The organism is uncultured Thiohalocapsa sp., from assembly GCF_913063425.1.
In the GTDB taxonomy this organism is placed as follows: Bacteria; Pseudomonadota; Gammaproteobacteria; order Chromatiales; family Chromatiaceae; genus Thiohalocapsa.
Window position 1 is genome coordinate 1 of record NZ_CAJXYK010000050.1, and the last position, 46,723, is coordinate 46,723.

40 protein-coding genes are annotated in these 46,723 nt (G+C 68.9%); 23 read left to right on the forward strand and 17 right to left on the reverse strand.

What is annotated here, in order from left to right:
- Positions 1 to 852, forward strand: an 852-nt coding sequence (locus QZ607_RS21040) for an aminotransferase class V-fold PLP-dependent enzyme (RefSeq protein WP_295886782.1), incomplete at its 5' end; no start/stop codon positions are given.
- A gap of 243 nt (positions 853 to 1,095) precedes the next feature.
- Entirely contained in the window at positions 1,096 to 2,652 is a 1,557-nt protein-coding gene (pap, locus tag QZ607_RS21045; RefSeq protein WP_295886784.1) for a polyphosphate:AMP phosphotransferase, read from the forward strand.
- Between the two features lie 300 nt (positions 2,653 to 2,952).
- On the opposite strand, the gene QZ607_RS21050 is transcribed toward pap, so the two are convergent.
- The 3 genes from QZ607_RS21050 to QZ607_RS21060 all read right to left on the reverse strand — a co-directional run bounded on the left by QZ607_RS21050 (position 2,953) and on the right by QZ607_RS21060 (position 5,900).
- Complete coding sequence (locus QZ607_RS21050) at positions 2,953 to 3,417, reverse strand: hypothetical protein (protein WP_295886786.1); 465 nt, start codon at positions 3,415 to 3,417, stop codon at positions 2,953 to 2,955.
- Between the two features lie 162 nt (positions 3,418 to 3,579).
- Complete coding sequence (locus QZ607_RS21055; protein WP_295886788.1) at positions 3,580 to 4,305, reverse strand: NapC/NirT family cytochrome c; 726 nt, start codon at positions 4,303 to 4,305, stop codon at positions 3,580 to 3,582.
- Positions 4,302 to 5,900, reverse strand: a complete 1,599-nt coding sequence (locus tag QZ607_RS21060; protein ID WP_295886790.1) for a multiheme c-type cytochrome — start codon at positions 5,898 to 5,900, stop codon at positions 4,302 to 4,304. Before QZ607_RS21060 ends, QZ607_RS21055 begins: the two co-directional genes overlap by 4 nt.
- A gap of 453 nt (positions 5,901 to 6,353) precedes the next feature.
- Between QZ607_RS21060 and QZ607_RS21065 the strand changes: the two genes are divergently transcribed.
- Positions 6,354 to 7,691, forward strand: coding sequence for a cytochrome c family protein (locus QZ607_RS21065; protein WP_295886792.1), 1,338 nt, complete (start codon positions 6,354 to 6,356; stop codon positions 7,689 to 7,691).
- A 152-nt stretch (positions 7,692 to 7,843) separates the two neighbouring features.
- Here the strand turns inward: QZ607_RS21065 and QZ607_RS21070 are convergent, their stop codons facing one another.
- The 6 genes from QZ607_RS21070 to QZ607_RS21095 form a co-directional block, all read right to left on the reverse strand.
- Positions 7,844 to 8,281: a type IV pilin protein gene (locus QZ607_RS21070; protein ID WP_295886794.1), complete on the reverse strand. Its 438-nt coding sequence runs from the start codon at positions 8,279 to 8,281 to the stop codon at positions 7,844 to 7,846.
- 35 nt (positions 8,282 to 8,316) lie between these two features.
- Entirely contained in the window at positions 8,317 to 13,317 is a 5,001-nt protein-coding gene (locus QZ607_RS21075; RefSeq protein ID WP_295886796.1) for a PilC/PilY family type IV pilus protein, read from the reverse strand.
- 190 nt (positions 13,318 to 13,507) lie between these two features.
- On the reverse strand, positions 13,508 to 14,038 hold the full coding sequence (locus QZ607_RS21080) for a PilX N-terminal domain-containing pilus assembly protein (protein WP_295886799.1): 531 nt from the start codon (positions 14,036 to 14,038) through the stop codon (positions 13,508 to 13,510).
- 3 nt (positions 14,039 to 14,041) lie between these two features.
- On the reverse strand, positions 14,042 to 15,184 hold the full coding sequence (locus tag QZ607_RS21085) for a PilW family protein (RefSeq protein ID WP_295886802.1): 1,143 nt from the start codon (positions 15,182 to 15,184) through the stop codon (positions 14,042 to 14,044).
- A 23-nt stretch (positions 15,185 to 15,207) separates the two neighbouring features.
- Complete coding sequence (gene pilV, locus QZ607_RS21090) at positions 15,208 to 15,741, reverse strand: type IV pilus modification protein PilV (protein WP_295886809.1); 534 nt, start codon at positions 15,739 to 15,741, stop codon at positions 15,208 to 15,210.
- Between the two features lie 11 nt (positions 15,742 to 15,752).
- Positions 15,753 to 16,343, reverse strand: coding sequence for a GspH/FimT family pseudopilin (locus tag QZ607_RS21095; RefSeq protein WP_367268234.1), 591 nt, complete (start codon positions 16,341 to 16,343; stop codon positions 15,753 to 15,755).
- Positions 16,344 to 17,420: 1,077 nt separating this feature from the next.
- On the opposite strand from QZ607_RS21095, the gene QZ607_RS21100 reads away from it, so the two are divergent.
- The 3 genes from QZ607_RS21100 (at position 17,421) to QZ607_RS21110 (ending at position 19,920) form a co-directional block, all read left to right on the forward strand.
- A complete protein-coding gene (locus QZ607_RS21100; RefSeq protein ID WP_295886816.1) occupies positions 17,421 to 18,323 on the forward strand; it encodes a carbon-nitrogen hydrolase in 903 nt (300 codons plus the stop codon).
- A 161-nt stretch (positions 18,324 to 18,484) separates the two neighbouring features.
- On the forward strand, positions 18,485 to 19,585 hold the full coding sequence (locus QZ607_RS21105; RefSeq protein ID WP_295886818.1) for an anthranilate phosphoribosyltransferase: 1,101 nt from the start codon (positions 18,485 to 18,487) through the stop codon (positions 19,583 to 19,585).
- Between the two features lie 11 nt (positions 19,586 to 19,596).
- Complete coding sequence (locus tag QZ607_RS21110) at positions 19,597 to 19,920, forward strand: non-heme iron oxygenase ferredoxin subunit (protein WP_295886821.1); 324 nt, start codon at positions 19,597 to 19,599, stop codon at positions 19,918 to 19,920.
- A gap of 129 nt (positions 19,921 to 20,049) precedes the next feature.
- Here QZ607_RS21110 and QZ607_RS21115 read toward each other — a convergent pair whose 3' ends face one another.
- Entirely contained in the window at positions 20,050 to 20,679 is a 630-nt protein-coding gene (locus QZ607_RS21115; RefSeq protein WP_295886824.1) for a DUF2726 domain-containing protein, read from the reverse strand.
- A 283-nt stretch (positions 20,680 to 20,962) separates the two neighbouring features.
- Here QZ607_RS21115 and ccmA point away from each other — a divergent pair, with 283 nt between their 5' ends.
- From ccmA to QZ607_RS21170, 11 genes are all read left to right on the forward strand, one after another.
- The gene (gene ccmA / locus QZ607_RS21120; protein WP_295886883.1) at positions 20,963 to 21,592 is read left to right on the forward strand and encodes a cytochrome c biogenesis heme-transporting ATPase CcmA; all 630 of its coding nucleotides are present in this window, start codon (positions 20,963 to 20,965) and stop codon (positions 21,590 to 21,592) included.
- A 276-nt stretch (positions 21,593 to 21,868) separates the two neighbouring features.
- Positions 21,869 to 22,540, forward strand: a complete 672-nt coding sequence (gene ccmB / locus QZ607_RS21125) for a heme exporter protein CcmB (RefSeq protein WP_295886826.1) — start codon at positions 21,869 to 21,871, stop codon at positions 22,538 to 22,540.
- 370 nt (positions 22,541 to 22,910) lie between these two features.
- Positions 22,911 to 23,729 (forward strand): cytochrome c biogenesis protein CcsA, encoded by an 819-nt coding sequence (gene ccsA / locus QZ607_RS21130; RefSeq protein ID WP_295886828.1) that lies wholly within the window; start codon positions 22,911 to 22,913, stop codon positions 23,727 to 23,729.
- Complete coding sequence (gene ccmD / locus QZ607_RS21135) at positions 23,729 to 23,917, forward strand: heme exporter protein CcmD (protein WP_367268235.1); 189 nt, start codon at positions 23,729 to 23,731, stop codon at positions 23,915 to 23,917. Before ccsA ends, ccmD begins: the two co-directional genes overlap by 1 nt.
- Complete coding sequence (ccmE, locus tag QZ607_RS21140; RefSeq protein ID WP_295886831.1) at positions 23,917 to 24,402, forward strand: cytochrome c maturation protein CcmE; 486 nt, start codon at positions 23,917 to 23,919, stop codon at positions 24,400 to 24,402. The genes ccmD and ccmE overlap by 1 nt, the downstream gene beginning before the upstream one ends.
- Positions 24,399 to 26,399, forward strand: coding sequence for a heme lyase CcmF/NrfE family subunit (locus tag QZ607_RS21145; RefSeq protein ID WP_295886833.1), 2,001 nt, complete (start codon positions 24,399 to 24,401; stop codon positions 26,397 to 26,399). The genes ccmE and QZ607_RS21145 overlap by 4 nt, the downstream gene beginning before the upstream one ends.
- Before the next feature lie 10 nt (positions 26,400 to 26,409).
- Positions 26,410 to 26,955 carry a DsbE family thiol:disulfide interchange protein gene (locus QZ607_RS21150; protein WP_295886836.1) on the forward strand — a complete coding sequence of 182 codons (546 nt, stop codon included), beginning with the start codon at positions 26,410 to 26,412 and terminating at the stop codon, positions 26,953 to 26,955.
- A gap of 360 nt (positions 26,956 to 27,315) precedes the next feature.
- On the forward strand, positions 27,316 to 27,816 hold the full coding sequence (locus QZ607_RS21155; RefSeq protein WP_295886838.1) for a cytochrome c-type biogenesis protein: 501 nt from the start codon (positions 27,316 to 27,318) through the stop codon (positions 27,814 to 27,816).
- A 39-nt stretch (positions 27,817 to 27,855) separates the two neighbouring features.
- Positions 27,856 to 29,355 (forward strand): c-type cytochrome biogenesis protein CcmI, encoded by a 1,500-nt coding sequence (gene ccmI, locus QZ607_RS21160; RefSeq protein ID WP_295886841.1) that lies wholly within the window; start codon positions 27,856 to 27,858, stop codon positions 29,353 to 29,355.
- Between the two features lie 56 nt (positions 29,356 to 29,411).
- Positions 29,412 to 30,572, forward strand: a complete 1,161-nt coding sequence (locus tag QZ607_RS21165; RefSeq protein ID WP_295886844.1) for a hypothetical protein — start codon at positions 29,412 to 29,414, stop codon at positions 30,570 to 30,572.
- Positions 30,573 to 30,766: 194 nt separating this feature from the next.
- Positions 30,767 to 31,162, forward strand: a complete 396-nt coding sequence (locus QZ607_RS21170) for a hypothetical protein (RefSeq protein ID WP_295886846.1) — start codon at positions 30,767 to 30,769, stop codon at positions 31,160 to 31,162.
- A 43-nt stretch (positions 31,163 to 31,205) separates the two neighbouring features.
- Here the strand turns inward: QZ607_RS21170 and QZ607_RS21175 are convergent, their stop codons facing one another.
- Together QZ607_RS21175 and cysC are read right to left on the reverse strand one after the other, a co-directional pair.
- Entirely contained in the window at positions 31,206 to 32,765 is a 1,560-nt protein-coding gene (locus QZ607_RS21175) for an ABC transporter substrate-binding protein (protein WP_295886849.1), read from the reverse strand.
- 423 nt (positions 32,766 to 33,188) lie between these two features.
- Positions 33,189 to 33,857, reverse strand: a complete 669-nt coding sequence (gene cysC, locus QZ607_RS21180) for an adenylyl-sulfate kinase (protein WP_295886852.1) — start codon at positions 33,855 to 33,857, stop codon at positions 33,189 to 33,191.
- A gap of 263 nt (positions 33,858 to 34,120) precedes the next feature.
- Here cysC and QZ607_RS21185 point away from each other — a divergent pair, with 263 nt between their 5' ends.
- Genes QZ607_RS21185 through QZ607_RS21195 form a run of 3 tightly spaced genes read left to right on the forward strand, consistent with a single transcriptional unit; the run spans position 34,121 to position 35,801 of the window.
- Positions 34,121 to 35,332, forward strand: coding sequence for a WYL domain-containing protein (locus QZ607_RS21185; RefSeq protein WP_295886854.1), 1,212 nt, complete (start codon positions 34,121 to 34,123; stop codon positions 35,330 to 35,332).
- The gene (locus QZ607_RS21190; RefSeq protein ID WP_295886856.1) at positions 35,317 to 35,571 is read left to right on the forward strand and encodes a DUF6364 family protein; all 255 of its coding nucleotides are present in this window, start codon (positions 35,317 to 35,319) and stop codon (positions 35,569 to 35,571) included. Before QZ607_RS21185 ends, QZ607_RS21190 begins: the two co-directional genes overlap by 16 nt.
- Before the next feature lie 14 nt (positions 35,572 to 35,585).
- Positions 35,586 to 35,801: a hypothetical protein gene (locus QZ607_RS21195; RefSeq protein ID WP_295886858.1), complete on the forward strand. Its 216-nt coding sequence runs from the start codon at positions 35,586 to 35,588 to the stop codon at positions 35,799 to 35,801.
- Here QZ607_RS21195 and csb2 read toward each other — a convergent pair.
- The 4 genes from csb2 to cas3u are packed head-to-tail and all read right to left on the reverse strand — an operon-like array spanning position 35,785 to position 42,680.
- Positions 35,785 to 38,010 carry a type I-U CRISPR-associated protein Csb2 gene (csb2, locus tag QZ607_RS21200; RefSeq protein ID WP_295886860.1) on the reverse strand — a complete coding sequence of 742 codons (2,226 nt, stop codon included), beginning with the start codon at positions 38,008 to 38,010 and terminating at the stop codon, positions 35,785 to 35,787. The genes QZ607_RS21195 and csb2 overlap by 17 nt on opposite strands.
- Before the next feature lie 4 nt (positions 38,011 to 38,014).
- Entirely contained in the window at positions 38,015 to 39,100 is a 1,086-nt protein-coding gene (gene cas7u, locus QZ607_RS21205; RefSeq protein WP_295886862.1) for a type I-U CRISPR-associated RAMP protein Csb1/Cas7u, read from the reverse strand.
- 5 nt (positions 39,101 to 39,105) lie between these two features.
- A complete protein-coding gene (cas8c, locus tag QZ607_RS21210) occupies positions 39,106 to 39,996 on the reverse strand; it encodes a type I-U CRISPR-associated protein Cas8c (protein ID WP_295886864.1) in 891 nt (296 codons plus the stop codon).
- The gene (gene cas3u, locus QZ607_RS21215; RefSeq protein ID WP_295886867.1) at positions 39,996 to 42,680 is read right to left on the reverse strand and encodes a type I-U CRISPR-associated helicase/endonuclease Cas3; all 2,685 of its coding nucleotides are present in this window, start codon (positions 42,678 to 42,680) and stop codon (positions 39,996 to 39,998) included. Before cas3u ends, cas8c begins: the two co-directional genes overlap by 1 nt.
- Positions 42,681 to 42,991: 311 nt before the next feature.
- On the opposite strand from cas3u, the gene QZ607_RS21220 reads away from it, so the two are divergent.
- Positions 42,992 to 43,132: a hypothetical protein gene (locus QZ607_RS21220; RefSeq protein WP_295886870.1), complete on the forward strand. Its 141-nt coding sequence runs from the start codon at positions 42,992 to 42,994 to the stop codon at positions 43,130 to 43,132.
- 990 nt (positions 43,133 to 44,122) lie between these two features.
- On the opposite strand, the gene QZ607_RS21225 is transcribed toward QZ607_RS21220, so the two are convergent.
- Entirely contained in the window at positions 44,123 to 44,323 is a 201-nt protein-coding gene (locus QZ607_RS21225; RefSeq protein WP_295886873.1) for a hypothetical protein, read from the reverse strand.
- A 73-nt stretch (positions 44,324 to 44,396) separates the two neighbouring features.
- Between QZ607_RS21225 and cas1 the strand changes: the two genes are divergently transcribed.
- A complete protein-coding gene (gene cas1 / locus QZ607_RS21230) occupies positions 44,397 to 46,133 on the forward strand; it encodes a CRISPR-associated endonuclease Cas1 (RefSeq protein ID WP_295886876.1) in 1,737 nt (578 codons plus the stop codon).
- Positions 46,134 to 46,207: 74 nt separating this feature from the next.
- Positions 46,208 to 46,501: a CRISPR-associated endonuclease Cas2 gene (gene cas2, locus QZ607_RS21235; RefSeq protein WP_295886880.1), complete on the forward strand. Its 294-nt coding sequence runs from the start codon at positions 46,208 to 46,210 to the stop codon at positions 46,499 to 46,501.
- Positions 46,502 to 46,723 lie beyond the last annotated feature (222 nt).

A 46,723-nucleotide genomic window follows, 5' to 3' on the forward strand; every position in this document is an offset into this window, starting at 1 on the left:
ATCGTCGGCATCGCGCAGGAGTTTCCGTCCAACCGCATCGTCTGGGAAGCCCTGGCCGAGCGCGGCGTGGAGTACCGCCGGCTCGACCTGGCGAGGAGCGACGATCCGGAGGCCGACCTGCTCGCGCTCTGCGATGCACGCACCCGGCTCTGTGCCGTGAGCTGGGTGCAGTACGCGGGCGGTCTGCGCCTGGACCTGGCCCGGCTCGGCCATGGGCTGCGCGAGCGTGGCGTGCTGTTCTGCGTGGACGGCATCCAGGGGCTCGGCGCCCTGCCCTTCAGCCTGCGAGACATCCCGGCGGACTTCATCGCCGCCGACGGCCACAAGTGGATGCTGGGGCCGGAGGGGCTGGCGCTGTTCTGGGTGCGGCCCGGGCTGCGGGAGTCGCTCAGGCTCACCCAGCACGGCTGGCACATGGTGGAGGACATGGGCGACTTCTCGCGCAAGGACTGGCGCCCCGCGGACAGCGCCCGGCGCTTCGAGAGCGGCAGTCCGAATATGCTCGGCATCCACGCGCTGGAGGCGAGTCTGTCGCTGCTGCTGGAGGTGGGGCTTACCACCGTGGCGGCGGCCATTGCCGAGCGCAGCGGGCGGCTGGTGGAGCTCATCGATGCCCACGGCCTGGAGCTGCTCTCCCCGCGGGCGCCGGCGCGCCGGGCGGGCATCGTCACCTTCTGCGTGCCGGGGGTGGACAATCACGCCCTCTACCAGGCGCTGATGCAGCAGGGGCTCATGTGCGCAAGCCGCGGCGGGGGCCTGCGCTTCTCGCCCCATGCCTGGACGCCACCGGAGCAGTTGGCGCGGGCCATGGCCCTGACGCTGGACACGGCGGCGGGTCTGAAGCCCGACTGAGAGCGCGTCGCGGCGCCGCGTCGGGTGATGCTGCGCTGACCCGACCCACGGCCACCGCGCCGTCGGGGACGACTTCCGCCGCCCTGGCACGCCCGGCCAATGCTGCGCAGAATCCGTCCAACCGGCCCATAATTCAGGCTGGCGGCCGCCGCCGGCAGGCATCCGGCATCAGGGCGCCGGCCCGGCACCGCGGCCGCCGGCCCAACCCACAGCTTCCGGCGCGCAGCCGCGAGGAGACCTGACATGTTCGAGGCAACCAAGGTGGGCCGCACCGTCAGCAAAGACGAGTTCAAGGCCCAGCGCGACGAGCTGCGCACGGAGCTGCTGGAGGCGCAGCGGCGGCTCAAGGAGAGCAACATCTCCGTCATTGTGATCGTCTCCGGCGTGGAGGCCGCCGGCAAGGGCGAGGTGGTGAACCGCCTGAATGAGTGGCTCGACACCCGCGGTGTCCAGACCTTCGCCTTCTGGGAGATGAGCGACGAGGAGCGCGAGCGCCCGCGCTACTGGCGCTTCTGGCGGGCCCTGCCGCCGCGCGGCGAGATCGGCATCCTGTTCGGCGGCTGGTACCTGGGCCCCATCGAGCAGCGCTTCCAGGGCCACTGCGACGACGCGGCCCTGGATGCGGAGCTGGCCCGCATCGTGGACTTCGAGCGCATGCTCACCCAGGACAACGCGCTGATCGTCAAATTCTGGTTCCACCTGAGCGAGAAGGACCAGAAGCGACGCCTGAAGGAGCTCTCCCGGGACGACCGCAGCCGCTGGAAGATGCTGCCGGAGAAGTCCAAGTTCTCGGAGCAGTACCAGCTCTTCGAGCACGTGGCCGAGCGCGTGATCCGCCAGTCCGACCGCGGCATCGCCCCCTGGTATCTGGTGGAGGCGGAGGACACCCGCTACCGCGACCTCACCGTGGGCAAGACCCTGCTCCAGGCCATCCATGCCCGGCTCGGCCGCCAGCAGGTGGTGACTGAGCCGGCCACGCCGTCGGACCCGCTGCAGCTGCCGGAATCCCAAAGCGCCCAGATCACGCTGCTGGACCAGCTGGATCTGAGCCAGTCGCTGGAGAAGGACGCGTACAAGGAGCAGCTCAAGCGGCTGCAGGCGGAGGTCAACGAGCTGGCCTGGACCGCCTACAAGAAGCGGCGCACCACGGTGCTGGTGTTCGAGGGCGTGGACGCCGGCGGCAAGGGCGGCGCCATCCGCCGCATCACCCAGGCGGTGGATGCCCGCCTCTACCGCACCATCCCGGTGGCCGCGCCCACGGACGAGGAGAAGGCGCACCACTATCTGTGGCGGTTCTGGCGGCACATCCCCCGCGCCGGCCACATCATCCTCTACGACCGCTCCTGGTACGGCCGTGTGCTGGTGGAGCGAGTGGAAGGCTTCGCCACCGAGGCCGAATGGCGCCGTGCCTACGCCGAGATCAACGACTTCGAGGAGCAGCTGGTGGAGAACGGCGCCATCCTCATGAAGTTCTGGCTTCAGGTGAGCGACGAGGAACAGCTGCGTCGGTTCAAGGACCGCGAGGACACCCCCTACAAGCGCTACAAGATCACCGACGAGGACTGGCGCAACCGCGAGAGGTGGCCCGAGTACAAGGCCGCCGTGAACGAGATGGTGGCCCGCACCAGCACCGAATACGCCCCCTGGACCCTGGTGGAAGGCGACGACAAGCTCTTCGCACGCATCAAGGTGCTCCAGACCGTCTGCGACGGCATGCGCGAGGGCCTCAAGAAGAAAAAGGGCGAGCTCGGCGTCGGCGTGGTCCGCTGCGGGGATCTGCTGCGGGCGGAGGAGGATTGAGCGATCAGGCGAATCGCCCGCGCAGGCCGCGGCGCGTCAGTCAGCCGGTGCTGCTCGGGGGACGCGCAAGCAGCCCCCGGGACTGCCCCCGGCATCCCTTGCCCGGGCACCGAAGCTGACTGGGAAACTGACTGGGCGGCTGCCTGGGGAGCTGACTGGGGGGAGCTGACCGGGGGGATCTGACTGGGGGGAGCTGACTGGGGGGATCTGACTGGGGTTGCCGGCGCTGCTGAGCGGATGGCTCAGCGATCGCAGGAGGCTCGACCGGCTGCGGCAGGTCCGAGCTGCTCGATCTGGGGCTTACGGGTTCCAGAATTTCACCAGGCCGACGATGATCCCGCCAACCGTCAGCGTGGTGCCGAACGACCAGATCATGAATCGGTCGATGCGGCGGGTCAGCGACTCGAAGCGCTTGTCCACCTGCTCGAAGCGCTTGTCCACCTGCTCAAAGCGCTTCTCCACCTGCTCGAAGCGCTTGTCCACCTGCTCGAAGCGCTTGTCCACCTGCTCGAAGCGCTTCTCCACCTGCTCGAAGTGCCTGTCCACCTGCTCGAAGCGCCTGTCGACCTGCTCCAGGCGCTCATCGATACGAGCGAAGGCCTCGCGCATCAGCTCCCGCTGGTGCTTGAGCTCTTCCTCCACTCGCACCATGCGCTCGCGCAGCTCGATCTCGTACACCGCCGGCGGCTTACCAAGCGACTGCTCTGCCAGCCAATCGCCGAGGTGGTCCTTGATGAACTGGATGTCTTCCTTTGCTAAGGCCATACCAGGTCGCAGGTTCTTGTGAACGCCCGGCTGCCAGTATACCAACCGGGCAGCGGGGCATCGCGCATCGGGGACGAGGGCTCCAAGCTCCGATTTAGGCGACAGGGCGCGTACGCCGCGCCGCTGTCCTGAACCGCGCGCCGAGTCCGGCTTAGGCGCGAGTCAATCGGCGCTGCCGAACCGCGTCCCGCGCGCTGCGCCTTCGCCTGCGGTGGTGGGCGCCTGCTCTGCTGCGCGCGCTTCCTGTACCGGCGTCTCCTCGCCAGCCAACAGCCGTTCGGCGGTGCCCGGCGCCAGGTCGAATTCCTCTTCCACCATGGCGTTCCAGGCGGCGCGCTTGAAAGTCTGCTCGCTCGGCACGTGGCGGTGCACCAGGTTCATGTGGCAGTCGATGCAGGTCTTGCCGTCGGTGTCCTCCTGGTGAATGGCGGCGGTGTTGGCGCGGGTGCCCTGGATGGCGTCCAGCTCATGGCAGCGCTTGCAGGTGGCTGAGTCGCGCTTGCGGAACCACTCCCGGGCAGCAAAGGCAGAATCCGGCAGGTGCAGCAGGTTCACCACCGGGTCGTCGTAGTCGGCCTTGCCGAAGAGCTGCTTGATGAGGTCCTTGGTGCCGATGACGTGGTCATAGGTGGCCATGATGATGCCCTCGGACACATGACAATCGCCGCAGCTGGCGCGCACGCCGGAGGCCGAGTTGTAGTGGGCCGACTGCTGGTAGACATCGTCAGCGTAGGTCATGGAATGGCAGGTGGTGCAGAACTCGTTGGAGCTGGAGTAATGGTCGAACTCCAGCAGGAAGAACATGAACACCACGCCACCCAGGCCGCCCGCCACCAACGCGAACAGCACATGGCGGGTAATGAAGGCCGGCGGTTCGAGCTTGATCATGGTGTGCCCTCCTCGGCGGCGGCATCGGCATTGTCGGCGCCCGCCGCGGCAACGGTGGTGTCGGTGGCGACGGCGGCGGAGCCCGCGTCGGCCTCGGGCGTGTCGGCGGGAGCGGGCTCCTCTGCGGCGGTCGGCGAAGCTTCCGTCGCAGCCGCGGGTGCCGGCGGCTCCGCGGGCGGCGGTGGCGGCATCCAGCCGAGGATGGGATTGGCCTCCTCGCCGCGCGCGAGCCAGGCGTGCCCCGCGGCGCCGTCGATGTGCGCGTCCACCAGCTCGGCGACCTGGTCACCCGCGGCGGCGCGGGCCTGGGGCAGGAAGCGGCTGTAGAAGTTGCGGCCCACCAGGTACATGCCCTCCCACCAGGCGTGGTTCGGGCTCATCATGGAGGCGCCGTGGCGGGCGCGGGCACCCTCGTCGTGCCACAGCTCCCAGTAGGTGAACTCCAGCGGCTCGTCGAAGGGCAGCGGGGTGAGCAGGCCTGCGTCGTAGAGGCCGGCCATGATGGCCGCCGCCGGCTCGCCGAACTTGCGGTTGTAGAGCTCCACCACGTCGTCGAACTGCTGCATGAACCCCTCGGTCATGGTCTTGGAGTGGCACTCCAGGCAGACCGTGGACATCACCAGCCGCCGCCGCTCAGGCGTGGCCACCACCTTGACCTTGGCGGTGCTGCCGTCGGCCTTGGTGAGCTCGGCGCCGCGCTTGGGCGGCTTGGCGTCGGCGGGCAGCTCCAGCTTCGAGCCGTCGTCGAGCACCACCAGATACTGCCGCTCGGACACGGGCGTATTCAGGCTCCAGGCGTTGCGCAGGCCCACGTCGTGCGTGGCCGGCACCTTGCCGGCGGCGCCCATGTGGCAGGTGACGCAGGTGGGTGCCGCGGTGTAGTCCTTGCCCGCCACCCAGGTGTCCGCGTGCAGGTTCATGGCGTCGCGCTGGGCGGCGTAGATCATGCCGTGCTTGGAGGCCTCGAACACCTCCTTGTCCGGGGAGTCCGGGCCCGAGTGGCAGCGCACGCAGGCCGCAGGCTCCCGCGCCTGCGCCTTGGAAAAGGCGTGACGGCCGTGGCACGAGGAGCAGCTGCCCTTGGAGCCGTCCGGGTTGATGCGACCGATGCCGGAGTTGGGCCAGGTGGCCGGGTCCAGGGTGCCGTCGCCGCGCACCTTCACCTGGGCGCCGTGGCACTGGTCGCAGCCGGCGGCCTGCATCTCGGGGCCGGTGACGTTGTGGGCGAGCGCCGGCACCCGGTCGGCGATGATGGCATAGGCCTCGGCGTGCACCGAGCCCTCCTGCTCCAGGTATTCCTTCTCATGGCAGCGCCCGCAGTCCTTCGGCGAGACGATGGTGGCGATGATGTGGCCCTCGTGCTCGATGGCATCCACGTCGGCGCTCTCGGCCTGGTGGCAGTCCATGCAATTGACGCCGGCGCTCTTGTGGGCGCTCTGGTGCCACTGCTCGGCGATGCCGGGGGAGGCCTTCTCGTGGCAGCTCGCGCAGGCCGCGCCCGCCGGGTGGCCCCACTCGCTCGGGTCCAGCTTGACCTTTTCCGCCGCCGCCGGCATGGCGACGGCGGCGGCGAGCAGCAACAGGAGCCAGGCCACAAGGGCCTGCGGGCGATGTGGCCGACGGCGCGGCGACCGCGGCTGCGGCCGGTGGGGGAATGCATTCATGGGATCTTCTGCCTACTGCCTGCGGTTCATGTGATCTGCCGCCCGCGTGCGCCCGAGCTGAGGTGTTCTCGCCGTCTGCCGCGTGCCTGCAAAGACCGCTTGTCGTGAATCTGCGGCCATACGCCGCAAGCGCTGCGCATTTCGACCATTCGCTGCTGCTCGCAATGGCACGACAGACGCAAAATCAGTTTTTGCATATTTAATTATTCCCTGTCCTGCGCGCTTTTCATTCCGCCCTGGATGCGCCTCAGTCCGACGGAATTACAGCAAGAACCCCCTCACTCGGCAATGAAGAATATTGACCGCGCGCATGTGATCGGCCGGCCGATACAGAAACAATGACAGCGCTTCTGAGCAACCAGCGAAAAACCAAGGGAGGAGCTCGTGAACCCAACCCCGATTCTGCTTAAGCACCTGCGCCGGCATCGGCTGCGGGACCTCGTGCCGGCGGCGCTGGCGCTGTTTGCGACCATCGCCTTCGGCGCCGCCGCACAGGCAGAGGAGTCCATCCACCATGTGTCCTCAGAGGTCTGCGCCAGCTGCCACCAGAAGATCTTCAAGCAGTGGCAGGGCTCCATGCACGCCAACAGCACGGCGCTGAAGGACCCCATCCACGGCACCTTCTACAAGATGGTCGTGGGGGACCCGACGCAGGAGGACGTCAAGCACAAGGCCTCGGGCAAGTATCCGATCTGCCTCCAGTGCCACGCCCCCAACGCCGCGAAGGACGGCAAGACCAAGCTCGACGAGATGGCCGCCTACAGCGAGGGCGTCAACTGCGTCGCCTGCCATACATTGAAGAGTTACAAGGGCGTCCGCGGCGAAGACGGCAAGCTCCGGCTCGGCCTCAAGGCCTACGAGGTGGCCGACACCCTGCAGGGCCCGCAGGGCATCAACAACGGTCTGGCGCAGCTGGCCTCGGCGAGCGATGACCTCTTCGGCGGCGTCGGCGTCGGCGGCGGTGCGGACTCGCAGAAGCCGAACCCGCACCTGGGCGAGCCCGTGGAATTCGAGGGCAAAGAGATCCAGGCCCTGCCCATGGAGGGCAATCCACGCCTGATGAAGACATCGGACTCCTGCTGGGGCTGTCACGACCAGCGCAACAACCCGCATGGTGTGCCGCTCTGCCAGACCGGCAACGAGTACATCGACAGCAAGACCGATGTGAACTGCCTGTCCTGCCACATGCCGGTGACCGACGGCCTGGCGGACCACAGCATGGGCGGCGGCCACAGCAAGCCGATGCTGAAGCGCTCCGTCGTCTTCGACGTGGACACCAAGCGGGACGGCGACGTGCTGAAGACCAGCGTCTACATCAAGAACCAGCAGCCCCATGCCCTGCCCACGGGCGCCCCGTTCCGCAACATCTACCTCAAGCTGACGGCGTACGACGACGCGGGCCAGCCCATCTGGCAGAACGCCGAGGGCCACCCGGCTGAGGATGATCCGCAGGCCTACATGGCCTATGCCCTGGCGGATGACGAAGGGATGCCGGCCCCCCCACCGACGGCCACCCAGCCTGGGGATGACACCCGGCTCAAGCCGCATGAGGAGCGCGTGCTGGAGTACGAGATCCCGGCCGAGGGCGTGGCCCTGGTGCGCGGCGAGCTCTACTACAACCTGCTCTGGCCGAATCTGGTCAAGAAGTTCGACCACCTGCCGGAAGACGTGAAGGAGCCGGTGCTCATCGCCGAGTCCGAACAGGCCATGACCGTCGAGTAGCCAACCCGCGTCATCTGCGGGTCATCGGCCCCGTCGCGACCATGCGACCGGGGCCGACCAGAGACTCCACCGACTTGACAGGCATCCGCGGCCCTGTGCCCGGATGCCTTTTTTTGCGCTCGGCCAGGCGATCCGGGGCAGCCCCAGGCCGACTACCAGCACCGGGCCACCGGTGCACCGCCGCTCGCGCCACGGCGGCCGGCCTGGTCCAGGCTGAGAGTGCCGCAGGCCGCATCCGCTGTCGCCTGGCGGTTGATGGGTACCGCCTGAAGGGTGTAGCTGTCGGCATCGGGGTCAGCGGCGAAGCCGAATTGGTAGCGCCGGGCGAGATCCTCGTCCAGCACCGCCCAGGTGGGGTCGCCGTCCAGGGCACAGGCGTTGGGCGGCGGTGCCGTGCCGGCGTAGCTCATGGCCCCGGTGAAGCGGCGCTCCATGCCCTGGGCCATTTCCTCCAGGCAGGCGATGGCCTGGGTGCGCCAGCTCTGGGTCATCTGGGTCTGGTAGCTGGGATAGGCGACGGCCGCCAGGATACCGACGATGGCCACCACCACCAGGAGCTCCACCAGGGTCACGCCCGCGGCGGCGCGCACGGCGCCGCCGGGCGGTCTCGAACTGCGGGGAGGTGTCATCGCAGTTGCCGCCAGGACTGCCGCCCGGAGCCGAGATCGGCCCGGTTGTCCACGTCGAGCAGCAGCCCGCTGGAGAGGCTCGAGTATTTGACGTCCTTGTAGCCGATGGTGATGAAGGCCGGCGCCTTGGCGATGGCCGGGATGAACACGCCCGCCGCAGGGACGCTGACGTCCAGCGTCTCGCCCGGATTGTCCTCCGACGGGACCTTGAAGACGATGAAATCGTCCAGGTTGAAACGCTCGTCGTCGTTGAGGTCGAAGGCCGAGTAGGCAAGCCGCGCACCGGTCTGGAAATCCAGCTCCATGAGCCAGCTGTTGCCGCCGGAGGCGCACTCGTCGTCGTTGGGGATCAGCGTGGTGAAGACGATCCGGTCGGTGCGCATGATGGGAGGATCGATCACCCGCTCGCCCTCCCGGGCGCCGGCGAAGCTCAGGTCCATGAACCAGCCGTCGTGCGTGGTCCAGTCGATGGGCTCGTTGCTGGTGAGGCGCACCTCGTTGCGGAGGTCCGCATCGCCGGGGGGACCCTGGTACAGGATCGTCTGCTCCAGCAGGCTGCCGGCGCGTGCACCCACGGGCACGCCCTGGTCCCAGATTCCGTAGAAGCTCTGCGTCTGGGTGCTCATGTCCACCACGTTGTCGTCCTCGGAGAAGAACTTGCCGGTGCCGAACAGCACCAGCACCCCGCCGCGCGGGTGCCGGGCGACGGCGGGGCGGTGAGTGATGGGCTGCCCCGCCAGCGCCTGGTCGGTGGCGGTGAACAGCGGTGTGCCGGAGAAGGCGACGCTCCAGTCGTCGGCGCTCGCGCCGGTGAAATCGAACTTCCACAGGTTGCCCTGAAGGTCGCCGGCGTAGACGTAATCCGTGATGCGGTCGTAGTCCACGTCCACGGGTGTGGGGCTCGCGAGCCCGTTGGGGCTGTCGCCGTCGCCGACGCCGGTGTCCAGGCGCCGGATGATGTCGCCGGTGCTGAGATCGATGACGAACAGCTGCGCATGCTGGGATGCGCTGTTGTAGCCGTTGCCCACCAGGGCCACCCAACGGTCGCCGGCCTCGAGCCGGGCGATGGTGGCCTGGCCGATGGTGTAGCCGAGCTCGTCGTCGGTCATCTCCCACAGCACCTGCTCCGGGCCGAAGGTCTCCGGGTCCGTCACGTCGAGCGCGAACACAGCCCGCGCCCCGGCGCCGGTGGTGCCCACCAGCACGGTGCGCCAGGCGGGTGTGCCGGTGCCCGGGTCGATGTAGGCGTCCACGGCCCAGGGCGAGCCATCCACGTAGTAGCGGTGCTCGTACTCAGGCTCCGTCAGCGCGGCAATCCGGGTGAACACCGCATGCGGCATGTAGGCGAAGACTTCTTCCCCCTCGTTGCCGTCGAACCCGTGCAGCATGCCGTCGTTGGCACCGACGTAGAGCACCGGGCGGCGCGGCTCGCCGTTGTCGCCGGCGGTCAACAGGCCGTCCCGAAAGCTGTCGTAGCTGGACTCCGGCCCCTGGCGGGCGAGCACCTCGAAGCCGTATTCCTTGGTATCCACCAGGAATGGGTTGGAGTGCACGATGTCGCCGAGGAGGCGGTTGCGCCCGCGCAGGACTCCGGTGAGCTCCTCGCTGTCGTCGCCGCGCAGCCACTCCAGCCGCGCGCGGGCAAGGCTGAGATCGAGCGCTTCGTGATCCGGCGCGAGCGGCTCCAGATCGCTGCAGCCGGCGGCGCCTGGATCATCGATACCGAGCAGGTTCATGGCATCCTCGAGCGCGATCCCCAGCAGACCAGCGCATTGGGTAAGCGAGAGCCGGCTCCACTCGTCCCAGGTCAGCGTCAGCCCGTCCTGTCCGTTATAGGTGTAGACGCGGCGCGAGCTGTGCGGCGCGAACACGCCGACCTCGTTGGTGTTCCAGCGCATGCCGCCGAGGGAGCCGTCCGGGTTGACCTCCATGGCGCGGATCTCGCCGCTCCAGTCGTCGGGGTCGAAGCGCGCCTGGTAGACCAGGGTGTCGTCGCGCAGCAGGGTGGAGTTGGTGGCCGCGGCGGAGGCCGAGGAGATGAGCCCGAGGATCTCGTAGAAGGCGTTGTCGAGCTGCTTCTCCAGGTTGGTGGCGTTGGTGACCAGGAAGTAGTTGGACGAGGTCTCGCCCTCGTCGAGATCGTCCGGATCGGCGGTGCCGTACTTGGCCGCGTACCAGAGCGGACTGTTCAGCACCGTGGCGCCGGTGGCAATGCCGCTGGGGGTGAAGGTGCGGGTGGCCGTGAGCGGCAGCGGGTCGTCGCAGGCATCCGGGCCGCCCAGCTCGCAGGCGCCGGGCGCCAGGCCCGCCGGCGTGTCCAGGAAGTAGGCCACGTCGGAGCTCTCGCTGGTGTCCTCGTCGCGCACCTCAAGGTACACGCCGTCGGCGGTGGTGCCGGAGATCACATAGCCCAGGTGGTGCTCGATGCTGCCGGCGGCGTACTCAGAGAGCAGGCTCACCGTCAGGGTGCCGTCGGCATTGGCACGCAGCTCGTAGACGATGATGGCGTCCATGTCGTGGTCGGCGCCCTGCTCCACATCCTCGAAGTTGATGCGGAAGCGCACATAGGGCCGGCCGGCGTTGACGTCCGGGTCGGCGTCCGACCCCTCCGGGTCGGTGTTCGCGAAGGTGTCGACGAAGAAGTCGACGATGGTGTTGGTGGGCTGGAAGGCGCCGCGGTCCCGGTCGATGGAGTACCCGTCCACGGACTTTGCGAACGGGACCACGGTGACGGTGGTGCCGGCCACCGGAATCTCGATCTTCGGCAGCGGCGAGGCCAGGGCGACGGCGACGGTGTTCAGATTCTGCCGCCCGATGAGATCGGGGCGCAGGTCGGTCTCGTAGGCGAACTTGGACACGGCAGCGGAGTAGTAGCCGCCCTCCTTGGTGGGCGCCTCCGGCGCCAGGCCACGGATGTCGCCGAGCCCGGACACCGTCTTCTCGCTGGGGGCGCCGTCGTAGTCGTCGCCCACCTGCCCGATGAAGTGCTGGCGGGTGACATTGCCGTGCTCGGCGGTCCAGATGGCGTCGGCCTCCAGGCTGCAGTCGAGCCCGGTGACATCGCCCGTGAAGCTGCTGAAGGCGCTGCCCGGCACCTGGTCGGTGTCGTAGCTCGGATTCAGGTCGCTGATCACCAAGAGTGCACCCGCGGAGCACCAGGCGGTGGAGCTGTCAGCCTCGTCCAGCGGATCGGTCCAGCTCGGCAGGGGGAGTTCCATGGTGTTGTCGCCCGCATAGTCGCGCAGGGTCACCGCCTCCATGCCGTTGCTCGCAGGCGGCACGAAATCGGGCGTCGGCGACTGCTTGCCGGCGAAGTAGCGCACGCCCTCATAGAGCATCTCGGCAATGGGGTTGCCCCAGTCCGGAAACTCCCTGGAGCTGCCGGACATGGGCTCCGTGGTGAGCCAGCCGCCGTTGTACTGGTAGTTCTGCCCCATGTTGAAGTCCACCACGCGCATGCGGTCGATGCTGCGGATGATGCCGACGGTGTCGGTGAAGGCACCGGTGTCCAGGTCGATCTCGTCGGTGATGCTGCCCATGTTCTTGCGCAGCACACCGCCCTGCATGTTGTAGGGATGGCTGTAGGAGCCGGAGATGAGCCCGAACAGCATCTGGTCGTCCTCGCCGTGCTTCTGCAGCAGGCCCGTGGGCTTGTAGCTGCCGGCGGGGTAGACGCGGCAGTTGGACTCCAGGCCCACCGCCGGGTCGCAGACCTGCACGCGCACGCTGTAGTCGGTCATCACCGACGGCGGCCGGTAGCGCCACCAGCGCAGGTAGTAGTTGTCGCCGCCGGCCCACTCCTGGTGGCGAAAGCGCACCTGGTGCTCGCCGGGCAGCAGGAAGACCTCGCCGGTGTGGCCGTTACAGCGGCAATTGTCGTTGCCGCAGCGGCCGTGGCCGCCGTACCAGGCCGCCACCACCTCGCCGTCGATGGCGAGCTCCACCGCGTCGTCACCGTCCACGGCGAAGGTGTAGTAGCCGGCGGTGTCGACGTCGAGCGTGCCGGTGAACAGCGTCAGATAGCGCTCGTTGGAGCAGCCGTTGACGCCGGCGAAGGGGTTGCCGGAGCCGTCGATCTCCGTCACGGCCCGCGCGCCGCAGAAATTGGACGGCTTCGCGTTCCAGGCCTCCAGCACGTTGTAGTCCTTTTCGTTGCGCGGATAGCGGTCCCCGGTCTGCTTGCCCGTGCGAGTGATGCGGTAGGTCTCCTGGGTGAGCTGCATGTCGGGCACGATCTCGCAGCTGTTGGAGCCCGAGTCCTCGCAGCTGCGCCGCCCGCTGCTGTCCTCGCATTGGCTGCCGGCCACCGGCCGCTCGATGGCCACCCACTCCCAGATGCGGTAGGTGGAATGGGTCAGCACCCGCAGCCGCGGCTCCTTGTTCCCCGTCTTGAGCAGCGTGGTGTTGGCGAACAGGTGGCGGGTGCCGGCGGCGGGCAGCTCCAGCGGCGCATAGGCGCGGATGTCGTAGCCTTCCTGCGCGAGGCCAGCATACTCCTTGCCCCAGCTGTGGGCATCCTGGGGGATGTAGCTGCGCTCCAGCACCACCAGGTCATCCTGGTCCACATGCCGGGAGCCGCCGTAGAGCACCTTACGCAGGGCATCGATGCGCGATGTGGTGAGGTAGTTCAGAAAGTCTCCGCTCCACTGCCCACTGCAGGTCTTGTCGGGTGCACGGGAGGCGGGCTCGAAGCGGCCCTGGCCGCTGTCATAGCGATAGCATTTGTAGGAGTCGAAATAGCCGAAGTAATCGATGGCGTCGGGGTGGTACGTGGTGTCGAGCACGCCGTCGCCGTCCAGGTCCGAGGCATCGTTGTAGGCCTCGTAGTAGAGCGTGTGGTCGCGCCCCAGCACCAGCATGTTGAGCGGTGCCGCGGAGCCGCCGAGGTACAGCGGCTCGCTTGCGATGTTGACGGCCGCCTCGGCGGCGGCGACCAGCAGGGTGAGGCCGAGCACCAGGGTGCCCCGGCAGAGGAGCCTGTTGGCGTGGACGTCCATGATGCGAACCTCCGATCGTGCCGCGGCCGGGCTCCGATCCCGGCGTCGGCCGGTGGCCGACGCTGCATCAATGCTGGAGCTCAGCCGCAGATTTAACCTGACGTGCACCACACTGGCGCCGTACCGCGCGAGGACATGCCAGCGCGCTCTCAATGCAGCCGCGCTCGCGAGCTCCAGTGCCCGCGAGAGGTCACGGCCGAAACGTCGATTGCAGCAGCACCACCGAATCCGCCGTGCCACCCACCGCCCGCACCGTGATGCGATACAGCGGCGGGCTGGACAGCGCTTCATCGGCGGCGAGGCTGCCGTAGTTGCCGGCGCGCAGGCGCTCCAGGCGATACTCAGGCGCGGCGGCGATGCCCCAGGCCGCCGTGTCCACCGGATGCACCACCGCAGGTGGACAGCCCGTGACCGAGCCCTCCCAGCACGCCTCCCACCAGCCCAGATCACCGGGGGCGGACACGGCCGGCGAGCCGGCGCCGCCGCCGGCGACCAGTGCCGTCTCCGCCGCCCGCAGCGCGGACTCCGCGCTCTGGAATGCGAGATTGCGATCGCGCAGGTTGCTCGCCATGCGCTCCTGCATGCCCGTGCCGCGCAGGCCCGCAACGCTCAGGAGCGTCATCACCAGCAGCAGAATCAGCGCCACGGCCAGGGCGACGCCGCGCTGGCGGCGGATGCGCAGCGCCGCACCCGCAAGCCGGTTGTGTCGCCGCGCGGCCATGCCTCACCCGACCCGGTTGCGCACAGCAACGGTGGTGGAGAAAAAGCGGTACACGCGCCGGTCCGGCGGCACGAAGCGGAGCTCGCCGGGGTCGCCGTGCGGGTCCGGCTCGACCTCCCCGCCGCTGAAGTCCCAGATGGTCTCGTCGAAGGGCACGGCGTAGGCGTCATCGTTGACCGCCTCGTCAGTGCCCTCACCGCCGTAGGCGAGCACGCTCAGGCGCAGCGACACCACCTGCGCCCAGTCCTCCGCGGCGAGTGCGTCCGCGCGGCGGTAGTCGTCGGCGCTGCCGTTGCCGCTCAGATCCACGCCGTACTGCACGCGCATGTCGTAGATGCCTTCCAGCAGCTCATCATCCGGGGCGGCACCGCCCACGCGCTCGCCCATGCGGATCCGGCGCAGGCTGCTGGTGGCGGTAAGGTCCCCGTCGGCGCTCTCCTGGAAGCCGACGTAGTAGACGTTGCTCTGCGCCTGCATGAGCTCGGTGGAGACCGCCGGATAGAGCCGGCTGAAAACGTGCAGCGCCGGGTCCAGGTTGCCGGGGGTGATGCCGGGCAGGCTCGCATTGCGCTCCAGGCGGTCGCTCGGCGAGAGGTCATCGGTGGTCACCTGGAACAGGTCCCCGCCACCGCCACAATCGCTCACCAGCACCAGGCTGCCCACGGGCACGTCGATGGCGGTATCGAGCTCCGCGACATCGCTGTCGGCGGTGATGTCGGCACCCAGGCCAACGCCCAGGGGCACTGCTGCGTTCTTCACCACCAGCACATCGCCGCGGGCGTAGCGGGTATGGAAGGCCGCCGGCAGGGTGCCACTGGGGATGGCCGCCACGTCGCTTTCGCTCCAGCCGAAGTAGGGCTCGTTGAAGTCGTAGACGGCTTCGCTCCAACCGCTGCCGGCCGGGTCGAGCAGGCTGTTCACCGCGCCGAAGGCGCAGCCGCGGTAGCCCGCCATGCGCAGGTCCCGCTCCATCATCACCAGCGCCAGCCGCCCCGCCTCCTGTGTGCGGGCCAACGCATCGAAGGTGCCGCTGGTCCGGGAGGTCGCCAGCACCATGGCGAGCGCGGCCGTGATCAGCAGCAGCGCGAGCAGCATGGCCACCATGAGCTCCACCAGGGTCACCCCCCGCTGGTACCGGCGTCGCACGCGTGCTTTGGATGCGGTACGGCTCACAACTGCGTCACCACGCTGAATTCTTCCCAGAGGCGGCCCCGGGCACCCAGGCGCTCCTCGCGCAGGCGGTCGCGCCAGCGCACGGTGATGGTCACCTCCGCTGCGTTGCGGTCAATGCCGGCCTGGCCCTCGTAGGGGCGCATGGCGTTCTCGACGCTGTGCAGCCAGGCACGCAGATCTGCGGCGGCGACGGAGCTGCCGGCCTCGGCCGCCGTCGGGATGGGATCGCCCGGCGCCCGGTCATAGGCTCCGAACAGGGCGTCACCGCGGTTGGCACGCATCGCATCCAGCACCCGGTAGCTCAATGCCACGGCCTGGGAGCGCATGTAGGCGCTGTGATTCAGCTTCAGTGCGGTGACCTGGAGCTGCGTCATGGCCGTAATGCCCAGGGTCAGGATCGCCAAGGTGACCAGCACCTCCATGAGGGAGGTACCGCGCTGTGACTGCGCCGCGCCGCAGCCCGCGGCCCGCGGCGAGGATCGTCCCTCAGCGGTGCACTGTCTCAGCGCCAGCGCCCTGAGGCTTGGCATGATGCCCTCCGTCAGAGGGTCTGCAGCGCCACCCGTCCGGATGCCAAGAGCTCGACCCGACGCTGGCGGTAGCGTGACTCCGCTGTGTCGCCGATGGCGAAGCTCGCCCGCGCCGTGGGCACACAGTCCGGCAGCGACGCAGCGCCGAGCCCGTCGAAGGTGACCCAGGGCGCACTGCTCGCCTCCACGGGGCCGATGGCGCCGCCCACCGCCTCGCGCACACGCACCACGGCGCCGCCGTCCGCAGGCAGTACCAGCCAGCCGCCGCTCCAGTCAGCGTTGCAGTCGTTCGGGTCCGTGATGTCGCAGTCCACACCGTCAGCGCTCGCGCAGATCCGCACCGGCGCCGCGCGCTTGATCGCCTCCGCCCGGGCGAGGGTCAGCGCCAGCGTCAGGTCATTGGAGATCACCGCAACGCGATTGTTGTGAATAAGCGTCGCAAACGTCGGGATACCGATGGTGGTCAAAATGACCAACACGCTGAGCGCGATCAAGAGCTCGACCAAGGTCACGCCGCGGGCGCCCCGCATTTGAGCTGCGCTCCCTGGCAAAGAGCCTGAGCGCGGACCGTTTCGGCTCCAGTTTTTCTGAATCAATGTCATTAGACTGCGGGCATCTGGGCTGCTTTGCTGATCATAACCCGCTGGCGCACAGGTCTCAGTGATTGCAATCACAGAACCAAGGGCCCGCTGCTTACGCCGAGTGAGGCGCCGCCTCGAAAGGTCTCTGGAATCCGCATCAGCTCAGGTCACGAGCAGGGGCTCGACCCGGCAGGCCCCACGTGCGATCCGAGCCGCCCTGCTGCTGGTCCCGTGCAAGGTCGCGTCACGACTGCGCCTGTGCCCACTGTGGGTGAGCCGCACAGGGCCTGGACGGAGGGCGCGTCGATGTTTGCCGGACGCTGTACGACGCTGCCGTCATGTGTGCGGGCAAGCTGTTGAGTAACTCGTTGATCGCACTTCGGAACAAATGAGAAGTCACAGGAGCCAGGCTGATTGTGCTCGTTTGCACAATGTCTGTCATGATACCGATCTGCGCCGCACGATCTCCCCGACACACCGCGTCTATTGCAATGGGCCGCGCTTCGACATCACGCTCGCTGAATCACGCTCAATTACGGGGTCAATAACGGGGGAAATGAATGCCGCTTCGGCGTCGAACGGCTTCAGTAGACTGCCTCTCGACAACAAGCCGATGCGAATCGAAGAGCGTTGCGAAGCTTGACGCCTGTCACGGTCACAAGCACGGTCACAGGCCACCGCGCTGCGGCGGTGGCCAAGCGCGCGGCGGGCCGCCCCACGCAGCAAGCGAGTACAGCGCTTTGAAGCCTAGCGTCACGCCCCAGGGGAGTTTGCGAACCTTATCGCGGAACGCCCGGCGATTCCGCCGGGCAAAAGGCAGCCCGGATGCCGGTTCCACCATCTCCCCTCTGGTTCCGCAACCCCTTTGATTTCATAGGCGTACAGAAACGAGCACGCAGCCCCTCGGCATCGCCATGCGCCTTTGGAGGATACACGGTGTGAAATCACTGACGCCCGGGAGGCGTGGGGAAGGCGCTCCGGCCGGAGCTGCGCCCCACCGCCAAAGACAGGAACAAGACGACACCAACCTGCACCGGGCCGCGAGCCAAGCCACAATCAAGTCCCCCGAGAGGCCACCGCGTCACAAAGGAACGCACCATGCAGAGCACCATGCGCAACCTCAAAGCCGCCCTCATCCAACGCGCCGCCCGCGCCGACCATGCCGCGGACCTTGACGACTGCCTCGAGGCCACCCGCCGCGCCGCCGCCGCCGGCTGCCGGCTGGTGCTGTTGCAGGAGCTGCACAACGGCGCCTACTTCTGCCAGCGCGAGCGCACCGGCGTGTTCGAGGCAGCGGAGCCCATCCCCGGCCCCAGCACCGCCGCCCTCGGCGAGATCGCCGCAGCCTTGGGCGTGGTCATCGTCGGCTCGCTGTTCGAGCGCCGCGCTGCCGGCGTGTACCACAACACGGCGGTGGTGCTGGACGCCGACGGCAGTCTGGCCGGCGTGTACCGCAAGATGCACATCCCGGATGATCCCGGCTACCACGAGAAGTTCTACTTCACCCCGGGGGATCTCGGCTTCAGGCCCGTGGACACAGCCGTCGGGCGCCTCGGCGTACTCGTGTGCTGGGATCAGTGGTTCCCGGAGGCCGCGCGGCTCATGGCCATGGCCGGCGCCGAGCTGCTGCTCTATCCCACGGCCATCGGCTGGGACCCGGCGGACGACCCCGCCGAGCGCGCCCGCCAGCGCGAGGCCTGGCGCACGGTGCAGCGCGGCCACGCCGTCGCCAACGGCCTGCCGCTCTTGGCCTGCAACCGGGTGGGCTTCGAGCCCGCCCCGGACGCCGCCGGCCCCGACGACGGCATCCAGTTCTGGGGCAGCTCCTTCGCCTGCGGACCCCAGGGCGAGCTCCTGGCCGAAGCCTCCGACACCGCACCGCAGGACCTGCTGGTGGACATCGACCTCAGCCGCGCCGAGACGGTGCGCCGCATCTGGCCCTTTTTCCGGGACCGGCGCATCGACGCCTACGGCGACCTGCTGAAGCGCTGGCGCGATTGAGTCCGCCGCCGCCGGCCCGGGCGCGGCGCCGCGCCCATCCCGCGGCCGTCTCCGCGCGCCCACGCACGCCGTCGGCTTGAACCCCCGCGCAATGACCCCGAATTGCACCGGGCATCTGCGCAGCGGCGCGCGACCTTTCACACAGCAGGCAGTCAGACGCGATGAACGAGATCCAACGCACCATGCGCTCCATCATCCAGCGCATCGCCACCGGCCCCGAGCTTTCCAAGGACATCTCAATGGACGAGGCGCGCCTCGGCATGCAGGCCATCCTCGACGCCGAGGTGGACCCGGTGCAGGCGGGCATCTTCATGATTGCGCTGCGCATGAAGCGCGAGACCGACGACGAGCAGCGCGGCGTGCTCGACGCCGTGCGGGAGGCCACCCAGCACGTCGTGGCAGACGTGGACGAGGTCGTCGACATCGCCGACCCCTACGACGGCTACAACCGCTGCCTGCCGGCCTCGCCCTTCCTGGCGCCGGTGCTGGCGGAATGCGGCGTGCCTGCGGTGAGCCACGGGCTCGATGCCGTGGGCCCGAAGTTCGGCGTCACCCACCGCCATGTGCTCGACGCCGCCGGTCTGCCGGTGGACCTGCCGCCGGCGGCGGCCGCCGCGCGCATCGCGGACCCGGACGTCGGCTGGAGCTATGTCGACCAGCGCGCCTTCGCCCCCAAGCTGCACGACCTGGTGCCCCTGCGCGGCACCATCGTCAAGCGCCAGGTCATCACCACCGTGGAGGTGATGGCGCGGCCCATCCATGGTCGCAAAAAGACCCACCTGGTGACGGGCTATGTGCACAAGCCCTACCCGCGCATCTACGCCCTGCTGGCGCGCCACGCGGGCTTCGATTCGGCGCTGCTGGTGCGCGGCGTGGAGGGCGGCGTGGTGCCCTCCCTGCGCCAGAAGGGCGTCTGCTTCAACTACCAGCGCATGGGCGAGGAGCAGTCCTTCGACATCGACCCGGCGAGCCTCGGCATCGAGCAGAACATGCGTGCCGTGCCGCTGCCCGAGGACCTGCCCACCAGCAGCCGGCCGGGGGACGAGATCGCCGTCGCCGTGGACGTACCCGCCACCGCCCGTGCCGCCGCTCAGGCCGGCATGGCGGCGCTGGAGGGCCAGCGCGGGCCGACCTATGACAGCCTGGTGTTCTCGGGCGCCCTGGTGCTGTGGCACCTGGGCCGGGAGCAGACACTGGAGGCCGGTGCCGACCGCATCCGCGCGGCGCTGGATTCGGGTGCCGCCGCGCGGCGGCTGCGCTGAAGGGGGCGGGCATGACAGAGCAGCTCGTGGACATCGGCGCCGCCGCCGACATCGCACCCGGCAAGTTCATCGCCGTGAAGGTGGGTGGACGCAGCTATATCGTCGCCCGGGTGGAGGACCGCTTCTACGCCGTGGAGGACAACTGCAGCCACGAGGACTATCCACTGTCCTACGGCTGCCTGGACGGCGCCTACATCAAGTGCTCCCTGCACGGCAGCTGGTTCAGCCTGGAGACGGGCGAGCCGCAGGAGCCGCCCGCCGATGAGCCCATTGCCACCTTCAGGGTCGTGGAGCGGGACGGGCGGCTGCTGCTGGACACGGCGCGGACGGTCTGAAGGCTGGTCCCGGGCCGCGCTCCAGCGGCGCAGCGTCGCGGCTGCAAGCCGCTCCCACACTCGCGCGTAGGGTCGGTCGGGTCAGCCCGCCAGGGCGTGACCCGACAACGCCCGGTCCGGGCACAAGCCTCAGCGCCGCACCCGCCCGGTGGGGACGCGGCCGTCCGGCTCCTGCATCGCCGCCGCCAGCTCCGCGAGCAGGGATTCTTCATCCGCGGCCATGGGCTCGGGGGTCGGGGCGATGCGCACCTCGGCACTTTCGATGGCATCCAGCAGCTCCCGCCGCACAGCGGTGAGCTCGTAGCCGTCGGCAAGCGTCAGCTCCACCAACGGCAGACCGGCGTCCGCGCAGGCGGCGCGCAGCAGGGCTGCCTCCCGACGCCGGCGGCGGGACGCCTCCGCCGGCGCCGCCAGCACCGCGCACAGCGGGTGCGCATCGGCCGCCGAGCACACCAGGAAATCGAGCACCCGCCCCGACAGCGTCGCCACCGCCGCGCGCCGCCGGCGCCGGCCGAACGACCTGTCGCCCGTCAGCACGGTGCCCGCTGCCACGCGGGGAAAGACGCGATAATTGCCCCCCACCGCCTCTTCCACGGTGCCGAGACAAAGCCGCTCCTGGTCGCTCAGGAAGTCATCCCGCCGCTGGTAGCCCAGCACCCGCCGCGGTCGCAGGAGCCGGGAGAACAGGCCCAGCACATGAAAGAACAGACCGGCCACCGCCAGCCCGGCGGCGAACACCATGATGTAGAACGGCTCCAAATCGAGGCTCCCCCTTGTCGGCAACGGTCGGTCGGGCCACGGTGTCGCCCAGCCCGCCCCGCGGCGCTGCGCAGCTCAACCCACGATTGTACCCGGGCTTGACCATGTCGGACGCGACTACACGGACAGCCGCCGGTTGTCGCACCCGTGGGCAGCCTGTATCGTCACGGCCGCCCTGGGGCTGGCCCGGCCGGTGCCCGGGCGATGCGAGCCCGCCACAGCGGCCCCGCAGGCCGTCCCGCGCCCACCCGACACCATGCCGACCGATTCCAACGCCAAACCCATGCTCGAGGTCGCCGATTTGTCCTGCCGCCGCGGCGACCGCACGCTGTTTACGGCCCTCAGCTTCACCCTGCCGGCGCAGACCCTGCTGCACGTGCGCGGGCGCAACGGCAGCGGCAAGACCACCCTGCTGCGCGCCCTCTGCGGCCTGCTGCGGCCGGACGCCGGCAGCATCCGCTGGCGCGGCGAGCCGATCACCGAGCTCGCCGACGACTTCAACCGCGAGGTGCTCTACTTCGGCCACCTGAACGGCATCAAGGCAGACCTCACCGGACAGGAGAACCTGCGCGTCGCCGCCACCCTGGACCAGGACCCGGTGGCGGACACCGAGATCACCGCCGCCCTTGCGCACATCGGCCTCGCCGGCTTCGAAGACCTGCCCACCCGCATGCTCTCGCAGGGCCAGAAGAAGCGCGTTGCGCTGGCGCGCCTGATCCTGAGCAAAGCGCCGCTGTGGATCCTGGATGAGCCTTTCACCGCGCTCGACACCGACGCGGTTGCGCTGCTGGAAGCGCTGATTGCCGACCACGTCGCCGCCGGCGGCGCCGTGATACTGACGACGCATCAGGAGGTGCAGCTCACGCGGGGTGAGATTCAGCGGCTGACTCTGGAGGGCGCGCCCACGCAGTGATTGGGGCCGGGTACGAGGGGCGAAGCGCAAAGTACGGAGGGCGGAGTACGGAGCTCGGGGGCGCGGACTCGCAGTTGGGTCTGTTGTTGCCAACGATGCTCGCCGCAGCCGACTGCGCGGCTTCGCCTCGGGTTCTGGTGGATGCGCTTCGCTTATCCACCCCAGGTGCCTCGCCGCAACCTCTCCCGTCGCCTAGAGACCAACGCCCGGGCCAGGACCAGTTACTGCGCACGCCTTACCCCGTACTTCGTACCCCGTACCCCGTACTTCTTCAAAATGCTGAAAGTCTTCCTCTGCGTCCTCCAGCGCGACCTCACCCTCGCGCTGCGCCGACGCACCGACGTGCTGACGACGCTGTTCTTCTTCGTCATCGTCGTGAGCCTGTTCCCGCTCGGCGTCGGCAGCGAGCGGGAGCTGCTGCGCATGCTCGGGCCGGGCGTGGTCTGGGTGGCGGCGCTGCTGGCCTCCATGCTGGCCTTGGAGCGGCTGTTCGCGGCGGACTACGACGACGGCACCCTGGAGCAGCTGCTGCTGGCGGGCCAGCCCCTGTCGCTGCTGGTGCTGGCGAAGATCGTCGCCCACTGGCTGCTCACCGGGCTGCCGCTGGTGGTGATCGCGCCCATCATGGCCATGCAGTACTCGCTGGAGCCCATCGCGGTCTGGGTGATGATGCTGGCGCTCGCGCTCGGTACGCCGGTGCTGAGTCTGCTCGGGGCCATCGGCGCGGCGCTGACGCTCGGCCTGCGCGGCGGCGGCATCCTGCTGTCGCTGCTGATCCTGCCGCTGTACATCCCGGTGCTGGTGTACGGTGCCGGCGCCGTCAGTGTCAGCGTCATCGAAATCGCCGACACACAACCCTACTTCGCCCTGCTCGGGGCTTTCCTGCTGGGCGGCTTGGTACTGGCGCCGCCGGCGGCGGCCGCGGCACTCAGGATCTCCATGGAATGACGACTGTCGCAACACCCGGGGCCGCCGAGCTCCACCCGGCAACACCCGGGGCCGCCGAGCTCCACCCGGCGACGCCTGGGGCCACCGAGCTCCACTCGGCGATTCCCGGGGCCGCCGAGTTCCACTCGGCGACGCCTGGGGCCGCCGAGCTCCACTCGGCAACACCCGGGGCCGCCGAGCTCCACCCGGCATCGCCTGGGGCCGCCGAGTTCCACTCGGCGACTCCACAGGCACCGCCAACCCGCCACCCAAAGCACCGCATTACCCTTCGGTAACCTCGAAGGGTTACCCGATTTTCTTAAGCTTGACGCTGGGTAACCCCAAACTCGTTCCCAGATGCTGGTGATACACTGACACGCCGCCGAGCGCCATGAAGATCAACTGGTTCAAATACGCCTCCCCCACCGCGTTCTACCCGGTGGCCGGCCGGCTCGTCCCGGTCTTCGGGGTCGCCGCGCTGGCGCTGGTGCTGTTCGCGCTCTACTGGGGCTTCTTCGAGACGCCGGAGCGCCTGGGCGGCACCAACCCGCAGAAGGAGTACTACCGCATCATCTTCATCCACGTGCCCGCGGCCTGGATGTCCATGTGGCTGTACCTGGTGCTGGCGGCCTGGTCCGCGGTGGGGCTGGTGTTCAACACGCGCCTCAGCTTCATGATGGCCAACGCCGTCGCCCCCACCGGCGCCGTCTTCACCTTCCTCGCGCTCTGGACCGGCGCCTTCTGGGGCCGCCCGAGCTGGGGCACCTACTGGGACTGGGACCCGCGGCTGACCTCGGAGCTGATCCTGTTCTTCCTGTACGTCGGCTTCATGGCCCTGCACTCGGCCATCGACGACAGCCGCCGGGCGGACCGGGCGGCGGCGCTGCTGGCCATCGTCGGCCTGGTGATGCTGCCCATCATCTACTGGTCCATCAACTGCCCGGACCCGAACAACTGCGCGGCGTTGCACCAGCGCTCGTCGCTGACGGACATCGAGTCCAACATCCTCACCGCCATGCTGGTCATGACGCTCGGCTTCTGGCTCTACTCCTTCGCCGCGGCCTTCGCGCGGCTGCGCAACATCATCCTGCTGCGCGAGCAGGACAGCGCCTGGGTGCGCAAGGTGGTGGATGCGGAAGGTGCCGCACCGCCGCCCGCGGGTGGGCTTCCCACACAGGGCCGCGAAGCCGGCCGGGGGGTGAGCGCCTGATGCAGGGCCTGATCGACTTCCTGAGCCAGGGCGGCTACGCCTTCTACGTCTGGAGCGCCTTCGGCATGACCTTCGCGCTGCTCATCGCGGAAGTCGTGACACTGCGCCGCAGCCGCCGAACCATTTTGCAGCGCGTCGGTCGATTGGCCCGACTGCGCACGCAGAACGTGCCACCGGGAGAGCATTGATGAAAGCAAGACAAAAACGCCTGATCTTCGTCGGCGTCGCCGTGGTCGGCGTCGGCATCGCGGCCTCGCTCGCGCTGAGCGCGCTCAACAGCAACATTGCCTACTTCTTCAGCCCGAGCCAGGTGCACGCCGGGGAGCATCCCACCGATGCGGTCTTCCGCGTCGGCGGTCTGGTGGTGGAGGACACGCTGAAGCGCCAGCAGGACGGTCTCACGGTGCGCTTCGATGTCACCGACAACGCCCGCACCGTGCCCGTCAGCTACACGGGCATCCTGCCGGACTTGTTCGGCGAGGGTCAGGGCGTGGTGGCCAAGGGCCGCATCGGCGAGGACGGCGTCTTCTACGCCGACCAGGTGCTGGCCAAGCACGATGAGTCCTACATGCCGCCGGAGGTGGAAGACACCCTTCAGACCGCCCACGCCAAGGGCGCCGTGGAGACCGCTGTCCAGTCCATGCCCGCCGCAGGCAACACGGTGACGCAATGATTCCCGAGCTCGGACACTTCGCACTGATCCTCGCGCTGCTGCTCGCCGTCGTGCAGGCGGCCTTCCCGCTGGCCGGCTCGCTGTCGGGCAACCGGCCCTGGATGACCATGGCGCGGCCGCTGGCCTACGGTCAGCTCACCATGATCGCCGTCGCCTTCGCCGCGCTGACGCAGGCCTTCCTCACCAGCGACTTCTCGGTGCTCTACGTCGCCGAGCACTCCAACACCCTGCTGCCGACCATCTACAAGATCTCTGCCGTCTGGGGCGGGCACGAGGGCTCGCTGCTGCTGTGGGTGCTCATGATGGCCGCCTGGGGTGCCGCGGTGGCGGCCTTCAGCGGCAACCTGCCGCTCACCGTGGTGGCCCGGGTCATCTCGGTGCAGGGCATGGTCGCCATCGGCTTCCTGCTGTTCATGCTGCTTACGTCCAATCCCTTCGAGCGGCTGTTTCCGGTACCGCCGGAGGGGCGCGACCTGAACCCGCTGCTGCAGGACCCGGGTCTCGCCATCCACCCGCCCATGCTCTACATGGGCTATGTCGGCTTCTCGGTGGCCTTCGCCTTCGCCGTCGCCGCCCTCATCGGCGGTCGGCTGGACGCCGCCTGGGCGCGCTGGTCGCGGCCCTGGACCACCGTCGCCTGGGTGTTCCTCACCATCGGCATCATGCTCGGCTCCTGGTGGGCCTACTACGAGCTCGGCTGGGGCGGCTGGTGGTTCTGGGACCCGGTGGAAAACGCCTCGCTCATGCCCTGGCTGGTGGGCACGGCGCTGATCCACTCCCTCGCGGTCACCGAAAAGCGCGCCGCCTTCAAGAGCTGGACCGTGCTGCTCGCCATCTGCGCCTTCTCGCTCAGTCTGCTCGGCACCTTCCTGGTGCGCTCCGGTGTGCTCACCTCGGTGCACGCCTTCGCCACCGACCCGTCCCGCGGCCTGTTCATCCTGATCTTCCTGTGCATCGTCGTCGGCGGCTCGCTGGCGCTGTATGCCTGGCGGGCGCCGGAGGTCTCGGACGGCGGCCAGTTCGGCGTGGTCTCCCGCGAGTCGGCACTGCTCGGCAACAACCTGATCTTCGTCGCCTTCACCGTGCTGGTGCTGTTCGGCACCCTGGCCCCGCTCATCTACGAGGCCTTCAACTGGGGCAAGATCTCGGTCGGCTTCCCGTGGTTCAACAAGATGTTCCTGGCACTCTCGCCGTTCCTGGCGGTGCTGATCGGCCTGGGGCCGGCCACCCGCTGGAAAGGCGACAACCCCATGCGCGTGCTGAAGACCCTGTGGTGGGCATTGGCGCTCAGCATCGTGGTGCTCGCCGTGAGCGCACTGCCGCTGTTCGGCCACGGCAGCCTGTGGGTGCCCGTGGGGCTGGCGCTGGCGGCCTGGCTGTTCTTCGCGCATGTCGCCATCGTGCGCGAGCGGCTGCGGAATAAAGGCGGGCTCGCGCGCATGGGGCCGGCCATCCTCGCCGACCTGCGCGGCAGCGGGCGCAGCTTCTACGGCATGGTGACTGCGCACGTGGGCGTAGCGATGTTCGTGGTGGGCGTCACTGTGCTCTCGAACGATCAGCTCGAGGAGGACGTGCGCATGTCCCCGGGTGACAGCCATGAGCTCGCCGGCTACCGCTTCGAGTTCCTCGGCGCGCAGCCGGCGCCCGGGCCCAATTACATGGCCCAGCGCGGGGAGTTCAAGGTCTACCGCGGCGACCGCGAGGTCACCCGACTCTATCCGGAGAAGCGGGCCTACATGGGCGGCGGCATGCCCATGACCGAGGCCGCCATCGACCCGGGCCTGTTCCGCGACATCTACGTCTCGCTCGGCGAGCCCGTGGGCGACGACGGCGACTGGGCGCTGCGGCTCTACTACAAGCCCTTCGTACGCTGGATCTGGCTCGGCGCCATCCTGATGGCCCTGGGCGGCGTCCTCGCGGTGTCCGACCCGCGCTACCGCCTGGCCGGTGCCCGCGCCCGCAAGCCCGCCGCGGACGCCGCGGCGGCAACGGCCTGAGGGGGCGGCCATGGCGATGTCCAAGTCCGTGCGCTACCTGACCCCGCTCATCGTCTTTGCGGGGCTCGTGGTGCTGCTGGTGTGGGGCCTGGGGCAGGACCCCAGCGAGGTCCCCTCGCCCCTCATCGGCAAGCCGGTGCCGGCGTTCAGTCTGCCGGCGCTGGACGACCCGAGCCGCACCGTCTCCGATGCCGACCTCAAAGGCAAGATCTCACTGGTGAACGTCTGGGCGTCCTGGTGCAGCTCCTGCCGGGCCGAGCATCAGGCACTGATGGCGCTCTCGGAGATCCCGGACTTCCAGATCGTCGGCCTCAACTGGAAAGACGACGCCGCGGATGCCAAGCGGGTGCTCCAGCTCACCGGCAACCCCTACGACATGAACGGCTACGACCCGGACAACACCGTCGGCATCCACTGGGGCGTCTACGGCGCTCCGGAGACCTTCGTCGTGGACCAGGAGGGCATCATCCGCTACAAGCACATCGGCCCCATCGATCGGGAGGTCTGGGAGAAAAAGCTCCAGCCGCTGGTTGCGGAGCTGCGGGCCAGGGGCTGATGCGGGGCGGCGCAGGTCTGCGGCCGGGCGGGCAGCCGTAGGGCGGTTCAGCGCAAGCGTCACCCGACACCCCACAGGCCACGGCGGCGCCGCGTAGAGGGATTTTGCACTGACTCGACCTACACAGGACCACAACCACATCAGCGACGCGCGACAAGCGGCCGGCAGCCATGCATGACCGGCGTGCCTGCCAGCTCCGGCCCGACCTGCACCGCCGGCGCCATCGCTCGCAGCACTCGGGCGCCGCGGCACCAACAGCCCGGCGTTACCGCGCCGGCCATAGTGCCTGGATGCCGCGCAGGCCAAGACGCACAGCGTACGTCGCACTTCGTACTTTGGACTCCGTACTGACAACGACCCATGCCACCACTGATCAAAACCATCCTGCTCGCAGCGCTGCTGGCCTTGGCCATGCCGGCATCGGCTTACACGCTGGAGGAATTTCAATTCGACAGCCCGGCGCAGGAGGCGCAGTTCCGCGACCTCATCAGCAAGCTGCGCTGCCTGGTGTGTCAGAACGAATCCCTGGCGGGCTCCCAGGCCGAGCTGGCCCAGGACCTGCGCAACGAGGTCTACCGCATGATGCGCGCCGGACAGTCGAAGGACGAGATCCTCGACTTCCTGGTGGCCCGCTACGGCGACTTCGTGCTCTATGACCCGCCGCTCAAGCCGTCCACCTACGTCCTCTGGTTCGGACCCTTCGTAATCATCGGCATCGCCGCCTTCTTCATGCTCCGCGCGGTTCTGCGACGCAAGCCCACCGGTGACGAAGACATCTCCGAGGCCGAGCGCGAGCGCCTGCGCGCGCTGCTGGAGACGGAGTCCGCCGCCGGCACCGACGAGCCCAAGCAGGCCACCTGACCGCCCACCCCATCGCACCGCGCCCCGATACCCCGCATCATGACCATTTTCTGGATTCTCGCCGCCGGCCTCGCGCTGCTGGCGGCGCTTTTCGTTGCCGCGCCACTGCTCACACATCGCGGCGGCGGCGACGACGCCACAGACCCGGACCAGGCAGAAATCAACCTGGCGCTCTACAAGCAGCAGCTCGCGGAGCTGGACACGGACCTCGCCGCCGGCAAGCTCGACCGCACCCAATACGAGGCCGCCCGCCGCGACCTTCAGCGGCAGCTGCTGAGCGACACCGCCGACCTTGGGCCGGAGGACCCGAAGCCCGCCGCACAGGTGAAGCTGCCAAGCCCGGGCCTCACCGCCGCGGCGCTGGTTTTTGCGGTGCCCGCCACGGCGCTGGCCCTGTACCTGATCCTGGGCGAGCAGCACATCATCCCGAGGCTGGAGCTCGCCGCCGCCGGCGGTGCCGCGACGCCGCAGCACGCGGGCGCCGACGGCATGTCGCTGGAGGTCCTGGTACAGCGCCTGGAAGAGCGCCTGGCACAGGCGCCGGACGATGGCGAGGGCTGGACCATGCTCGGGCGGACCTACTTCGCCATGGGCCGCACGGACGCCGCTGAGAAGGCCCTGGCGCGGGCGCACGAGCTGCTGCCGGGGGCCACCGACATCACCCTCGCCTACGCCGAGAGCATCGCCGCCAACAACGACCGCAGCCTGGAGGGCAAGCCCGCGGAGCTGATCTCCGAGGCCCTCGCCGCAGAGCCCGACAACGCCACCGCGCGCTGGCTGTCCGGCATGGTGGCCTTCCAGCGCGGGCAGTTCCAATCCGCCGCCACCGCCTGGAAGCGCGTGCTCGGGCAGATCGACCCGGCGGGCGACGACGCCCAGGAGCTGCGCCGGCTCATCGCCCAGGCGGAGCAGCGCGCCGGCGTGCCGCCGCAGATGCAGCTCGCCGCCAACAGCGACGGCGTGCGGGCCGCTGCCACCCCGGCGCCGGCCCCCGCCGAGACAGCTCCCGCCGACAATTCGCCCCAAGCTGCGGCCGACAGCGCCGGTGCGGCCGAGCAGGAGGCAGCCGCCCCGGCGACACAGCAGGTGGCACAGGCGGATGCCGGGGCCGCGGATGCACCCGCCCCGGCAACCACCACCTCGCCGGCGGCCGCGCCGACCACGGACGCAGAGGCGCCCGACGCAGCCGCCGTGCCCGGCATGGATGTGAGCGTATCCCTGGCACCGGCGCTCGCCGGGCGCATGCCGCCCGGCACCACCGTCTTCGTCTTCGCTCGCGCCGCCGCCGGGCCGCCCATGCCGCTGGCGGTGCAGCGGCTCACGCTGGCGGACCTGCCGGCACGTGTCCGGCTCGACGACAGCATGGCCATGATGCCGCAGATGCGCCTGTCCGCCTTCCCGCAGGTGGTGGTGGGCGCACGCGTGTCGCCGAGCGGCCAGGCCATGCCGCAGCCCGGCGACCTGGAGGGTGAGACGGGCCCCGTCGCACCGGCTGACGCCGGCGCCGTCAGCGTCACCATCGACCGCGTGCGGCCTTAGCCGGCTGCCGAGCGGGCGCGGGACCGCTGCACCGGCAGGCAGAGGGCAGCCGCAGGATGGCCCAGACGCAGCCCAGACCATCATCCCTGGGCACACTGCTGCCGGTGCTCGCCGCCGCCGCCGCCATCCTGGCGCTGCCGCTGCTGGGTGCCGTCCTGGGCGGGCTGCCGCTGGGCGAGCTGCTGCAGATACCGCTCACCACCCGCCCCTGGGACCCCTTGGGCGCGAGCCCGCTCATCACCTGGCTCGCGGCGACGCTCAGCCTCGCGCTGCTCGCCGCAACCGCGTACTTCGCCTGGCCGCGGCGGCCCGGCGGGCGCCGGCTGCCGGCACCCGCCCCGCGCCGCATCCCGCGCTTCGCCTGGCTCGGCGTCTTCGCACTGCTGCTTGCGATCATCGCCGCCGACGGTGCGGCGGTCAGTGCCGTTGTCGGACTGGCGGTGTTGGCGCTCGCGCTCTTCGCCAACGCGGACACGGAGCGTCGCACCGGCAGCAGCCTGCTGAGTCAGCGCCCGGGCTACTTCCGCAGCCTGTTCGCGGCGAGCCTCGCCGCCGGCTGGCTGTTCCACTGGCTGAACCTGTTCCTCAAGCTCTGGGTCTATCCGCCGGCGACGGAGCTCGTCCCCTTCTTGCTCGGCAACTCCCTGGCCTATGCGGTGCTGTTGCCGGCGTTGCTGAGCCTGCGGCAATGGCTCGCATCCTTGCCGGCCGTGCTGGGCGCCGTCACCCGGGCCGAGCCGCTGTCCGGCGCCGACGCCTCACCGCAGGAGGGCCTCATCCTGCTGCTGGCGGCGCTGCTCGGCCTCGCCGGCGCCGCACTCTGGCCGGACTGGATCTACCCCTTGAGCCTCAGCGCCCCGCTGCTGCTGGCGGTGGCCATCCAGCAACTGCGCGGGCGGCCGACACCACTCGCCGGTCTGCAAACCGGCGACTGGAGCCGCCTGCTGCTGCCCGCACTGGCGGCGCTGCTGCTCGGTCTGGTGGCGCAGGGGCTCAACGCCTGGCTCGGACCGGCCTGGGCGCTGCATCTGCCGCTCCTCGGCGGCCCCGAGCTGCTGGACCTGCCGCTGCCCGGCTGGGTGTGGATCATGCTGCTCGGCCCCTTCGGCGTCTGGCTCGGCGATCAACTGGCAGAGCCGTGGCAGCAGCGCCCGCAGCAGCCGCCGCCGGCCCAGGGTCGCTTTCCGGTGCGGATCGAGATCGGCGACGGGTCCTAACGCACCACTGCGCAAGATGCGAGGCCGCGCCCTGGGGACGCGGACTTCAGTCGGCACCTCAGGAGGACGGACTTCTGTCCGCCGGTGGCAGATGACCGCTCGTGTCGGGGTGGGCCGGGGCGCTCAAGCACGCGAGCCCAGGCTCGGCGAAGTGGAAGCGGGACTGCAAAACCGACTTGAGCCGGGGGCTGTCCTTGACGTCGGCGCTTCTGGAGCTGGCCGACTGGAAGTCGGCGCCCCCGGATGTCGCCGACTGGAAGTCGGTGGCCCCGGATGCCGCCGACTGGAAGTCGGTGGCCCCAGATGCCGCCGACTGGAAGTCGGCGCCCCCAGATGTCGCCGACTGGAAGTCGGCGCCCCCAGATGTCGCCGACTGGAAGTCGGTGGGCCCGGATGTCGCCGACTGGAAGTCGGTGGGCCCGGATGTCGCCGACTGGAAGTCGGCGCCCCCGGATGTCGCCGACTGGAAGTCGGTGGGCCCGGATGTCGCCGACTGGAAGTCGGCGGCTCCGGGGAGGGAGGGTGGATCAGCGGAGGGCATCCACCGCAGGCCCGAACGGCGGATGCGCTGCGCTGATCCGCCCGGCTGAGTCGCGCATTCTTCCGGGAGCGTGGTACTCCCTGTCCTGTCTCTCAGCGCTTGCGGGCGTCCTCCAGCCGCAGCGCGAACGAAGGCTCCAGCCGGATGCCCTGCACCGCATCGCGCAGCACCAGGTTCTGCCGCCAGCTCGCCACCGTCACCCAGGGGGCGTCGCGCTGCACCACGCGGGCCAGCTCGCGGTAGAGCCGGGCGCGCTCGGTGCGCTCGGTGGCGCGCCGCGCCTGGGCGACAAGCCGGTCCACCGCCGGGTTGCAGTACCAGCCGGAGTTGAAGCCGCCGGCGTCGGGCGTCGCCCCGCAGCGCAGTGCCAGATACGGCAGGGTATCCGGGTCATTGGTCATCCAGGCCATCTGCGCCAGGTCCGCATCGCCGTCCAGACCGTCATTGACCCGTGCCAGGTACGCATTCCACTCGAAGCTCTCGATGCGCGCCTGCACCCCCACCTGCGCCAGGTCGCCCTGAATGGCCGTCGCCATGGCCAGCGGCGCGAGCATGCCGGAGCCGCCGCGGGGCACCAGGAAATTCAGACTGAAGCCATCGCCCCAGCCCGCCTCCGCGAGCAGCGCCCGGGCCAGGTCCGGGTCATGGGCATAGGCCGGCAGGTCCGGGGCATGCGCCCAGCGGAAGGCCGCCGGCACCGGGCCATCCGCCACCACCGCGGTGTCGCGCAGCACGTCCTGCACCAGCGCGCGGCGGTCGATGGCATGGTTCAGCGCACGGCGCACGCGCACATCCGCAAGCGGGCCGTCGCGGGTGTTCAGAATCAGGAACCACAGGTGCGGCCCGGTGGCCTCCAGCACCCGATAGCCCTGGCGGGCGCGAAACGCCGCCACATTGTCCGGCGAGAGCTCCAGCGCCAGGTCCACGCCCCCCGCCAGCAGCTCTGCCACGCGGGTCATGGGGTCCGTCAAGGGTCGGAAGATGACGTTTGCAAGCGCCACCTCGCCGCCGTGCCAGCCCTCGAAGCGCGCGAGCCGCACCTGCCCGCCCCGCTCCCAGCCGGTGAGCCGGAACGGCCCCGTACCGCTCGGGTGGCGGCCATAGTCCTTGCCCCAGCGGCGCACCGCCGCCGGCGAGACCATCAGCGCCGTGGGATAGGCCAGATTGGACAGGAAGGGCGCAAAGGGCCGGCGCAGCTCGAAGCGCACCGTCAGCGCGTCTTCCACCACCACGCGCGCCACCTGCTCGAAGAAGAACGCGAGCGGAAAGGGGCCGGTGTCGTGGAAGGGATGCTCGGGGTCCAGCATGCGCTGGAAATTGAAGCGCACCGCCGCCGCATCGAAGGCGCTGCCGTCATGAAAGCGCACCCCGTCCCGGAGCTTGAACCGATACACCCGGCCATCCTCGGACACCGTCCAGGACGCCGCCAGCCCCGGCACCAGCTCCAGGGTACCCGGGCGGTAGCGCACCAGGCCCTCGTACAGGTTCACCAGGATGCGGAAGTCGTTCAGGGCCGTGGTGACCTGCGGGTCCAGCGACCGGGGCGCCGCCACCTGCCCCACCACCAGCGTGTCCGCCGGCGGGGTCTGGCGGGCACAGCCGGCGGCGAGACACAGTCCCACCGACACCGCCAGCGGTACCCAGGTGCGCAACAGCGGCAAACCGCGCCGAAGTGAGCGCCGGCTCAGCAAAGCCCCAAGCCCTGCGCCACCGGCACGGTTGATCGCGGCCCCGCCACACCAAACAACCACTGCCGCGGCAACAACCCAGGGGCGCCGAGCTCCACTCGGCAACACCCGGGCGCCCCGAGCTCCACTCGGCAACACCCGGGGACGCCGAGCTCCACTCGGCAACACCCGGGGACGCCGAGTTCCACTCGGCAACACCCGGGGGCGCCGAGTTCCACTCGACAACACCCGGGCGCCCCGAGTTCCACTCGGCAACACCCGGGCGCCCCGAGTTCCACTCGGCAACACCCGGGGACGCCGAGTTCCACTCGGCAACACCCGGGGGCGCCGAGTTCCACTCGGCAACACGGCAACAAGCCAGGCGGCGATACCTCAGCCCCGGCCGCCTCAGCGCCCGCCCGGCTGCGGGATGATCGCTCGCTCCACCAGATAGTCGATGACCTGGTGCGCCAGATCCTCCGGCGTGCGCTCGCCGGCGAGCAGCGTCAGCTCCGGTGCCTCCGGTGCCTCGTAGGGGTCGTCGATGCCCGTGAACTGCTTGATCTCCCCCGCGCGGGCCTTCTTGTACAGGCCTTTGGGATCGCGCTCCTCGCAGATCGCCAGCGGCGTATCCACGAACACCTCGATGAACTCGCCATCCCCCAACGCGCGCCGCACCCGGTCCCGGTCGATCCGGTACGGGCTGATGAAGGCCGTCAGCGCAATCAGCCCCGCCTGACAGAACAGCCCCGCCACCGCGCCGATGCGGCGGATGTTCTCCTCCCGGTCCACCGCCGAGAAGCCGAGACCGAAGCGCTGCGCGAACTCATCGCCGTGCGCGTCCCGCAGCAGGCCCGGCGCCGCGTTGAGCGCATGGCGCACGTTGTCACCGTCCAGCACCGCGCTGTGGAAGCCGTAGCCCCAGAGCAGATGGTCCAGCGTATTCGCCACCGTGCTCTTGCCCGAGCCCGACAGGCCCGTGAACCAGATCACACAGCCCTTGTGCCCATTCAGACGCTCACGCGCCTCCCGTGTCACCTGGTGCTCATGCCAGGTCACGTTGCTGTCGTTCGCCATGGAGATCCTCGAAACCGAAAACTGCCGCTGCCACCAAGGCAACGTGGAACAGGCCGAAGCGGCCGGGCGGGATGAGGCTTTGCCCCAAACACGAGAGTCTACCCACATGCAACCGGGCGCGCCAAGCGGGACAAGGCGGTGGCCTGGGGTGGGCGGTGGCCACCAGTGATTTGCGTCACTGCAAATGCACACGGAGCGTCACTCTGCCGGCGTCTTTGGCAGAATCCAGAACATCAGGGATTTCCTTATCCGGAGGCGCCGCCATGGACAGACTCCATCGCATCACCCAACTCAAGCGCATCTTCACAGCGCGACGCACGCCCATTACCCTGCGCCAGCTCATGGAGCGCATGGAATGCTCCGAGTCCACCGCCCGCCGCGCACTGCACAGCTATCGGGACGACTTCGGCGCCCCCCTCGCCTTCGACCGCCGAAGAGAACGACCGCCCCAGCCGCTCCGACCCCATCGGGACGACTTCGGCGCCCCCCTCGCCTTCGACCGCAGCCGCGGCGGCTGGTACCTGAGCGGACCGGCGCCGGACCCCGCCGACGAGGTGCCCGGGCTCTGGCTCACCACCACCGAGCTCCACGCGCTGCTCGCCGCCCGCGAGCTGCTGCGCCAGCTCCAGCCGGGCCTGCTGGCCGCGCAGACCGCCCCCATCGCCGCACGCATCGAGGCGCTGCTCGCCCAGCGCGGCATCACCCCCGCCGATATCGCCCGGCGAATCAGCCTGCAGGCGCCCGGCACCCGGCCCTGCCCCGGCGAAACCTTCGCAATCCTCGCCCAGGCCCTGTTCGAGCGCCGCCGGCTGCGCATCCGCTACGACCCGCGCAGCCGCACCGCGGAGCCCAACGAGCCCGCGCGCGTGATCTCACCGCACCGCCTCACCTGGCAGCGCAGCAACTGGTACCTCGACGCCTGGTGCCACCGTGCCGGCGACCTGCGGCGCTTCGCCATCGAGCGCATCCAGCGGGCAGCCGTGCTCACCGAGCCGGCCCTGGAGCTTAACGCGCAGCACACCGGCGCCCGGCTCGACGGCGCCTACGGCAGCTTCACCGGCGCCCCGACCCAAACCGCCGTGCTGCGCTTCAGCCCCCACCGCGCCCGCTGGGTCGCCGAAGAGCAATGGCACCCGGACCAGCGCGGCAGCTGGCTCCCCGACGGCCGCTGGCAGCTCACCCTCCCCTACGCCAACCCCGAAGAGCTGCTCATGGAGATCCTCAAGTACGGCGCCGACTGCGAGGTGGCGGCGCCGGCGGCGCTGCGGGAGGCAGTGGTGGGGCGGTTGCGGGGGGCGTTGGGTGCCTACGGCGAGCACGTCGTCGCAACCGGAGCGCCGTCCGTGCAGGCTTGTGACCCGTTGTTGGAGGCCGCCACAGGCCACGCCCACGACCTGCACCAAAGCGCTGCCGCGCCAGAAGCGGACTCGTGTGCCTCACCAAACCGCGCCCCGCCATCATGCACGCAAAGCTGACACTCAGACTACCCAAGCACCTCATCGCCCGCGCCAAGTCCCTCGCCAAGGCGCGGGGCAAGTCCATCTCGCAGCTGGTGGCGGATTACTTCGCAGCACTGGACGCCGAGAGCGCCGCCACCGAATCCGACGACCTACCGCCCGGCGTGCGCTCCCTTCTCGGCGCGCTCCGCGGCAGCCACATCGACGTCGACGACTACCGCGAGCACCTCGCAGACAAGTACCTCGGCTCCAAGTGAACCTTCTCGCGTCAGTGACTGAGTTCGACACCTCGCAGCCAGGAAGGGGCGCGCCGACCGGGAACGCCTTGATCCATCTCAACGTCGTCCTCGACGTGCTGCTCGAACGCAAGCCGCACGCCGCCGAACACCAGCGAAGATCTCAAGGCGCTCGCACCGCTGGCATAGTGGATCTGTGCTGCGGCAGCGCCCTGGCCGACACTCCGTACACTGTCAATCTGCCAATCTGAAAAGCCCACCCCCCAGGTGTCGCGTGCGCCCTATGAGCACTGGGCCGCGCTGAGCGGCAGCAAAGCGAAGTCGCAAACGCCCCGCGAGCCCGCCACGCGGTCCCTCCTCGACGGAAAGCACGTCGACCTCCGGGTCGGGCAGACGCCCCCGCCGAGTCTCACGAAGCACGTCTTCGACGACGGCAGCTTCAGGGGCCGACTTCTTCGCGTGGCGTGTCGGACGGTAATCGCTCACCGACTCCCACACGCGGCCCGTCCCGAACACCAGATCCCGGTCCGGATCCACTGCGCCACCGATAAGGCGCAGTCGTCCCGCCGCACCGGCGCGCAGATCATCCATGCCGTCGAGCGCAGTGGTGAGCAAACCCCAATGCTCGCGCTCCCACGTCATGGGATACCGCCGTTCAAGCAAGTGCGGTGGGATGACCAATAGCCTGTCGCGCGCCAGGTCTGCGACAAAGGCCAAATGGCGGTGCGCACCCGACCGCAGGGGCTCGCCATCGGGCTGATGACCTGTGAAGTAAGGCGGAAGCGGTCGCCCTTGGCCGATCTGCGTCTGCACCCGCGCCATCACAGCCCGCCGCAGTGCCGCGGCAACCGCCCCGGGCCTCGCGGCGGGCGCCAATCCGCCCGCTATGTGGAACGCAAGCACGTCCGTTCCCTCATGCTCCGGCGCCAGCAGTCCAAGGCCAAGGTACCGTCCATCGCCCAGCACCAATGGGCCTTCAACGAGGTTGCGAAACCGAATCTCCACGTGCCACAGCCTTTCCTTGGCGAAACGCGTGCCTTGGGCAAACGCGTCGGCCCGTACCCCCTTAGGGCTGAAGGGCTCCCGCTGAACTCTAATGCCCTCCACAGGAGCGCTCAGCTCCGCGTGCCGCAGCGCCTGAAGTACCGCCCCGCACGCCTGCTCCTCCTCGGCCACGCGCTCGCTGCCCGGCTTCCAGTCTCCCCGGCGCCGGTCGGGATCAATCCGACGGCGCGCGGCGGACTCTGGCAATACCACCGGTGTCACGCTGCGCCAGCACTTGTACCCATCACCCGCTTCCACACCGTATCGCTGCAACATGGACACATCATCGCTGCGCACCAGAAGCGTATCCCCCGCCCCAACCCCATTGATGCGCAGCCCCGACAGCGCCCAGTCCAGGTCACCAAAGCGCAGCGGACATTCGGGCGGCGCCGTGACCAGAAGGCGGCGAATGGAGCGGTTGGTCAGCTCATGGCCGATGGAGGGCAACGGCAGTAGGCGCACCCGACGCGCCTTGTCCCCGCTCTCCGCACCGCGACCGATCAACAACCGTTCGATAAGGCCGGCCTGCTCAGGCAACGCCGCCGCCAGCTTGGCCGCGGCGGCATCACGCACCTGCTCCACCAGGTCCACCGCACGCGCCTGCGGCCAGGAGCGCAACGGCCGCCGTCCGCCTTCGTGGTCGGCTCGCAGGTCAAACAACCGCCAGGCGGCGGAGGCGTTGTAAGTGACTTGCAGGAAGCGCGGCTTGGGCGGGTTGGTGAAAAACACCTTGGATTTCCTGCCCGTCTTGACAGTGCTGAAGCGCTGCCGATGAGCATCGAAGCGTGTCACGAGACTCTCCAGAGACCCGAGCTGCGGACAGCTCAGCGCCGGGCCACTGCCCTGCGCGCTCGGACGCCAGACCGCACCGCAGGCCGCATCCATCGCGGCGCCGCCCGCTTCGGCGTCGAGGATCTCCGCCCAAGCCCAAGCCAGGTCCACGCCGCGTCCGAGTTGATACAGGTTCTCTGCCATCGCACAGACCACGCCCGCGGCCTGCTCGCTCTCGCCATCGGCTCGGAACCGCCAGCCGTAAATCAAAGGTTGCGACGATTCGATATGCCGCGGCCGAATGCGTTTGCCGACCCGGATATCCGCGATCCTGGCAGGGTCCCCACCCTTCGCGTCCAGGTCGTTGTTGGGCACGAAGGTCGTGTAGGAAAGACCGACCAGAGGGCGCTGCGCGCGAATCTCTGGTGGCCCGGCCTCGCTTTCGAGCCAGCGCAACGCGGCTGCGCACTCGGGCGGCAAACGTGCGCCGACCGCGTTGCCGGCGAGCAACGCCTGGAACAGCCGAGCCGGCGACGGAGGCCAGCCGTCGAGGCCGGCATCGCCTTCTCCGTGATATCGGTCGTCCAAGAAGTGGATGCGGATCAAGAGCATCCTGTCCGCTGTGCGTTCGATCTCGACCGCCATGGAATCACCCTTTCTTCTTCGCCTTGCCGCCCTTGCCGAGCACATCCTCAAGGTCCTTTTGAGCCAGCGCCTTGTCGAACTGGAAAGCCTCGTCCGGATGCACTGCGAAGGATTGCTTGGCAGCCTTCGCATACTCGACTGCGCTCTCCTGGTCCAATTGAACCGGCGTGCGCTCACCGGTCCGGGCAACGGCCTCCCAGGAGGCTGGGTGCTCCGGGTGGGGCGTCAGCAGACAGCCCTGGCGCAGGAAGCCGTCCAACGGCTCCGTCGCTGCAACCAGTGCCAGTCCGAGGATGTAGCGCCGCAGCGCAATGGAGTTCTCGCGGTTACCCCGCAGCCGGCGCAGCGCAATCAGGTTGACGGTGATCCGGCGCTCGATGGGGCCGCGGGCGACGACGCCGCCGAGCGTATCCGCCGCTGGCACATGCACGAACCCCCGTTTGGCGAGCGGACTCTTCGGGTCCCCTTCCTGTTTCTCCTTTTGCTCAGCGTCGAAGACATCCAACTCCGCGTAGTCGATGGGCGGGTTGTATTGCGCAGACCGCTTGATGACGTCGACGTCCCAGGCGCGAATTACAGCTTGCAAAATCCGCGGCAGCTTCGCCTGCGTGTCCCGCGAGTCCCAGGCACCGAACACAATAGAGGTCGGCGCCAGCCGCGCGATCTCACTGGCGTCTCCTTGGTCCAGGAAGCGTCGAAACGCCTCCTGCGCCCGGTCTTTGAGTGTCGAAGAGCGGATAAGGGCGTCTCCCAAACGATGCCCAACCTCCAGGATCGAAACGGCCTTGCCCTCGTCGTAGGCGATGTCGATCTGCGGCACCAGGTCCGCAAGCTCGTTAGCAGGCACGTCGGCATCAGCGCGACGAAAGATCGGCTCGATTCGGTTCGCCTGTGCGCCAACACTGTCGATCGTGACCACCGTTCGACCGTCGGAGAGACGTTCCATGCCGTAATTCTCCAGGTCCGCATAGGTGGGCGGGAAGATCACCGCGCCTTCACCCTCGACCGGCAGAAGCGTCTGGGTCATGTGCAAGGCCACGGGGCCCTTCGGGTCATCCGCCCACGTATCGATCATCTCGTGCGTCAACATGCTGTTCATCCTCTGGTTTCTTCGATCACGTTTGTGATGCAGCGAGCTTGGTTCTCCTGTCCGGGCCAGCCGAGCTGCATCACGAAATCCCGGTGCGGCAGGCCGAGGTCCGCGCCGCCCAACGCGGCGCGTAGAAGGATAGGGTCGTAGAGCGTCTTCGGATCGGTAATGCCCGGAAGGCTGTAGCGATATTCGAGCTTGTTGCGCTCCGTTCGCTTGGGGCGGGCATGGCTCAGTCCGATGGCGGCGAGCAGCTCGACGACAGGGAAGCCGGTCATTGTCACCTGGCCATGCAAATTGGGTGAAAATCCCGCGTCGAGCGGCACGTAGTCGCGCCGCCAATCGAAGCGAAAGCTGCTGGATTGTGGCTTGCTCAGTGCGAACGGATCATCCGCGCAATCCGGCAGATCCGCCCGGACCAGCTCCAACGCATCGCGCACGAGCCCGGCGCCCGGGTAGCCGCCCGACCCGGCCCAGAACTTGACGTTGTCCCGGTCGGTTGTGTCGCCCCAGTGGTCGATCACAATTCGCACCGGCCGGCCCTGCCACTTGCAGTCCAAGCGCGCCGGGAGCGTTGCCGGGCTGTCCGGGACCATGAACGGAAAGCTCTCATCGCTACCGAGCTTACGGGTCGGCACCGACCATTTTTCCGTGCAAAGCTCGGTACCAGGCGGGGAGATGGAGGACACCTTCGCTGTCGCCAGACATCCAAGCACCGCCTGCACCGGATGCTCCTCCCCAATCGCGTCCAATTGGAATCTCGCCGATTTCGCCTCAGACCAGTCGAACGCGCCTTTGGCGTCGCCGAGAATCTCAGCCGCCGCCTCCACGAAACCGAGACACGCAAACACCTGCCCCGGATTGAACAGGTCCACGGGAATGGATGCCCTGGCCATCAGCAGTCCTCCTGTGCGGCGGCCTTCGAGGCCTGTTGGTCCGCGGCGCGCAGCAGCGCCTCCCACCACGCCAGCCCCCAGGGACCCCAGCGATGCTGCAGGCGCACGAAGCGCAGGGCGACGTCCCGCGCGCGGGCGTCGAGCTGCGACGGCGGCGCCTCCTCGCAGCCGCGGGTGACGATGGTGGGGCGTGCCTGGCCGTGATGTGCGGCGATCAGGTGCAGCACCAGCTCACGCTGGTCGGGTGCGAGTGCCTGGAACGCGGCGTCCTGCTCCGCATGGAACAGGGAGCCGAGCTCGTGCCGATAGCCGTCCAGGACCTGCTGGTCGATTGGCCCCTTGGTCTTCGCGTAGGGCTCACCGCCACGTGGAGCGCGGAAAGCAGTCTGCCAGCGGTCGGCGCGCTTGCCCTCGTCGTGCAGCCGAGCTGCGACGACAAGCACCTGCGTTGCCCACTCCGTGAGGCCGAGCCGCTCAGCGATGGCCCGTGCCTTTGCCTCCGCGCAGGCCTGGTGGTCGGCCAGCGTTTGCAGGTACCCGAGTGAACGGTCGTCTTCGGTCGCGGCGGTCTGTCGCCACTGGTAGACGTCGAGGGCAGCGCTGGTCTCTCCGTCGGCGTCCCGCTTCAGTACGAACTGGTGCCGTCGGTGCCAGCCGGGGACGCCATCGAGTCCAGCGTCCTCGGTGCCGCTCCAGCGCAGCACGCGCCACGGGATCACCGGGCTTGCGCTCGATGCCCCGATGTCCGGGAGTACGTCATCGTCCGCGACCCAGGTCGGCGCATCTGCATGTTTCGCGTCGAGCGTTCCGATCCCGGCCAAGCCACCGACCAGGGTCGAGACCACCAGGGTGCGCGCGGCAAGCTCCCGGACCAACCGATCCTTGTTGACGCCGTCGAGGTCCCTTAGCCGATAGGCTCGCTCAAAGTCACCTGCCTGACCGAGCGCGATGGCGATGATGTGTTGCGGCTGCGGCACGACCACATCGATAGGACCGTTGGCCTTGGCCGCGGCGACTTTCAGGAGCGCTTTCGCACGCGCGATCAGCCATTCGGCGACGCGGTAGCTCTCCGTCTCCAGTTTCTCAGCGGCATGCGGCGGCGCGGCTTCGAAGTAATCGTCTACGGCCTTGGGGCGCACCTGGCCATCATCCGACGCTTCCTGTTCTGCGACCGGCAGATGCGCCCGCCAAACAACAGCCGTCTGAGGTTGGTCGTCCACCCATCCGCGAAGCCAGGGCTGTACTTCCGGGCGCCCCGTGTGCTCGCGCAGTGTGGTCATGGACCAGGCGTCCACCAGCGGGCGGTTCAGGGCCGGGCGCAGCGGTGCCGGCGTGGTGGCGGCATCGAGCGCAGCGCGTCGCTCGTCATTGGCGTCGAGCTTGAAAACCCGCAGCGCACCGGGGCTCGCATCGAACCCCTCCTCCGTATCCGGCAGCGCCTCCATCACCGCTTTCAGGGCGGCATGAGCCCGGCCTTGCTCTACCGATTTCGGATCGAGGGGACCAAAGTCGAGGACCACTACCCTGGCATCGCCGGTGCCGCGCCGGTTGACCCGGCCAAGCCGCTGGACCATGCGCTCCCAGGCAACCAGATCGCAGACCATGTGATCGGCATCCAGGTCCACGCCCACCTCACCGGCGGAAGTGGCGACCAGGAAGCGCAGCCGCTCATCGTTGGCGCGGGCGTCGGCCAAAAAGCCCAGCGCCGCCAGGCTGTCGGCAGCGAGCTGACGCTCGTGGCCGCGACGGGCGCCGATGAAGAGCTCGGGCTCACACAGTGGCGGCGCTTGCTCCGCTTTACGCTGCTTTTTGACCCGCTCGGCAAGATCCCGATGCACCTTCTCGGCATCGTCGCGGGAATTGCAGTACACCAGGCAACGCATGGCCAGGGTGCCCTCGCCGCTCAGCCCCCACGCGGCGTCTGCCAGATCCTTCGGGCGCTGCTTCGGATCGCCGCGCCTGATCTCCAGGGACTTCTTGGCATCGAGCCGCTGGCGGGTGATGGAGCCCGGCTCGCCCAAGTCCGTGTCGCGCAGCGCGAAAACCTCGCCCCGGCGACCCCGCCCGGTCGCGGAGAGCGACAGCAGCCGGAGCGGCGGCACGCGCACCAGATCAGCGGACGCCTCCTGCCCGTAATCCCCGGCACCTGACTCCACCGCTTCCAGCAGCCGCTCGAACGGGGGCACCAGATGCGCCTCATCCAGCACCACCAGGGTGTCTGCACCGAGCAAGCCCGCATGGTACGGCCGCATTTTGCGCGAGACTCCATAGCCCGAGAACAGCAGCCGGGAGCCAATCATGTCCACGGTGCCGACGATGATGGCCGGCTGCGCGGGGTCATCCAGCCACTCACGGTTGTCGATGTGCTGTCCGCGGAGCGTCGAGATGGGAAACCGCTCTGCTTTCGGGAGCCGCTTGCAGAGGTTTTCCACAAACGCCGTTGCCTGGTCCACGACTGCGCGCCGGTCCACCACGTACACCAGGCGTCGCGGCAGCTTTCGCCCCGCGCGAATGGCGATCAGCCAAAGAGCCGTGACCGCCGTCTTGCCAAGCCCCGTTGGCACATCCACGGCTGCCGGCAGGCGATCCTGGTCGAAGTACTCCAGGAATAGGCGCGTCTGCCAGGGCAACGGCTGGTGATCCGTGAGCCGCTCAAAGCGGTCCTGGAACTCGAACTCGTTCATCTTTCCCTCCTTGTGGTGCGCGTTACCGGAAGGGTGTCGTCCGCTTCCGGGAGGTCAATGAGGCCCCGGCGCTCGCCGCCGGGGAAATGTTGCGCGCAAGCAACAACGCTGAGCGAATCGTCTGCTTCAATCAGCGGCGGTGTCGGCACCGCCGACCTTCGATCAGCCCAACATCTTGGGCTTTACTGATCGCATGGTGCTAGATATGCTTACAAACACTTAGTTGTTTGTCAAACCGCTGTGCTAATCGTCTGAACCATGCTCACCTCGCACTTCACTACCTCTCTCTTGTTGACTTTGAAGTCCTGCTCGTGAGCGTCATCGGCATGTTGTCCCTGGTGCTTGTGCTGGTTTTGCACAGGACGGGCCGCCTCGACGCGTCGCTCAAGCTCGCCTACCTGCTTCTCGCTGCGACAGTCTTCTTGCTCGCGGGCAAGCACACTCTCGGTTGACGCCCCCGGCCGGCGACAGCGGCACAGCGGCGTTTCTGGCAGACCGGCCCGTCAGTTGGCAGGCCACCTTGCTTGAGGAAGTGCGCAGATCTTGTGTCCGGAGCTCGTTCGCACGGCGGTCCAAAGCGGCATGGAATAACGCTTTGTCTTCAGTGCGTCCGGATCAGGGAGACCCCTAGTCGGAGCCGAGCGCGTGTGACGCTCCGTGCCCCAAGCCCTCACTTACCTCGGCATCACCTTGCCCACGTTTTACCACGCGCACAGGCTCACCAGTTGAGCCTCCCCCTGAACACGCTCCCCGGCCGCTTCGGCAATACCTGCAAGCAAGACAGCGCAGGCGCAGCATCGCCACCAACCCCCATCCCCTGCGACCCGACGAGCTCGGCAGTCTCCAGCACCTCCTTGCCGCCGTGCAGCGCTTCCCCGGCGAGCGCACTCGCCCGGTGGCAGCGCTTGGCGTCGGCGCACCCCCTCGCCGCCTCGCGGTCGTCCTCGCTGGTGAACCGCGCCCGCTCAGCCCGTTCGCGTTGCGCGCCCAACGGCCGGCGGAGGATCTCCGCACGCGGGCATCCGCTCCCGGCCGCTGCCTGCTCAAGGTGTTGCGCCAGCTCATGCGGCAGTTACAGCGTCAGGCTGAACATTGCGCTGCTCCCTTCTACAACCTGAAACGCCGACTATACTGCGCTTCGTGTATACGCGTTCCACGGGGCGTCCCCGCGGCGGCAGTGATGCGCGATGCGGACAGCCATTGAGGACAAAGCAGGTACCCGCCGGCGATGAGGCCGGCAGGAGAACCGCATGGCAGACAGCTCGACACCAGGCCCGCAGGCGCTCTTGCCTCCTCGGCGGGCGCCGAAACCGCTGCCTGGCAGCGACAGGCCGTTGCCGCGGGCATGGGGCAGTGTCGATGACGGCAACGGCCGGCAGCGGGTCCGCCCGCAACCGTCGCTGGCCGAGCGGAATGACTCATCGAGCACGCTCAGGCGCCGCTCAAGGCAGCGCTGCGTGGACAGGCCGGTCGGCGAGCCGCCCCATCGTGCCGCTGTCGCAGCGGCCGTCGCTCGGCGCGAAGACCGGCGCGGCGCGCTCCAGCGGGTCGACGACCACGCAGACCGCAACGCCGGCACGCTCGGGCCAGCTGCGATAGTCGCGCCAGCTGGAACGGGCATGGGGCGACGCTGCGGCTGGCATGGCGGCCACTGTGGTGCATCGACGAGTCGTTAAGACCGGAGTCCAGCCCGACCACGGACACGAGGAGGACAGCATGGGAAAAGATCTCGATCACCAGCAGGAGCTCGCGCTCCCCTTCCCGGAGCTGCGCGGCGACGTGCCGCTGCTGCCGGCACGCATGATCAACGAGTATTGCTACTGCCCGCGCCTGGCCTACCTGGAATGGGTGCAGGGCGAGTGGGACGACTCGGCGGACACCGTGGAGGGCCGCTGGGTACACCGGCGCGTGGACAGACCAGGGGGCAAGCTGCCGCCCGTGGAGCAGGCGAAGGGCAAGGACGACGAGCCGGACGAGAAGATCCATGCCCGCTCCATCGAGCTGTCGTCGAACCGGCTCGGGCTCATCGCCCGCATGGACCTCATCGAGGGCACCGGCTCGGAAGTCACGCCGGTGGACTACAAGCGCGGCAAGCGCCCGCACGTCGCCCGCGGCGCCTACGACCCGGAGCGGGTGCAGCTCTGCGTACAGGGCCTGATCCTCGCCGAGCACGGCTACACCTGCACCGAGGGCGTGCTCTACTACGCCGGCAGCCGCGAGCGGGTGCGCGTGCCCTTCGACGACGAGCTGCTCGCGCTCACCAAGCAGACCATCGACGGCCTGCGCTTCACCGCCGCGGGCGGACGCATCCCGCCGCCGCTGGAGGACAGTCCCAAGTGCCCGCGCTGCTCCCTGGTCGGCATCTGCCTGCCGGACGAGACCGCCTTCTTCCGCGGCGCCGACATCGCGCCGCGACCGCTGGCCGTGGGGCTCGACACCCGCCTGCCCCTCTACGTGCAGGCCTGGCACGCCAAGGTGAGCAAATCCGCCGAGCGCCTGGAGGTCTTCATCGACGACAAGAAGGTGCAGGAGGCGCGGCTCATCGACCTCTCCCAGCTCGCGATCTTCGGCAACGTCTACGTCACCACGCCGGCCATGCAGGAGCTGATGCGCCGTAACATCCCCATCAGCTGGCACAGCCACGGCGGCTGGTTCATGGGCCATACGGTGGGCACCGGCCACAAGAACATCGAGCTGCGCCGCGCCCAGTTCCGCGCCGCCGACGACCAGGCCTTCTGCCTGCGCCTCGCCAAGACCCTGATCGAGGCCAAGATCAAGAACGCCCGCACCCTGCTGCGCCGCAACTGGAAGGGAGAGGGCGGCGCGCCGCCCGCGCTGCTGGAGGACCTCAACAGCGACATCCGCCGCGCGCAGAAGGCCACGGACCTCGCCGGCCTGCTCGGCATCGAGGGCAGCGCCGCCGCGCGCTACTTCCGCGAGCTGCCCAACGTCATCAAGCCGCCCGGCGACGATCCGACCCCGGCCTTCGACTTCAGCAAGCGCAACCGGCGCCCGCCGACGGACCCGGTCAACGCCCTGCTCTCCTACGCCTATTCGCTGCTGGTACGCACCTGGACCAACACCCTCTCCGCCGTCGGGCTCGACCCGTACCTCGGCTACTACCACCAGCCGCGCTACGGCCGTCCAGCGCTGTCGCTCGACATGATGGAGCCCTTCCGGCCCCTCCTTGCGGACTCCGCCGTGATCCAGGCCATCAACAACGGCGAGGTGCGCCCGACGGACTTCATCCGGGCCGCCGGCAGCGTCTCGCTGCACCCTGACGGGCGCAAGCGCTTCATCGCCACCTTCGAGCGGCGTCTGACCATGGAGGTCACGCACCCGCTGCTCGGCTATCGGCTCAGCTACCGCCGGCTGCTGGAAGTGCAGGCACGCCTGTTCGCACGCCACCTGCACGGCGAGCTCGACCACTATCCACAGTTCACACCGCGCTGACCGGCCGCACGGCGCCGCCCCATGCCCGGCGCCCGGCCCGCAGCCGCCACCGGACACCAACGCGACCGACGCACATGGACCAACGCCTCTACATCGTCGCCTACGACATCTCCGACCAGCGCCGCTGGCGGCGCATCTTCAAGCTCATGAAGGGCTACGGGGAATGGGTCCAGCTCTCCGTCTTCCAGTGCCGCCTCACGCGCCAACAGCACGCCGAGCTGGTGAGCCTGCTCGACGGCATCATCCACCACAGCGAAGATCACGTGCTGCTGCTCGACTTCGGCCACGCCGACCAGATCACCCCGCACGTCGTCAGCCTGGGTAAAGCCGACTTCACCCCCGTCGAGCAGGCCCCCATCATCGTGTAGAGTCTGTCCCCAGCGGGACGACAGCCGCCGGCTCGGCTCCCGCCGACACCGGCACCTCCGCCGCGGCACCGCGAGCCCTCCGGTGCTGCCGAAAACCCCAGCACCGCTCGCACTCAACCGCTCCTTAAAAATCGAGAGATTATGCTAACCTTCTCACAAGGCGTGGGAGGGTCGCCGCAGCGCCCCGGGCAGTCGGCAGCACCGCTCGCAAACTGCCCGCGA

Excerpts from the sequence above, each read along its gene's own strand:
- pap (WP_295886784.1), top strand. The coding sequence starts at position 1,096 with ATGTTCGAGGCAACCAAGGTGGGCCGCACCGTCAGCAAAGACGAGTTC.
- QZ607_RS21050 (WP_295886786.1), bottom strand. The coding sequence starts at position 3,417 with ATGGCCTTAGCAAAGGAAGACATCCAGTTCATCAAGGACCACCTCGGC.
- QZ607_RS21055 (WP_295886788.1), bottom strand. The coding sequence starts at position 4,305 with ATGATCAAGCTCGAACCGCCGGCCTTCATTACCCGCCATGTGCTGTTC.
- QZ607_RS21075 (WP_295886796.1), bottom strand. The coding sequence starts at position 13,317 with ATGGACGTCCACGCCAACAGGCTCCTCTGCCGGGGCACCCTGGTGCTC.
- QZ607_RS21080 (WP_295886799.1), bottom strand. The coding sequence starts at position 14,038 with ATGGCCGCGCGGCGACACAACCGGCTTGCGGGTGCGGCGCTGCGCATC.
- pilV (WP_295886809.1), bottom strand. The coding sequence starts at position 15,741 with ATGCCAAGCCTCAGGGCGCTGGCGCTGAGACAGTGCACCGCTGAGGGA.
- QZ607_RS21095 (WP_367268234.1), bottom strand. The coding sequence starts at position 16,343 with ATGACATTGATTCAGAAAAACTGGAGCCGAAACGGTCCGCGCTCAGGC.
- QZ607_RS21100 (WP_295886816.1), top strand. The coding sequence starts at position 17,421 with ATGCAGAGCACCATGCGCAACCTCAAAGCCGCCCTCATCCAACGCGCC.
- QZ607_RS21105 (WP_295886818.1), top strand. The coding sequence starts at position 18,485 with ATGAACGAGATCCAACGCACCATGCGCTCCATCATCCAGCGCATCGCC.
- QZ607_RS21110 (WP_295886821.1), top strand. The coding sequence starts at position 19,597 with ATGACAGAGCAGCTCGTGGACATCGGCGCCGCCGCCGACATCGCACCC.
- ccmA (WP_295886883.1), top strand. The coding sequence starts at position 20,963 with ATGCTCGAGGTCGCCGATTTGTCCTGCCGCCGCGGCGACCGCACGCTG.
- ccmB (WP_295886826.1), top strand. The coding sequence starts at position 21,869 with ATGCTGAAAGTCTTCCTCTGCGTCCTCCAGCGCGACCTCACCCTCGCG.
- ccsA (WP_295886828.1), top strand. The coding sequence starts at position 22,911 with ATGAAGATCAACTGGTTCAAATACGCCTCCCCCACCGCGTTCTACCCG.
- ccmD (WP_367268235.1), top strand. The coding sequence starts at position 23,729 with ATGCAGGGCCTGATCGACTTCCTGAGCCAGGGCGGCTACGCCTTCTAC.
- ccmE (WP_295886831.1), top strand. The coding sequence starts at position 23,917 with ATGAAAGCAAGACAAAAACGCCTGATCTTCGTCGGCGTCGCCGTGGTC.
- QZ607_RS21145 (WP_295886833.1), top strand. The coding sequence starts at position 24,399 with ATGATTCCCGAGCTCGGACACTTCGCACTGATCCTCGCGCTGCTGCTC.
- QZ607_RS21150 (WP_295886836.1), top strand. The coding sequence starts at position 26,410 with ATGGCGATGTCCAAGTCCGTGCGCTACCTGACCCCGCTCATCGTCTTT.
- QZ607_RS21155 (WP_295886838.1), top strand. The coding sequence starts at position 27,316 with ATGCCACCACTGATCAAAACCATCCTGCTCGCAGCGCTGCTGGCCTTG.
- ccmI (WP_295886841.1), top strand. The coding sequence starts at position 27,856 with ATGACCATTTTCTGGATTCTCGCCGCCGGCCTCGCGCTGCTGGCGGCG.
- QZ607_RS21165 (WP_295886844.1), top strand. The coding sequence starts at position 29,412 with ATGGCCCAGACGCAGCCCAGACCATCATCCCTGGGCACACTGCTGCCG.
- cysC (WP_295886852.1), bottom strand. The coding sequence starts at position 33,857 with ATGGCGAACGACAGCAACGTGACCTGGCATGAGCACCAGGTGACACGG.
- QZ607_RS21185 (WP_295886854.1), top strand. The coding sequence starts at position 34,121 with ATGGACAGACTCCATCGCATCACCCAACTCAAGCGCATCTTCACAGCG.
- QZ607_RS21190 (WP_295886856.1), top strand. The coding sequence starts at position 35,317 with ATGCACGCAAAGCTGACACTCAGACTACCCAAGCACCTCATCGCCCGC.
- csb2 (WP_295886860.1), bottom strand. The coding sequence starts at position 38,010 with ATGGCGGTCGAGATCGAACGCACAGCGGACAGGATGCTCTTGATCCGC.
- cas7u (WP_295886862.1), bottom strand. The coding sequence starts at position 39,100 with ATGTTGACGCACGAGATGATCGATACGTGGGCGGATGACCCGAAGGGC.
- cas8c (WP_295886864.1), bottom strand. The coding sequence starts at position 39,996 with ATGGCCAGGGCATCCATTCCCGTGGACCTGTTCAATCCGGGGCAGGTG.
- cas3u (WP_295886867.1), bottom strand. The coding sequence starts at position 42,680 with ATGAACGAGTTCGAGTTCCAGGACCGCTTTGAGCGGCTCACGGATCAC.
- QZ607_RS21225 (WP_295886873.1), bottom strand. The coding sequence starts at position 44,323 with ATGCCAGCCGCAGCGTCGCCCCATGCCCGTTCCAGCTGGCGCGACTAT.
- cas1 (WP_295886876.1), top strand. The coding sequence starts at position 44,397 with ATGGGAAAAGATCTCGATCACCAGCAGGAGCTCGCGCTCCCCTTCCCG.
- cas2 (WP_295886880.1), top strand. The coding sequence starts at position 46,208 with ATGGACCAACGCCTCTACATCGTCGCCTACGACATCTCCGACCAGCGC.